62 protein-coding genes (2 of these 62 only partly in view) are annotated in these 53619 nt (G+C 65.2%); 38 read left to right on the top strand and 24 right to left on the bottom strand.

The window, feature by feature from the left end:
• Together MKI84_RS13075 and MKI84_RS13070 are read right to left on the bottom strand one after the other, a co-directional pair.
• Positions 1–229 carry the 5' end (the start) of an NADPH-dependent FMN reductase gene (locus MKI84_RS13075; protein WP_241620079.1) on the bottom strand. Its footprint begins 344 nt before the window's first position, so the window shows 229 of its 573 coding nt (coding positions 1–229); it begins with the start codon at positions 227–229; its stop codon lies off the left edge, out of view.
• A gap of 150 nt (positions 230–379) precedes the next feature.
• The gene (locus MKI84_RS13070; protein WP_241620077.1) at positions 380–898 is read right to left on the bottom strand and encodes a DUF5330 domain-containing protein; all 519 of its coding nucleotides are present in this window, start codon (positions 896–898) and stop codon (positions 380–382) included.
• A 219-nt stretch (positions 899–1117) separates the two neighbouring features.
• On the opposite strand from MKI84_RS13070, the gene MKI84_RS13065 reads away from it, so the two are divergent.
• Positions 1118–1837 (top strand): peptidoglycan-binding domain-containing protein, encoded by a 720-nt coding sequence (locus tag MKI84_RS13065; RefSeq protein WP_241620075.1) that lies wholly within the window; start codon positions 1118–1120, stop codon positions 1835–1837.
• 8 nt (positions 1838–1845) lie between these two features.
• Entirely contained in the window at positions 1846–2190 is a 345-nt protein-coding gene (locus MKI84_RS13060) for a DUF1491 family protein (RefSeq protein ID WP_241620073.1), read from the top strand.
• A gap of 24 nt (positions 2191–2214) precedes the next feature.
• On the opposite strand, the gene MKI84_RS13055 is transcribed toward MKI84_RS13060, so the two are convergent.
• The 4 genes from MKI84_RS13055 to MKI84_RS13040 form a co-directional block, all read right to left on the bottom strand.
• Positions 2215–3360, bottom strand: coding sequence for a DUF2336 domain-containing protein (locus MKI84_RS13055; protein WP_241620072.1), 1146 nt, complete (start codon positions 3358–3360; stop codon positions 2215–2217).
• A 302-nt stretch (positions 3361–3662) separates the two neighbouring features.
• On the bottom strand, positions 3663–3911 hold the full coding sequence (locus MKI84_RS13050) for a hypothetical protein (protein ID WP_241620071.1): 249 nt from the start codon (positions 3909–3911) through the stop codon (positions 3663–3665).
• Positions 3895–4122: a hypothetical protein gene (locus MKI84_RS13045; RefSeq protein WP_241620069.1), complete on the bottom strand. Its 228-nt coding sequence runs from the start codon at positions 4120–4122 to the stop codon at positions 3895–3897. Before MKI84_RS13045 ends, MKI84_RS13050 begins: the two co-directional genes overlap by 17 nt.
• Before the next feature lie 105 nt (positions 4123–4227).
• Positions 4228–4431, bottom strand: a complete 204-nt coding sequence (locus MKI84_RS13040; RefSeq protein ID WP_241620068.1) for a hypothetical protein — start codon at positions 4429–4431, stop codon at positions 4228–4230.
• Between the two features lie 393 nt (positions 4432–4824).
• Here MKI84_RS13040 and MKI84_RS13035 point away from each other — a divergent pair, with 393 nt between their 5' ends.
• From MKI84_RS13035 to MKI84_RS13025, 3 genes are read left to right on the top strand one after another with little or no spacing between them, the layout of a single operon-like run.
• Complete coding sequence (locus tag MKI84_RS13035; protein WP_241620066.1) at positions 4825–5334, top strand: hypothetical protein; 510 nt, start codon at positions 4825–4827, stop codon at positions 5332–5334.
• Positions 5327–5824, top strand: a complete 498-nt coding sequence (locus MKI84_RS13030) for an ImmA/IrrE family metallo-endopeptidase (RefSeq protein WP_241620064.1) — start codon at positions 5327–5329, stop codon at positions 5822–5824. Before MKI84_RS13035 ends, MKI84_RS13030 begins: the two co-directional genes overlap by 8 nt.
• An 8-nt stretch (positions 5825–5832) precedes the next feature.
• Positions 5833–6927: a beta family protein gene (locus MKI84_RS13025; protein ID WP_241620063.1), complete on the top strand. Its 1095-nt coding sequence runs from the start codon at positions 5833–5835 to the stop codon at positions 6925–6927.
• Here the strand turns inward: MKI84_RS13025 and MKI84_RS13020 are convergent.
• From MKI84_RS13020 to MKI84_RS12990, 7 genes are all read right to left on the bottom strand, one after another.
• Positions 6924–7682, bottom strand: a complete 759-nt coding sequence (locus MKI84_RS13020; protein WP_241620061.1) for a sce7726 family protein — start codon at positions 7680–7682, stop codon at positions 6924–6926. The two genes, MKI84_RS13025 and MKI84_RS13020, sit on opposite strands and share 4 nt — an antisense overlap.
• A 67-nt stretch (positions 7683–7749) precedes the next feature.
• The gene (locus tag MKI84_RS13015) at positions 7750–9165 is read right to left on the bottom strand and encodes a site-specific integrase (protein ID WP_241620059.1); all 1416 of its coding nucleotides are present in this window, start codon (positions 9163–9165) and stop codon (positions 7750–7752) included.
• A 48-nt stretch (positions 9166–9213) separates the two neighbouring features.
• On the bottom strand, positions 9214–9471 hold the full coding sequence (locus MKI84_RS13010) for a hypothetical protein (RefSeq protein WP_241620057.1): 258 nt from the start codon (positions 9469–9471) through the stop codon (positions 9214–9216).
• Complete coding sequence (locus MKI84_RS13005) at positions 9468–9770, bottom strand: hypothetical protein (protein WP_241620055.1); 303 nt, start codon at positions 9768–9770, stop codon at positions 9468–9470. Before MKI84_RS13005 ends, MKI84_RS13010 begins: the two co-directional genes overlap by 4 nt.
• Positions 9767–10030, bottom strand: coding sequence for a ribbon-helix-helix domain-containing protein (locus MKI84_RS13000; protein WP_241620053.1), 264 nt, complete (start codon positions 10028–10030; stop codon positions 9767–9769). Before MKI84_RS13000 ends, MKI84_RS13005 begins: the two co-directional genes overlap by 4 nt.
• Complete coding sequence (locus tag MKI84_RS12995; RefSeq protein ID WP_241620051.1) at positions 10027–10302, bottom strand: helix-turn-helix transcriptional regulator; 276 nt, start codon at positions 10300–10302, stop codon at positions 10027–10029. The genes MKI84_RS13000 and MKI84_RS12995 overlap by 4 nt, the downstream gene beginning before the upstream one ends.
• A gap of 72 nt (positions 10303–10374) precedes the next feature.
• Positions 10375–10731 carry a helix-turn-helix domain-containing protein gene (locus MKI84_RS12990; RefSeq protein WP_241620049.1) on the bottom strand — a complete coding sequence of 119 codons (357 nt, stop codon included), beginning with the start codon at positions 10729–10731 and terminating at the stop codon, positions 10375–10377.
• Positions 10732–10824: 93 nt separating this feature from the next.
• On the opposite strand from MKI84_RS12990, the gene MKI84_RS12985 reads away from it, so the two are divergent.
• Positions 10825–11055, top strand: a complete 231-nt coding sequence (locus MKI84_RS12985; protein ID WP_241620047.1) for a helix-turn-helix domain-containing protein — start codon at positions 10825–10827, stop codon at positions 11053–11055.
• Positions 11052–11495: a hypothetical protein gene (locus tag MKI84_RS12980; protein ID WP_241620045.1), complete on the top strand. Its 444-nt coding sequence runs from the start codon at positions 11052–11054 to the stop codon at positions 11493–11495. The genes MKI84_RS12985 and MKI84_RS12980 overlap by 4 nt, the downstream gene beginning before the upstream one ends.
• A 57-nt stretch (positions 11496–11552) precedes the next feature.
• On the opposite strand, the gene MKI84_RS12975 is transcribed toward MKI84_RS12980, so the two are convergent.
• Positions 11553–12236 (bottom strand): hypothetical protein, encoded by a 684-nt coding sequence (locus MKI84_RS12975; protein ID WP_241620043.1) that lies wholly within the window; start codon positions 12234–12236, stop codon positions 11553–11555.
• A 163-nt stretch (positions 12237–12399) separates the two neighbouring features.
• A complete protein-coding gene (locus tag MKI84_RS12970; protein WP_241620041.1) occupies positions 12400–12621 on the bottom strand; it encodes a hypothetical protein in 222 nt (73 codons plus the stop codon).
• Between the two features lie 72 nt (positions 12622–12693).
• Between MKI84_RS12970 and MKI84_RS12965 the strand changes: the two genes are divergently transcribed.
• The 17 genes from MKI84_RS12965 (at position 12694) to MKI84_RS12885 (ending at position 30551) form a co-directional block, all read left to right on the top strand.
• Positions 12694–13290, top strand: a complete 597-nt coding sequence (locus MKI84_RS12965; protein WP_241620039.1) for a helix-turn-helix domain-containing protein — start codon at positions 12694–12696, stop codon at positions 13288–13290.
• On the top strand, positions 13287–14384 hold the full coding sequence (locus MKI84_RS12960) for a DUF7146 domain-containing protein (protein WP_241620038.1): 1098 nt from the start codon (positions 13287–13289) through the stop codon (positions 14382–14384). The genes MKI84_RS12965 and MKI84_RS12960 overlap by 4 nt, the downstream gene beginning before the upstream one ends.
• Positions 14385–14400: 16 nt before the next feature.
• Positions 14401–15084 carry a hypothetical protein gene (locus tag MKI84_RS12955; RefSeq protein WP_241620036.1) on the top strand — a complete coding sequence of 228 codons (684 nt, stop codon included), beginning with the start codon at positions 14401–14403 and terminating at the stop codon, positions 15082–15084.
• 74 nt (positions 15085–15158) lie between these two features.
• Positions 15159–16958, top strand: coding sequence for a hypothetical protein (locus MKI84_RS12950; protein ID WP_241620034.1), 1800 nt, complete (start codon positions 15159–15161; stop codon positions 16956–16958).
• Between the two features lie 646 nt (positions 16959–17604).
• Positions 17605–18189, top strand: a complete 585-nt coding sequence (locus MKI84_RS12945; protein WP_241620032.1) for a hypothetical protein — start codon at positions 17605–17607, stop codon at positions 18187–18189.
• 296 nt (positions 18190–18485) lie between these two features.
• Positions 18486–20066: a hypothetical protein gene (locus MKI84_RS12940; RefSeq protein ID WP_241620030.1), complete on the top strand. Its 1581-nt coding sequence runs from the start codon at positions 18486–18488 to the stop codon at positions 20064–20066.
• A complete protein-coding gene (locus tag MKI84_RS12935) occupies positions 20063–20410 on the top strand; it encodes a hypothetical protein (RefSeq protein ID WP_241620028.1) in 348 nt (115 codons plus the stop codon). The genes MKI84_RS12940 and MKI84_RS12935 overlap by 4 nt, the downstream gene beginning before the upstream one ends.
• A 44-nt stretch (positions 20411–20454) precedes the next feature.
• Entirely contained in the window at positions 20455–20712 is a 258-nt protein-coding gene (locus MKI84_RS12930; RefSeq protein ID WP_241620026.1) for a hypothetical protein, read from the top strand.
• Positions 20712–22331: a portal protein gene (locus tag MKI84_RS12925; RefSeq protein WP_241620024.1), complete on the top strand. Its 1620-nt coding sequence runs from the start codon at positions 20712–20714 to the stop codon at positions 22329–22331. The genes MKI84_RS12930 and MKI84_RS12925 overlap by 1 nt, the downstream gene beginning before the upstream one ends.
• Positions 22328–22687, top strand: a complete 360-nt coding sequence (locus MKI84_RS12920) for a hypothetical protein (protein WP_241620022.1) — start codon at positions 22328–22330, stop codon at positions 22685–22687. Before MKI84_RS12925 ends, MKI84_RS12920 begins: the two co-directional genes overlap by 4 nt.
• 18 nt (positions 22688–22705) lie before the next feature.
• Positions 22706–23524: a hypothetical protein gene (locus MKI84_RS12915; RefSeq protein ID WP_241620021.1), complete on the top strand. Its 819-nt coding sequence runs from the start codon at positions 22706–22708 to the stop codon at positions 23522–23524.
• Between the two features lie 78 nt (positions 23525–23602).
• Positions 23603–24478, top strand: a complete 876-nt coding sequence (locus tag MKI84_RS12910) for a phage capsid protein (protein ID WP_241620019.1) — start codon at positions 23603–23605, stop codon at positions 24476–24478.
• Positions 24479–24562: 84 nt separating this feature from the next.
• Positions 24563–24838, top strand: coding sequence for a hypothetical protein (locus MKI84_RS12905; protein ID WP_241620017.1), 276 nt, complete (start codon positions 24563–24565; stop codon positions 24836–24838).
• A gap of 74 nt (positions 24839–24912) precedes the next feature.
• Positions 24913–25533 carry a phage connector family protein gene (locus MKI84_RS12900; protein WP_241620015.1) on the top strand — a complete coding sequence of 207 codons (621 nt, stop codon included), beginning with the start codon at positions 24913–24915 and terminating at the stop codon, positions 25531–25533.
• Positions 25530–27608, top strand: coding sequence for a phage tail protein (locus MKI84_RS12895; protein ID WP_241620013.1), 2079 nt, complete (start codon positions 25530–25532; stop codon positions 27606–27608). The genes MKI84_RS12900 and MKI84_RS12895 overlap by 4 nt, the downstream gene beginning before the upstream one ends.
• On the top strand, positions 27605–28168 hold the full coding sequence (locus MKI84_RS12890; RefSeq protein ID WP_241620011.1) for a hypothetical protein: 564 nt from the start codon (positions 27605–27607) through the stop codon (positions 28166–28168). Before MKI84_RS12895 ends, MKI84_RS12890 begins: the two co-directional genes overlap by 4 nt.
• Before the next feature lie 4 nt (positions 28169–28172).
• Positions 28173–30551 carry a D-Ala-D-Ala carboxypeptidase family metallohydrolase gene (locus MKI84_RS12885; RefSeq protein WP_241620009.1) on the top strand — a complete coding sequence of 793 codons (2379 nt, stop codon included), beginning with the start codon at positions 28173–28175 and terminating at the stop codon, positions 30549–30551.
• A gap of 746 nt (positions 30552–31297) precedes the next feature.
• Here the strand turns inward: MKI84_RS12885 and MKI84_RS12880 are convergent.
• A complete protein-coding gene (locus MKI84_RS12880; protein WP_241620007.1) occupies positions 31298–31639 on the bottom strand; it encodes a hypothetical protein in 342 nt (113 codons plus the stop codon).
• On the opposite strand from MKI84_RS12880, the gene MKI84_RS12875 reads away from it, so the two are divergent.
• Genes MKI84_RS12875 through MKI84_RS12845 form a run of 7 tightly spaced genes read left to right on the top strand, consistent with a single transcriptional unit; the run spans position 31625 to position 40326 of the window.
• Positions 31625–35683, top strand: coding sequence for an LPD38 domain-containing protein (locus MKI84_RS12875; RefSeq protein WP_241620005.1), 4059 nt, complete (start codon positions 31625–31627; stop codon positions 35681–35683). The genes MKI84_RS12880 and MKI84_RS12875 overlap by 15 nt on opposite strands.
• Positions 35684–35720: 37 nt before the next feature.
• The gene (locus tag MKI84_RS12870) at positions 35721–37871 is read left to right on the top strand and encodes a hypothetical protein (protein WP_241620003.1); all 2151 of its coding nucleotides are present in this window, start codon (positions 35721–35723) and stop codon (positions 37869–37871) included.
• Entirely contained in the window at positions 37868–38644 is a 777-nt protein-coding gene (locus MKI84_RS12865; protein ID WP_241620001.1) for a hypothetical protein, read from the top strand. The genes MKI84_RS12870 and MKI84_RS12865 overlap by 4 nt, the downstream gene beginning before the upstream one ends.
• Positions 38645–38677: 33 nt before the next feature.
• On the top strand, positions 38678–39400 hold the full coding sequence (locus MKI84_RS12860; RefSeq protein WP_241620000.1) for a lysozyme family protein: 723 nt from the start codon (positions 38678–38680) through the stop codon (positions 39398–39400).
• Positions 39397–39759, top strand: a complete 363-nt coding sequence (locus MKI84_RS12855; protein WP_241619998.1) for a Pam3-gp28 family putative phage holin — start codon at positions 39397–39399, stop codon at positions 39757–39759. Before MKI84_RS12860 ends, MKI84_RS12855 begins: the two co-directional genes overlap by 4 nt.
• Positions 39760–39766: 7 nt before the next feature.
• A complete protein-coding gene (locus MKI84_RS12850; protein ID WP_241619996.1) occupies positions 39767–40114 on the top strand; it encodes a hypothetical protein in 348 nt (115 codons plus the stop codon).
• Entirely contained in the window at positions 40111–40326 is a 216-nt protein-coding gene (locus MKI84_RS12845) for a hypothetical protein (protein WP_241619994.1), read from the top strand. Before MKI84_RS12850 ends, MKI84_RS12845 begins: the two co-directional genes overlap by 4 nt.
• Before the next feature lie 320 nt (positions 40327–40646).
• Here the strand turns inward: MKI84_RS12845 and MKI84_RS12840 are convergent, their stop codons facing one another.
• From MKI84_RS12840 to MKI84_RS12830, 3 genes are all read right to left on the bottom strand, one after another.
• Positions 40647–41297: a DUF1254 domain-containing protein gene (locus tag MKI84_RS12840; RefSeq protein ID WP_241619993.1), complete on the bottom strand. Its 651-nt coding sequence runs from the start codon at positions 41295–41297 to the stop codon at positions 40647–40649.
• A gap of 7 nt (positions 41298–41304) precedes the next feature.
• Positions 41305–41880 (bottom strand): DUF1214 domain-containing protein, encoded by a 576-nt coding sequence (locus tag MKI84_RS12835; RefSeq protein WP_241619991.1) that lies wholly within the window; start codon positions 41878–41880, stop codon positions 41305–41307.
• 61 nt (positions 41881–41941) lie between these two features.
• Positions 41942–44149, bottom strand: a complete 2208-nt coding sequence (locus MKI84_RS12830; protein ID WP_425353836.1) for a transglycosylase domain-containing protein — start codon at positions 44147–44149, stop codon at positions 41942–41944.
• Positions 44150–44338: 189 nt separating this feature from the next.
• On the opposite strand from MKI84_RS12830, the gene MKI84_RS12825 reads away from it, so the two are divergent.
• The 3 genes from MKI84_RS12825 (at position 44339) to MKI84_RS12815 (ending at position 46958) form a co-directional block, all read left to right on the top strand.
• The gene (locus MKI84_RS12825; RefSeq protein ID WP_241619989.1) at positions 44339–44920 is read left to right on the top strand and encodes a YcgN family cysteine cluster protein; all 582 of its coding nucleotides are present in this window, start codon (positions 44339–44341) and stop codon (positions 44918–44920) included.
• Between the two features lie 112 nt (positions 44921–45032).
• Positions 45033–45797, top strand: a complete 765-nt coding sequence (locus MKI84_RS12820) for an FCD domain-containing protein (protein ID WP_241619987.1) — start codon at positions 45033–45035, stop codon at positions 45795–45797.
• 81 nt (positions 45798–45878) lie between these two features.
• Positions 45879–46958 (top strand): WcbI family polysaccharide biosynthesis putative acetyltransferase, encoded by a 1080-nt coding sequence (locus MKI84_RS12815; protein WP_241619985.1) that lies wholly within the window; start codon positions 45879–45881, stop codon positions 46956–46958.
• A 29-nt stretch (positions 46959–46987) separates the two neighbouring features.
• On the opposite strand, the gene dcd is transcribed toward MKI84_RS12815, so the two are convergent.
• The gene (dcd, locus tag MKI84_RS12810; protein ID WP_241619983.1) at positions 46988–47545 is read right to left on the bottom strand and encodes a dCTP deaminase; all 558 of its coding nucleotides are present in this window, start codon (positions 47543–47545) and stop codon (positions 46988–46990) included.
• A gap of 167 nt (positions 47546–47712) precedes the next feature.
• On the opposite strand from dcd, the gene MKI84_RS12805 reads away from it, so the two are divergent.
• Positions 47713–48144 (top strand): SufE family protein, encoded by a 432-nt coding sequence (locus tag MKI84_RS12805; RefSeq protein ID WP_241619981.1) that lies wholly within the window; start codon positions 47713–47715, stop codon positions 48142–48144.
• A 6-nt stretch (positions 48145–48150) separates the two neighbouring features.
• On the opposite strand, the gene MKI84_RS12800 is transcribed toward MKI84_RS12805, so the two are convergent.
• Both MKI84_RS12800 and MKI84_RS12795 read right to left on the bottom strand, forming a co-directional pair.
• The gene (locus tag MKI84_RS12800) at positions 48151–48705 is read right to left on the bottom strand and encodes a DUF6456 domain-containing protein (RefSeq protein WP_241619979.1); all 555 of its coding nucleotides are present in this window, start codon (positions 48703–48705) and stop codon (positions 48151–48153) included.
• Positions 48695–49051, bottom strand: a complete 357-nt coding sequence (locus tag MKI84_RS12795) for a helix-turn-helix domain-containing protein (RefSeq protein WP_241619977.1) — start codon at positions 49049–49051, stop codon at positions 48695–48697. The genes MKI84_RS12800 and MKI84_RS12795 overlap by 11 nt, the downstream gene beginning before the upstream one ends.
• 187 nt (positions 49052–49238) lie before the next feature.
• On the opposite strand from MKI84_RS12795, the gene MKI84_RS12790 reads away from it, so the two are divergent.
• On the top strand, positions 49239–49499 hold the full coding sequence (locus MKI84_RS12790) for a hypothetical protein (protein ID WP_241619975.1): 261 nt from the start codon (positions 49239–49241) through the stop codon (positions 49497–49499).
• Between the two features lie 62 nt (positions 49500–49561).
• Here the strand turns inward: MKI84_RS12790 and MKI84_RS12785 are convergent, their stop codons facing one another.
• The gene (locus tag MKI84_RS12785; protein WP_241619974.1) at positions 49562–49981 is read right to left on the bottom strand and encodes a Ros/MucR family transcriptional regulator; all 420 of its coding nucleotides are present in this window, start codon (positions 49979–49981) and stop codon (positions 49562–49564) included.
• A 346-nt stretch (positions 49982–50327) separates the two neighbouring features.
• Between MKI84_RS12785 and msrB the strand changes: the two genes are divergently transcribed.
• Both msrB and MKI84_RS12775 read left to right on the top strand, forming a co-directional pair.
• Positions 50328–50768 carry a peptide-methionine (R)-S-oxide reductase MsrB gene (gene msrB, locus MKI84_RS12780; RefSeq protein ID WP_241619972.1) on the top strand — a complete coding sequence of 147 codons (441 nt, stop codon included), beginning with the start codon at positions 50328–50330 and terminating at the stop codon, positions 50766–50768.
• The gene (locus MKI84_RS12775) at positions 50765–52891 is read left to right on the top strand and encodes a S9 family peptidase (protein WP_241619970.1); all 2127 of its coding nucleotides are present in this window, start codon (positions 50765–50767) and stop codon (positions 52889–52891) included. Before msrB ends, MKI84_RS12775 begins: the two co-directional genes overlap by 4 nt.
• Positions 52892–52997: 106 nt before the next feature.
• On the opposite strand, the gene MKI84_RS12770 is transcribed toward MKI84_RS12775, so the two are convergent.
• Positions 52998–53619: the 3' portion of a hypothetical protein gene (locus MKI84_RS12770; protein WP_241619968.1), read on the bottom strand. The gene runs 152 nt beyond the window's last position; the window shows 622 of its 774 coding nt (coding positions 153–774); its start codon lies beyond the right edge, outside the window; the stop codon is at positions 52998–53000.

Genomic DNA, 53619 nt, shown 5'->3' with positions numbered 1-53619 from the left:
CCACGATCAGCCCGTCCGCCGCGGCGATGGCTTCGCGCAGCGCCACGGCCCCGGCCGGCGGCGTCGCGTTGTCCTCGTCCTGATTGTAGAACGGCACGTCATTGAGCCGGAAAACCGTGAGGTCGGCCTTGTCGGCCAGCGCGTGCTTCAGCGCCTCCAGCAGCGCGGTCGAGAAAGAGGCAGCGCGCAGGCTGCCGGAGATGCCGAGAATTTTGGGACGGGTGGACATGGGTCTGAACTTTCCTGCCGGGCATGGCCGCTCATGGGCCAGATGATACCCATCAGTATCATCTGAAGGCGGCGCCGGGAACCGTGTCCACGGCAATGCCACCCGTGCATTTTTGCATCGGCGCGCCGAAAGCGCCGGCGGCGGCGCCGATCAGGCCGGTTTCTTGGGGGGCAGCGGCACCGGCGGCGCGCCGGGCGCGCCCTTGGCGGCGGCAGCCGGCTCGGCTTCCGAGGCGCGGGCGGGAGCCTCCGGCGCGGGCGAACCCGGCCGCGCGCCCTGCCAGGCCGGGCTCAGATCATGCGCGTTCAGCGTGTCGGCGGCGGAAGACCCGGCCGCGCGCTCGGCCACCCGTCGCTTCTGCTCGACGATCTGCTCGGTGATATAGCCAAGCACAAGTTGGGCTCCGGCTTGAGCCCGCTCACCCAGCATGTCGATGATGTTGGACCCAATGGCGCAGGCCTGCGGCTGCCGGGTGCAGAAGCCCCCCGCATCCGCCACGGCGGACGAGGCCGCGCCCAGCGCCTCGAACGCCCCGACCTTGGGAGCGGCCGGGTTCGATGCCGCGTGCTCGCCCTCGACGCTCCGCCCGTCGCCCGAGGTGCCGGACAGGCCCGGCAACAGCAGGAAAACGAGGGTCAGCCAGAATGCCACGCGCAACAGGAAGAACATGACAGGTCTCGCGAAGATCGACGAACGTCCGCCGGAATGCCGGCAACACCATAATAAACGCAAGGCGTTGCTCATCCGATGCCGGGATCGTGCGAATTCTCGGGATCGCGGAAAGCCGGTGTTAAGCACGATGCCGGTTTTAGGGTTCGCTTAAGGCCCCTGTGGCACAGTCATGCCATCGAGCGCCCGAAGGCGCGCCACACATTTTCAGGCTGCTTCATGCCCCGTTCCTATGCGAGCGATCTGCTGGCGAACGATATCGGCCTCGAAGGCGGACGCCTCGCCGACTACACGCCGCGCAGCGAGCGCCGCAGGTCCGATCTGTTCATGGCCTTCCTCGCCGCCGCCGCTGCGGCCGGCGTGCTGTTCAACGCGCTGGCGCTGCAGAATGGCCGCCGCCCCGACATCACCTCGCTGTTCTCGCTGGTGTCCGCGCAGAAGCCGGCACCAGTGCCCCCGAGCGCGCCGGCCGAACTGCGCGCGCCCGAGCCGGCCCCCGCCGCGCCTTCCCCGGTCGAAGCCGCGCCGCCGGCCCCCGCCGCGCCCATCGTTCTCGCACCCAGCATTCCGCTGCCTCCGGTGAAGCCTGCCGCACCTCCGCCGAAACCGGCTGCGCCCGTACAGGCGCAACCTGCGATTCAGCCCCCCATGCCGCTCTACGGCACGCCCGCCGCAAATTCCGCAGCGAACGCAGCCACCCAGAGCCCGGCCGCCTTCCGCCCGCCCGGAGACCTCGGCGTTTCGGCGCGGGTGATGGAAGTCCAGAAGGCGCTCGCGAGCATCGGCTACGGCCCGGTCCCGATCGACGGGCGCACCGGGACCGCTACCCAGCAGGCGATCCAGCGCTTCGAGCGCGACCGTCGCCTCCCTGTTACCGGCGAGATCAGCGACAAGCTGATCCGTGAACTCAACGCCGTCGCCGGCTTCTCCATCCGATAGGTCGCGCCATGCGCCTCAAGAGCGCCTTCTGGGTCGCCGCCCTTATCCGCCGTGCCAATGGTGCGGGCGCCTTCGCGGCGGTGCGTCGCCACGGCTCGGACGAGGCCGGCGCGATCTTCGTGAAGGTGGCGACGCTGGACGGCCATGCCGCGCTCTATGCCCCCGCCCTTCCCTCGCTCGACGCGCGCGAGGACACCGGCGATCGCTCTTTCGAGCAGCGCCTGCCACCCGGCTCGCCCGAGCCCGAAGTGGAGGAGCGCATGCGTCGCGAGATCGGCTACGACGCGGACCTGTGGTTCGTCGAGATCGAGGACCGCGAGGGCCGGCATTTCCTGGAAATCGTCACGGACTGAAGCGCACCGGCAGCTGAGCGCGGCTCAGGACCGCTGCTTTTCCGCTTTCTCGGCCCCCTGCCCGGCATTGGCGGCAACAGGCCTCGCAACGGCGAACTCGCGCATCGAGGGGGCCTCTTCGCCAGGGCGGGCACCGGACCGCCTGGTACCGCCCCGCCACGAGGCCACAAGATGCTGCGCGCTGGCATTGGGCAAGCCGTCGAACATGTCGGCAAGCCGTGCCATGTCGGCAGCCGAGCGCCCGGTCACCGGATGCAACCGGAATAGCACGCGAGAGAGAATGGCGAAGGAGAGCCCGAGCGCCCGCGCCGCGACGGCCAGCGCCTGCCCGCTCTCATCGGCAACGATGCGCACCGCCGTCTCCGCGCTGACACCGAGCGCCTGCTCCAGCAGCGAGGCCACGGCAGCGGCATCGTCACAGCGGGCGGCCTCCAGAAGGGCATCGGTGAAGTCAGGGCCGGGCGCTGCAACGCGTTCGGCGAGCGGCAGCGGCGCCAGCGTGACGAGGCGCTGGACGATGAGCGCCCGGTCTTCCGGGCTCGCGGAAAGATAATCCGCCCGCCCCGCTGCCGGCCGTGTCTCCGTGGGCGCCGGGGCGACGTCGACAAGGGCGGTCGGGGTGACCATCGCAGCGGCGGGCGGCGCGGCCGCAGGCGGGGCCTGGGTTGCCGGCTCGGGGACGAGGGGCGCGGCGGCGTCCACGGCTTCCGGCTTAAGGTCGCCCACGGAAACCGCCTCCCCGAGCATCATCGAGGCCAGCTTCTTGGCCAGAGCCGGCGATACGTCGCGCCGCACCGAGAGCGCGGCGAGATGATCCTTGGTCGCGTCGCTGGCGATCGCCAGCAGGGTGTCTTCCTCCAGAACCGGTGACAGCCGCAGGATCGGCCCGGCCAGCGCCAGCGGCCCCTTGGCGAGGTGCAGCGCCAGTTCACGCGGCAGATCCGTCCGCTCCGCAAGGCTGCGCACAACCGGCGCGGCGACTGAGGGTGCAACGGCGTCGATCAGGCGGATCGCCAGTGTCGCGAAGCGCGCCTGCTCGGTCGCGTCATGGGTCGGCGCGGCCAGATAAAGCCGGCCCAGCAGGCGCAGCAGTTCCGGGCGCGTGTCCGCATTCTGGCGACGCGCTTCCTCGATCAGTACTTTCAGGCCGGAGCCGAAGGGGGCGGACATGGGTTGGACAGGCTTTTCGGAAACATCGGCACGGCGCGCCCCGGAACAGGACGGCTGAAAACAAGCTAGCCGCCGATGGTTAGAAACCCGTTAACCATCATGGCTAAACGCCAAAATGAAAAATGCCTTGGCTCTCAGTCTCTTCGCTCCCACGGCGATGTGAACAAGCCGCGAACATGAGACTGCGTGAGACCGTCTCACGTCTCATATGAGACGCACAGGGTTGAAAGGCCCGGCGGAGACAGCAGCTACCAGCCCGCCGCATCGTTGAGCACGGCAATGGCAGAGGTGACCTCCCGCTTTCAAAGCTCTTTGACTGGCAGCCTCATTCCGCCGGCATGGCGCTGAAACGCCACAAGGTCCGCCTCCTCGGCGAAAGCGACGACGACGTGCCGGCGCCCGTCGATATGCGCGCTGAACGACCGGGGAGCGCAGGACACATAATAGCGGGCGCCCCAGAGCAAATCACGCTCGTGCTCCTCCAGGAAAGCGAGTTGATAGGGATAGTTTCGCCGGATCTGCCCGAGGGTGATCTCACCCTTCCGCCGCATGGCCCGATCGCCGCGACGGGCGCCCCCTGAGATACCCCCAGGATGCTTCCTGCCGCGCCATCTCGAGCGCGACCTCGAGATATTGCTGCCCGATCAACAGCGCCTTGATGGTGCCCCTCAGATCGCCGTCGCAGGCGGCAATCGCCTCGTCGATATCATCATCCGTGATGACAATGGGCTCCCCCTCGGCTGGGGGCTGCTCGCTCGTCATGACCATCTCCCTCGTCAGATCGAGAGATAGATTCCATGAGAACGAAAAGAGAACAAGAGGGCGGCGACATCCGACGGATCTCGTCCGCACCTCCCACTGTCGGCGCTAGAGGAAAGCCGCCTCCAGCTCATCGACAGCGGCCGTAGCGCCACTGAGGCGGGCACGCGCCAAATTATTGAGAATGCCAATCATTTCGCGCCATCGTGCGGGGTCGCGGTGTTCGCTTTCCAAGAGATAGCTGCTGCATTCGAGAATGAGCGATGCTTCATTGAGCGCGCCTTGCAGCTGGCTGATCTGCTCGTCAATCATAATAGCCTCATGCGGGTAAGGTCGCCCCGCAACAGGCTGCCTGTAGCTGCTAAAGGTAAGGTGTTGCCCATCAATGTGTCGCCTACACGCAGTTCCTGCTATTGATGAGGCAAGCCTCAACTCGCCGCGCATCTGACGCCCGAAGCGCCGTAAAGCCCAAGGGATGATATTGTTACCGTACCACCGATCTCGACTTTCAACTCGTCCCCCGGAAAATGCGGTCAGCGGAATCGAGCTCCCGATGGCATTCACACTCTCGGTCAGCATCGAACATCCCGCGATGCTTACTTGGCACTCTACGCAATCGAGATCCGCGACGATCACTCTCCGTTATCTTGCATTTTTGTTCCACTTATGTTCTAACATTGAGAGCCATTGGTGGATGCAAAAACCGTGAAAAAGAAACGTTCATCGAGCAGGGTCTCACCCGGAACTGCAACGGAAATCGTCGTCCTAATTTTTTTTATAGGACTGATTATCGGTGGAATATGCGTGGCATTGTTGATTTACGCTGGCCGCGGGTTTCCGGCCGAGGAAGTTGCATCATCCGGAGACAGCATGACGTACGCCGATTTCTCAGCAATCATGCTGGGCGCAGCAGGGTTAATTGTCACTGTGATCGGCGTGTTCGTGGGCATACTAGCCATATGGGGCTATACTCAATTAATGCGTGCTGCTCAGATAGCAGCTGAGACCTGCGTAGAAGGTGAACTAGATGGCACTCTTGGAGTGCGCATTATGGAACAGGTAGATAAACATTTAGAAGATTCAATAAAAAACGGCGCTGCAAAAACATTGATAGAAGCAAAACTAGCCAGCCGCGCGTACGAAGGTACGCGGATAGCGCCATCGAATATTGAAGGCGATGAGAACGATCCTTACGGAGTACCTTCTCATGAATAGGTATCTTGACCGATTAAATTCGCGCGAGCGCGAAATAGTTCTCAGTCACATATCGAATGTTCCTGTTAAGCTCTCGGCATTAGCTCGCGAACTTGGCATAGAAGTCAAAGCGTCAACTCTTCCGGCGGGAATTTCAGGTGAGATAAGGCCATCGCAGGATCGACCTGGAACATACACAATACGTGTTAATCGTCACGATAGCGAAGGCAGGCAGCGCTTCACGGTTGCCCATGAGATCGCACATTATCTTCTTCATAGAGATAAAATTGGGGCCGGCCTAACCGACGATGCGCTCTACCGCTCCAAGTTGACGAACTTTCTAGAAATTGAGGCCAATCAACTGGCGGCAGACATTTTGATGCCAACTCAATTTGTGCGAAAATACGAATCGTCACTCTCTGGCTTTAGCTCCGATGAGAAGATCGCAATAATGGCCAGGGAATTTGGGGTTTCTGAGCCAGCCATGAAAATAAGACTTGGCCTATCCTAGGGAAAAGCATGCTCTTAAAGCCGCGCAGGATGCAATACCTTCCAATAATGTCGGTTCGCCCTGCTGAAATTAGGGCCCTGACGGAACTTCCCAATAAATGTAAGGACGCCCTAACCCCATTTATTATTTTGAAGCCTTGGGCCTCAGCACATTTTCTCTCCAGTGCCATTCAGCAGGCTGAAAGCGCGCTGGGGGAACGAAATTGGATAGCCGATGTCGCTCTGGACAGCGTCACCTCAACGACGATACGGCCCGTCCATCACGAGATAGCAGCCCTAAGAGACCCTAAAAACGGCTACGACAATTGGTATTCTTTTGTTGCAGAGAAGCCAAATGTTATTCCCTGCGCATTAATTGGCGATCTAACTCAATTGCCCTTTCAAATACAAAAGCTGTCAAGCCTAAATCGCGGCATTGTTATTCGCGTAAAGCTTAGCGATATTGAAAAATACGACACCGTCATCCAGACGGCGGCACAATATATTAATTCTGATCAGTTATTATTTGTATTTGACTTTGAGCACCGCGGCAGAGAACTTCTCGCGAGTGCGTCTCAGGCGGACGCTTACATAAAGAAGTTTAGCCAATTTTTTCCATCCGGAAACATGTGCGTTTCCGCAACAACATTTCCCTCGGACTTCGCGAGCCGAACCGAGCAGGAAATCTACGAGAGACTGCTATACAATGAATTATCTAAAAATACACATGGCGTAAATCTTATATACTCTGACCATGCCAGCACACGAGTGGACCCACTAGGTGGGGGCGGAGGAGGCATCTATCCGCGCATTGACTATCCTCTCGAACAACTTTGGAAATTTCGTCGATCGTCGGAATCGATAACCGGAGTGACTGAAGTCGAGAAAATATCCTCCTACACGAAATTGGCAGCAAGCCTAATTCGCGAGGATTTTTGGGATAAAAAGCTGAGATTATGGGGAGTACAGATGATTGAAAAGATCGCCAACGGCGATCCAACGGGAGCCATGACCCCTGCAAGGTGCACTGCCGTGCGCATTAATATTCATCTTCACCGTCAATTATACTACGGAAAGCCTGAATCCGAAAAATATGACACCGATGAATCTTGGGATGACTTTTAGGCAACATCCGTATTCTGATTGAGGTGGCGCGCCCACATGCGCCAAGCAGCTGCCCGCTGGGCCTTAAGCGCGTTAACTGACGCCCTAACCTCATTGAATCTACTTAGCGCGCGAATATCAACGACCTCAAGCTGCCGACCTGCTACCTGCGACAGAAAGCCTACCGTCGACGACCTAAATCTACGCGTCAGCGCAGAAACAGCGAACTCTCGTGCCAATCGGGGCGGGAGGCCCTCTAGGGCTGCGAGGAGATCTTCACGCAAACTCGACTTTGGCTGAACTCCGGCACCGCGCAAACATGCTCGCAAATCAGATATAGTCATCAATTGCGCGATAGTTTCCGCCTGTTTTCTGCTGATCTTAGGACGCACGCGCACCTTCAATGCACCATTGTCACAAAGCTCCCATAGACCAACGCCGGCAGGAATGCACTCACCAGCCCGCTTCAGGTGCTTCGTAGCCGCAACCACTATCACTCTGTCAAAATACAAATATGAATTATCTATTTGCGACTTTAGCCGAGAAAGATTATCCGAATCTGTTTTAATTTCGAAACACGTTATATCCTTGTCAATAATGACAAGATCCGCTCTACTTTTCGATGAATTAAAGCAAAATTCTGATATTATCGCATTCGGCAACGCCGTCCACTTCGAGCGGAGCGTCTCTATAATTGCAATCTTTGCAATAGCTTCTGGAGAGCTTCGAGTGAGCTCCCGTTCGTGCTCAGAAGAACAAAAATCATGCATCGTCATTCTCAGTGCCCTCGCGCAGAGGATCGGGCAAATTCGTGTCTATCTCTTAAAGAAGGCAGGGGGCGGATTAAAGCCCCCCCTTCCCCTCAAGCCACCTGGCCGCTTTCCCGACCGCACTGGCCGCCATCTCCGGGTGGCGCCCGAGATAGTGCTTGAGGATCTGAGAGGCGCTTTTCTCACTGTGGCCTGTCACCGAGATGATTTCGGGGATCGTGGCCCCCGCCAGTGCCATCCACGTCACCGACGTGTCCCGCAGGTCCTGGTCGCGGAAGTCGGCCAGCGACGGGCACGGCTCCACCTTCCAGCCCCCTGCCCCGTCCGCCACGCCAGCGACGGCGGCGGCGCGAACGGCGCCGAAGATCTGTCGGTACCTCTCTCCTGAAAATGGCCGGCGGGACTGCTCATTGATGATGAGCTCGGCGTGCTGAACCTTGAACCCCTGCCGCCGCACCCTCGCATTCCTGAGCCTCTCGACCAGTTGCGCGGTCGGCGGCGCCAGCACAACGGCGCCGGTCTTCTTCTGGCGGAACAGCAGCCGGCCATCCAGATCGCGACCGTCGACCAGCAGGAGGCGATCACGCTGGCGCTGGCCGGTCATCAGCCCCATGACGATGGAATCGCCGATCTCGGGATAGCCGACGGCATCCGCCGTCGCGATCAGGCTGCGCATTTCATGGACGGAGCCGACGCGTAGGCGCGGATCCGGGCTTTCCATGCCCAGGCGCGCGAAGGGAGACGGCCCGAGCTTGCCGTGATTATGAGCGAAAGCCCACGCGGCCGACAGCGCGCCAATGATGCCCCGCGCCATGGGCAGGCCGCGCTCCTCGGTGAGCCGTTCATAGAGGCCGTGCACCGCCCGCCGCGTCAGCTCCTGCGCCGGCGCCGCCCAAAGCTGGCCTTCATCCTGCTGCTCGATGGCGCGCGCCATCTTGGCGTAGAAGATGCGGCTCGCGCGGGCGAGCGGCTTGATACGCCGCTTGCCCTTCATAGTCTCGGAGCTGCCGAAACGCGGGTTCCTGGTGGGATCCTGCCAATCCTGGATCATCTGCGCGATCGTGTAGATATCCTGCCGCTGGCGCAGCGCAGGGATCCGCCGGCGCCCGGCACGGGCGGCGGCGATTTCCTGCCGGCGCTCCTCGACCTCCTGCGCCCGGCGCGCGGACCAGTCGGCGGCCTGATCGAGCGTCAGCCATTCACCCGCGCGCCGAAGATCCTCGCCCTTGAAGCCGAGTTTGCGGTGCGCCGGCGTCGCGACATAGCGCGGCCGGCCCTCGCGCCAGACCACAAACGGAATGTTCACAACGATTTTTGCCACGGCGACCTCGCGAGCGGCGGACACGCGAAGAGCAGATGATGAGCGAGACGGACGAGTGGTGGCAAGTTGGGTCATCGTAAGCACCATGACAGGCCGTGCAGCACGAGCTGAGCGCCGGCCATGCAGAGGATGAAAAGCCGCAGCTCGGCGCGCGCGAGCTGCCACCATGTGGAAGGAGGCGCGAGTGTGTCGCGCCTCCCGTTCTCATGAGCGGGATCAGCCACGGCGTTTCCTCCGCTCGATCTCGGCCGCGAGCTCCGCACCGGCCGGCGTCGGGATGACGTGAAGCGAGGGACTGTTTCGCTCCTCGAGCAGGCCGCGGCCGATGAGGCCGCGGATGGTGGCGTGGTTGATGTTCGCCGTGCCCGGCGCCCGCCATGGCCCGTAAGCCGTGCGGAAGATCCGCTTGCGCTTTCTGGCGGTCAGCAGCGCCGACTTCTGGGAGGCGGAGAGGTTGAGGGACGGCGCGCTCATGCCGCCCTCCTTCGGTCCAGCTCGCGATAAGCGGCTGTGATCCAGTTCTGCATGGCTCCGGCCGGGCCCGAGGTGGAGGTGGCGCGTATACCCGCCATGACAAGCGTGGCGCCATTCCATCGGGTATTGAATTTCGCGCCGTGGCCGCGCTCCAGGTCGCCGATCAGCTGCAGGATGGCGTCCCGCCGCGTCTGGATGCTGGCAAGGTCGCTGCCGGTGGCGGCCGGCAGGGCCGCGCTGCGGTCCTTGAGAAGGTGGATGAGCTTGAGCAACTCGTCATCGGGTAAGCGCGTGCTCATGCCGCCGCCCTCTCCTGCCGGGGCGTGAGCCGACCCTTGAGGGCTTCGTCGAGCACGAAAAGCCGCAGCGCCGATGAGAGATTGCCGCTGGTGCGGTTCATGTCGACGAGCCCGATCAGGTCCGCCAGCGTCATCTGACGCCCGGCGGCGATCTCTTTCAGGCTGGCGAAGAACTCATCCTCGAGCGACACGCTCGTCTTGTGGCCGCCGATCACGACAGAGCGCTTGATGACGGGGCTTGTGCCGGTGCTGTACTTCATGCCGCGCCCCCATAGATCTCTTCAAGGGTGGCAGGGCGTTGCGCCACGGGCGCCGCCGGCGGCGGCTCGTTGCCGGTGGTGCCGTCGATCCACGCCAGCACGGCGGCGCGGCTCCATTTGCCGAGGCTACCGGGCAGCTTGGGCGGGAAGCGCTGCTCGCGCTCGAGCTTGGGCAGCTTGTTGTAGAGATGGGCGGGCGAGACGCCGAGCCATTCGGCCAACTCCTCGCGGCCGACGGTCGGCAGGGGTGCCGACGCTTTCAGGATTTCCATGACGATTTGCCTCCGCGCAGTGATTTGCGCGGATCAATTGGTCATTACGACTAAAAATCTGTCAAGAAAATTTTAGTCGTTTTGTCTAATGCGCGTCCTGTAGGAGGTGGCGAGCGCCTGAACGGTCTCGGCGATCACCGCGCGATCGGTCTCGGGCAAGCCTGCAACTAGCCCGTCCAGAGACGGTACGTTGGGGTGTCGGAAGAAATCACCTGGGGAAATCTCAAGAGCTTGAGCAAGCCGGATAATCGTTGCGGCGCCAGGCTCTCGCTTGCCCGTTTCATAGTTTCCGACGCTGGTCACATGCATCCCGAGGCGATCGGCAAGCGCCTCCAGCGTGACCTTTTTCGCGCGCCGCCACTCGCGAAGGTAGAAGCCATCGACGGGCTGGTGTTGTGACTGCGGTGATTGAAGCTTGGTAGCGGTCATGTGGGGATCGTAGGCAACCTGCTGGGTTGCGTCCGCAGACGAAACGACCAAATCACCCTTGACAATATTTAGTCGTTTCGACTGCATGGAGGCATGGCAAATCACCTGCTTCGCGATTGGCGCACATCGCGCGGTCTGACGCTCGAAGAGTTCGGGCAACAGGTCGGTGTCTCCCCTTATGCAGTCTGGAGCTACGAGGCCGGACGTCGGCATCCGCGCCCCAAGGTGTTGGCAGCGATCGTGCGCGTCACGGCCGGCGAGGTTGGTGCCGACGCTTTTCTCCCTGCCGATCCTCCGGCCGCTCCGATGGAAGCCGCCGAATGATGCCGTCCTCCCCGTCATCCCTTCTTGAGGTGCTCATGTCCGCCTGCTCCTCTCCCATCTCCCTGTCGAATATTCGCGCGTCGCTGTCCGCGTCGGCCTTGCCCCGGCCCCGCGCGGCGCGAAGCGCACAGATTGCCGTTGATCTGCCACGGCTGGCCGCATTCCTCCGCGACCGGCATCCCGTCGACACTGCCAAGCGGGTTGCTGCCGATGCCGGCGTGCCGTCACGTACCGTCGCGAACTGGCTGGTTTCCGACGCCGCACCGACCTTTCAGCACACAATGCGGCTGGTGGCGGCCTATGGCCCGGCGCTCATCGTTGCCTGCGTCACGCCCGTGCCTGGCTGGGCCGGCGAGGCCGCCCGGGCAGAGCGCAAGCGCGCCATCGAGGCGGAGCTGGCGCGGCTGGCTGGGGAATTGGCGGAAGTGGGAGGGGTGTGATGAGCGAAGCGCCGATGACAAGAACGCCAACCCCACCACACAATATTCTTTCAGTCTCTACGGTCTCATCACGAGCCCATCATCATACGGTGGTTTGGATACAAGTGAATGCGCATGTTTTTTGAATTTATATGCTTCATCCTTGATAGATTCGACAAGATCCAGGGCGGGGACAATGTCAATTCTTTTGTCATCCCATCTACCAGCCTCCCGCCTCTGATCTTCGTATTTCTGTATCCGCGCGTCAATCGAAATAATTCCAGATACAAACTCTCTATCGAGCCTCCACATCTCTCGATATCCAATAATACTCTCGATGCTCCTAATTGGATGCGCCCATTCAAGCGGAGCAGAATAACCATTATTTGTTGCGTCAAGCGCGATAAGGGCTTCATCAGCTTCAGTTGCAATTGCCCGGAGTGCATTTGCAGTCAGCGCATAGAGCGTATCTTTTTGCGCCTGTTGATCCTTATGTTGAGACTGCAACTCGCTCGCCTGCATGTCGACCTGCCTCCGCGTAAGACCGAAGGCCAGGGCAGCTGCCATCAGCGTCATCAGTCCACCGGCGATCGCCCCCCAAAAGCCGAGCCAGTCGGCGCGCCCTTCCTTGTTGGCCCACGCGACCGGGTCATCCATGAGAGCCGCCAGCAAAGACGCTCCGAGTGCGGCGCCAAGCACCGTGCACGCAACCGGAATGGCGAGCTGCTCAGCCAGCTTTTGCAACGCTTCACGAGAGATCATGGGGTGCTCGTGCCTCTGTCATCGACACATTTCGGGGTGGTATCATGAAGATGCCGGCGGTGGCTGATGAGCAAGAGGCCTCGGCCCGGATGGCGCGATTGTCGCTGTTGGGCACCTCACTGTGTGACCCAACGATTCCGCCCGCCGTTCTGGATCTGCGGACCTATTTCGTCTTCGCGAGGCTTCCGGCGCGCGCGACCAGCAACTGCGCGTATTGCTCGACCGAGGTCGAAAAAGCGGGGTTCATGCCCTCCTGCTTCCATTGCGCCAATGCGTCGCTGAGTTCCTTTTCGCTTGGCGTTCTCCCCGCCATGGCGAAGGGCAGCAGGAAGTCATGCACCGCTGAGCGCAGCTCCAGATATTGGAGGTGCGGCTGGATATCCATTTTCGGTCCCCTTCAAGGCCTCGGGATTTCGAGCTTCGCCGAGTCGCTTTCGCGGCGGAAGGGGCATCGTCGATGACTACCACGGCCAAAACTGCGCGCAATTCGTCAACCGTCTCGCCGAGATTGCGTCGCGGGGTTGGTGGACGTGAAGATTTTTTTGCTCGTCTCCTACGGATCGATGCCCGGCGGGAAGCTGCAAATATCTCGCTTGAGCAGCTCGCCGCTGCGGCCAAGGTGAGCCGGCGAGCCTATCAGTACAATCTCGCCGGCCGCTTCGCGCCTCGGGCATCTGCATTGCGTCGGCTCGATGCCGCGCTCGACCTGCTCATTCGCGACGTAGCTGAAACGCATCTTTGCGCGTTGTGGCGTTCCACGCTTTCCCTTGTCGCGCTCGACATGGGCCTTGTGCCAGCGGACGTTCTGGCCGCCGCGCCCCAGGCAAATCTCAAGGGTGATGAGAACTGGATGGCGGCGGCGCAGGCGCGGCACCGGGCGTTCTATCTGCTGGTCACCGCGCACAATGTGCCGATGACGCAGGCGGCGGCCGTCGCCGGCGTTTCCAAGCAGGCGGTGAGCAAGGCGCTGCGGCGCGTGGAGGACGGCCGCGAGGATCCGCTGCGCGATCGCGCGATCGAGATGCTCGCCCAGGCGCTCGAGGTGCCGGCATGAGCGGTGACCGCCAACTGGTGGAGGATGCCAAATTCGCGGCGCAGGCGCAGATGCGCGCCCTGGTCAAAGAACTGCTGCCCGATCCCAAGGGCTATTTCTCAGGCGCCTACTACCACTGCCGCAACCCGGGCCGCGCGGATCGCTCCGTGGGCTCGTTCTTCGTGCTGCTGACCGGCCCGCGTGCCGGCTTCTGGCGCGACCAGGCGACTGGCGAACAGGGTGATGTCATCCACCTGGTGCAGCTCGCGCTCAAGCTCGGGCCGGGCGATGCCATTCGCTGGCTGGCGAACTGGACGGGTGTGCGCAGCCTTTCCGGCCCGGCGCTGATGGCGAAGCAGGCGGAATGGCGGGAGGAGGCCGCGCGCTCCTCCCATGAGGACGAACGCGAGTTCGACGAGCAGCGCCGGCGGGCTAAAGGGCTTTTGCTCAATGGGAAGCCGCTCTGTCCTCCGGCTTTCGGGGCCATGGCTTCGCCGGCATGGCGCTACTTCACCGAGGTTCGCGCCATCAATTTCGACCGTATCGGCGGTGTGCCCTCGCTCCTGCGCTGGATACCGGCGCATCGTCACCGCGAGAGCGGGCAGGAACTGCCCTGCATCGTCGCCGGCATTGTCGACCAGGCCGGCGCCATCATCGGCGTGCACCGCACCTGGCTGCGGCCGGACGGCAGCGACAAGGCGCCGGTGCGGCCGAACCGCAAGATGTGGCCGCGCGGCATTGCCGGCGGCGTGACGTGGCTTTCGCGGGGTGGCTCGAAACATTCCGCGCTCGAGGCCGGGCGGCGCGGGGAAACCGGCATCGTGATCTATGGCGAGGGCATCGAGGACGGGCTGACGGCGGCCATGGGCGAGCCCGAGGCGCGCGTGGCCGCGATCCTCAGCCTCTACAATCTCGCCGATCTCTCCGATCTCGCCTGCGCGGCCGGGTACGTGGTGCTGCGGGACAATGATTGGACCAAGCCCGAGGCCGTCGCCGCCTTCGATGAGGGCTTCGCGCGGATCCGTTCGTTCGGCAAGCCCTGCGAGTGGATCAGCTCGCCGCACGGCAAAGACTTCAACGATCTGGCGCAGGCGGAAGCCGCTGGCGCGCTTTAACCCCATGGAGGCCTCTATGTATCGCGGCGAACTGAAAGACGAATTTCTCGAGGCGGCACTGCTCGGCGCCCATGGCAGCGCCACCAGCATCATGCTGGCGATCGGCAGCGAGGAGCTGGCGAGCGCCGCGACCGCCGGGGATGGCGATGGGCGGGTGCTCGCCAATTTCTGGTATCTGCCCGGCAACTTCACCGCGGCGATCGCCGCGGCCGATGCCGTCTCGCTCGAGGGCGGGCCGATGCTCGATGATATTGCGCGCCTCGCCGTGGTCTATCGCGTCGATAATGGCGAGGTACTGTTCCGCCTCGCTTGTGAACGGCGCGTGTTCGATGCGCTCGGCGAGGAGTGGGCGGGGCTTTCACTCGCCCGGCGCAATGCGTGGCTGGTGTTCGGAACGGTGGCGAACCGGGTCTATGACGTGCTGCTCGAGGCCGATCGCGAGGGGGCACAGGTAGTGCCCATTCGAGGGCCGGCCTTTCTTGCTGAAACCATTTGGGATGAGGACAAGGAAGGGTCGATCGACCCGGTGCGCGCGGCGGCGGTTCAGATGATGGCGGCGCCGGAACCGGAGCTGAAGCCGGCGAAATCGCGGGGCAAGAAGGCCGCACCCGCCGATGCGGTAGCGCTTTCCATCACCTCGCCGGCAGAGATCGATCTGCCGCCCGAGACTGAAAGCCAACCCGAAAACGACAGCGACTGAGCGAAAAACCTATGGCAGAGCGTGGGGCAGGCGCCAGCGTTGTTGCGGGCGTCGTGGGTGGTGCTGTCGATCGTGTGCGTGGGCGCATTGAGCGCAAGCGGCAGATCGATGACCCGCCGATCGGTGCGGACCGGGATGGCGTGCATCCCGGCCAATGGCGCGCGCGCGGCCTCGAGGATCAGTACGGCCTGCCGCCGGGATGCCCGGTTCATCCGCTCGGCGTCGACGGACAGACCTTCTATTTCATCGACGACATCGGCCAGCTCTTCACCGTGCCGGAGGGCCGTCAGTTCGGCCAGGACGTGATCCAGCGCTTGTTCGGCTCACGGCCGCTCTATCTCTATTGGGCCTGGCCCAAGATTACGCCTCCGAAGAAGGAAGGCGAACCCTTCATCGTCACGAACTGGCGCGCCGAGCTGGTGCGTCAGGACCTGTTCCAGGCGGCGAAGAACAAGGGGCCGTGGAATTCGGTCGAGCGCATTCGCGGTCGCGGTGCGTGGACCACGAAAGACGGGCGCCTGGTGCTCCACTGCGGCGACGTTCTGTATCTCGACGGCCGGCAGGTCGACACCGGCGAGCATGGCGAATTCTTCTATCCCCGACGGCCGAGCATACCGCACCCTTGGCCCCGCGAAGTCGGCGATGACATCAACCCCGGCCCGAAGCTGGTGGAAATGCTCCGCACCTGGTCGTGGGACCGGCCGGACGTGGATCCGCTGCTGGTGCTGGGCTGGATCGTCGTTGCCATGCTCGGCGGCGCGTTGGAATGGCGGCCGAGCATCTTTCTGGTCGGCGATGCCGGCACCGGCAAATCGCACCTGCAACGGCTGATCAAGGCCGTGCTGGGCTCCATGCTGGTGCAGGCGACGGACACCACGCCGGCCGGCCTCTATCAGCGCATCGGCACCGACGCGCTACCGGTCGGCGTCGACGAGCTCGAGGCGGAGGCGGATAACAGGAAGGCAGCCGCCGTGGTGAAGCTGGCGAGGCTCTCGGCTTCGGGAGGCTTGATGCTGCGCGGCGGTCAGGACAATTCCGGCGTGGAGTTTCAGGCGCGATCGCCCTTCCTGTTTTCGGCGATCGTGGCGCCGGCGCTGCCGCCGCAGGACCTGTCCCGTCTCGGCATGCTGACGCTGAAGGAACTCGATCCCGCCAAGGTGGCGACGCCGCCGGTCCTCGAGGCGATCGACACGATCGGGCCGCGCATGCTTCGCCGGCTGATGGACCGCTGGGGCGAATGGCCCGAGTTGCTCGCGGCATACAAGGCCGCGCTGTTCAAGGGCGGGCACGACACGCGCGGGCAGGACACCTACGGCACGCTGCTCGCCGCCGCGCATCTGCTGCTCGGCGACGAAGCGATGGCGGCCGCCGGCGTCCCTTCGATCGACAAGTGGGGCGTGCTGCTCGGCGTCGACGCGCTGCCCGACCATGTGAGGAAAGAACAGAACTGGCGCAAATGTGTCATGCACATCCTCACCTCGCGGGTGCCGAGCTGGCGCCACGGCCAGCGCCAGACCATCGGCCAGCTCCTCGAGGATCTCCAGTCGAGCCGGCTGGTGATGGATGGCGGGCTTAGCTTCGATGACGCGGTGCGCCAGATGGGGCAGGCCGGCATCGGGCTGTTCAAGGATCTGAGCCTTTCCGAAGGGCTCATCCTCGCGGTGCCGAACAATTCGCCGCTGCTGGCAGAGCTGTTCGAGGGCTCGCAATGGGCCGGCACCGCCGGCACGGGCGGCTGGGCAGGCTCGCTGAGGCAGGGACCGCCCCATGTAATCGTGACGGACAAGAAGAAGAACAACCGCAAGGTCGCAGGGCTCGCCCAGCGCTGCACGCTGATCCTGCTCGATGAATTCTTGAAGATGGTGGACGTGTGATGCGCACTGCGAAGCGCCTGACAAGAGCGCCGCCAGCCAGTCGCCCGTGTAGGGCGGCTGGCATCCCCGTGCGCGGCCTCGGCGCTTTGCTCCGCATAGACCAAGCGGCCGGCAGGCCGCGCCGATTGGCGCGCCTGCGGCGCGCCTTCTTGCATCGATCTGCCGGCCGACCAGGCCGGCTCCGCTCTCCCCTAACCCTCACCCATTAGCGCCGCCATGCACCCGCGCCCGCACCCCATACGCCCATGTCACCCCGGCCCCATTGCGGTTGACGTTGCCCTTCTCGGCTCAGGATCAGGGAAGTCTGGCGGGTGGCCTGTCGGGCGATGGGTTCGGGGGCAACACCGGCAACACCATCAAGCGGCGGTGTTGCGGCAAGTGTTGCGGCGCAAGGCTCTGTTCTAGCAGCGGAAATCGACGGGATTTGACCATGGCAACACCGGCAACACCGGATCGCCCTCACGTATATCCATACGCACGCGCGCGCGTATGGATGGATATTGGTGTTGCTAGTGTTGATGGTGTTGCTTTGGTTATAAGCGACCGAAATCATTCGCGAATTTCGGCAACACTTGGGGCAACACCGGCCGGGATGGTGTTGCCGGGTTCGGCGGCGAAACCGAATAAATCCGGGGGGTTTTGAGGGATGGCGGAGCGCGCCGACGGCGAGAAAAATCCGCAGGCCACGCTGCCGGGCGTCGAGCCCCTGCGGCTGCGCGCGCCGGGGCGGCCGGCCGGCGCCGAGGGACGCTCGAAGAAGCAGCTTCGCGAGTACCTGGCCGGCCTCGGCTACAGCGATCCGGCCGTGGTCCTGGCGGAAACGATGTCGATGGCGGACGCCGACCTCCAGCATGTGTTGAGCCAGCGGGTGAAGGAGCCGGACGGCAGTGTTCGCACCGAGCGCGTGACGCTGGCGGAGGCGCGCGCGATCCGGCTGCGCGCGGCGGCGGAGCTGATGCCCTACCTGCACGGCAAGATGCCGACGGTGGAGCTCCAGCCGGACGAGAAGCTGCCGATGCTCATCCTTGAGCTCGGGACGAACCAGCTCGACATCGATCGCGGGCGGATCGATGGCGGGCAGCGGGCGGGTGCGCTCTCGGTCGGCCTGCCGCTCTTGGAAAATCAAGGACTTAGCGGCGGCGACGCGGAGGCGTCTCACGGCGCGACCGTCTCACAGGCAGGCGAAAGCGAGGAAGCGCAAGGCTTTGCTGGCGATGATGGCGATGATTGAAAATCAACGGGTCTCGACCGCCGTCCCCCCTCGCCGGATAGGCGGAGGGTGCGAAGGGCGCCCGATGCCGGGTGCCGCCGGGCCGGCCGGCCGGGCCGCACCTCCCCCCCGGCCTCGGCCGAAGGCCTTCCCCGAAGGCCCCCCCGCCCCCCATGCAGGGGCATGTGTTCTCACACCGATGCCAAATTCAGCGACGACGCCCGGTGGAGAGGCCGTGAAAATTCAGGTGCATGAAGGGGTGGGGGTGCGGGCCGCTCAAGTATCGCGTCAGATCACAGCCGGAAAGGGCGCGCGAAATGCTTGATGAAACCGACGTGCGCTCACTGGTGGCGGACCTTGAGCAGGATGATGACTTCGATCCTTTCAGATATCGCCCGCCCGGTCCAGTCTCCCAGTCGTTCTTGAACAATCAGCGGGACCTCACGCAATTTCTGATGGGGCCGGTGGGCGGGGGAAAGACCACGACATGCGCCTTCAAGCGCGTGCTCGCGGCCACGCTCATGCCGCCGGACAAGAAAGGCTTGCGGCGCTCGCGCTGGGTGGTGGTGCGCACCTCGTTCCGTGACGCCGATCGGACGGTGCTGAAGAGTTGGCAGCAATGGTTCCCGAAAACCTATCCCGGGTCGAGCTGGCAGGGCGGCAATGACCGGCCGGTGACGCATGTTCTGCGCTGGCGGATGTTGGACGGCACCACGGTGGAGGCGGAAACCATCTTCATCGGCCTGGGCGAGCATCGCATCTCGGAAGTGCTGCGCGGCCTCGAAATCTCCGGCGCCTGGCTCAATGAGGCGGACACCCTTGGCGACGATGCCCTTGCCGCCGTCGAGCAGCGCGTGGGGCGCTATCCGGCCCGCGTCGACCTCGCGGACCCATCGCTGCCGCGCCATCGTCAGGTTATTGGTGATCTGAACGCGCCGGATGAAGACAACTGGGTCCATTCGACCTTCATGGAGAACGCGAAGCCGAACCGCGTGCTCTATGCCCAGCCGTCCGGTCGCCATCCCGATGCCGAGAATCTCGGGAACCTCGAGGCGGGCTATTACGAGAACATGGTGGAGACGCAAGAGGACTGGTTCGTCCGGCGCTTCGTCGACAATCTGTTCGGCTATTCCCGCGACGGCAAGCCGGTCTTTCCATCCTTTGATCGCGCGCGCCATGTGGCGGCGCGTGACATTGCGCCGGATCCCGGCCTGCTGACCCTGATTGGCCTCGATGCCGGGCTGCACCCCGCCGCGATGATCGGCCAGGTGACGCCACGCGGGCAGATCCGCATCACGGATGAGCTGTACCTCGGGCATGGCTATGGCGCCGATCGCTTCGGCGAAGCGCTGCTCGATCTGCTCGACCGCCGCGGCTACCCGGCGCGCTCGAGCAGCGCCTATCGGGCCTGGGCGGATCCGGCCTCGCAATACGGCGCCGATCGCGAGGGCGGCGAGCTCGCCTGGTATGAGGCGATCAGCGCTGTGCTCGGCATCGCCGTGCAGATCCCGATCTCGAACGAGTTGTCATTGCGCATAGGTGCGGTGAGCCAGGAGCTCCGGCACAGTTTTGACGACGGGTCGCCGCGCTTGATCGTCTCGCCTCACTGCAAGATGACCATCCGCGCGTTGTCGAGCGCCTATCGGTACAAGAAACGGATCGATGGGCAGTACGACCCCGTGCCTGAAAAGAACGCGGCCTCTCACCCCATGGACGGCTTGCAATATCTGGTGCTGGGCTATCGCGGCCGCGCCGGCGTGGTGCGCGAGGCTGGCGCCGGCGGCCGCGTCGCCGATCGCAGCCCGCCCATGGGCCACAATGGCGGCCCGCCCCTGCGGGCCGGTGGGTTCGATCCGCACCGGGTCGGCCTCGGTGGTGGCTGGGGGCGCTATTCATGACCGTCTTGCGCTCGCCGGCCTCGCTCATGGATATCGCCGCCTGCGCCGGCAACTGCTCGGCGTTCAAATGGTCGGCTCTGCGCGTGCAATTCGAGACCGCCGATACCTGGGCACTGCGGGCAGATGATGGATCCTCGATTGCCGTGGGTGGTATCCAGCGTGATGGCGGTGCCTGGTTCATTGCGGCGCCGGTCGCCGCGCGGCATCTGCCTGCGATCGTGCGTGCGATCCGCGCGACCGTGCCGCCCGGCATTCGTGTGGACATCCGGACGCCCGAAGGAGCGCGGCTCGCTCGACTTGCGGGCTTCCGGCCTCAGGCTGATGGCATCTGGCGCTTCGGTTGACCTTGCCGGGCGAGCCTTAGCGTCACCTCATCAGGAGGTGCGCAATGTCGTCTGTTTTTGGTGGTGGATCATCGACAAAGGCCAGTGTGAACGCGAGCAATCGGGCCGCTGAGCTCTCGCGCCAGCAGGCGGCGGCGGCGCAGCGGCGTCAGCTGGCGGACATGGCGCGGCAGCAGGCGGAGGTCGATCAGGCCAAGGCGTCGGGGGGTGGCCAGCGTGGCCGTCGCCTGCTCACCTTCCTCGCGCCGCCCACGCTAGGCGGAGGCTCCGACGGCGCTGGCACCTTCGGCGGTGTTTCCTGATGGCGAAGGCGGCTGGTCCAGCTTCGCCGCTCGCGGCGCTGAAGAAACGCCGGGATAAAGCTCAGGGCGTGCGGAGTTCCTTCCAGCCGCTGCTCGATGACGCCTACAAATATGCCATCCCCTACCGGAAGGACGCTTCAGAGGGCACCGGGCAGGAGCGCGTCAACGAGGTCTATGACCACACGGCGATCGTCTCCGCGTTCCGGTTCTCTGGGAAGCTTCAAAGCGATCTCGCACCGCCGGGAGAGACCTTTTTCAAGATCGAGCCCGGGCCGCTGGTACGGGATGCCAGGATCAAGGAGGAGCTCGCGGCGGAGCTCACCAAGATCCGCGATGTGGTCGCATCCTCTCTGCTCGATGGCGAGTGGGATAACGCGTTCTCCGAGATGGCGCTGGATTTGTCGGCTGGCACTGGCGCGATGCTGGTGCTCGAGGGAGAGGGTGAAAAGCTCGCGCGCTTCATGACCGCGCCGATATCGGAAATCCTGCTCGAGGCCGGCGGCTTCGGCGACATCTCCGGCATCTTCTGGAAGCGGAAATGGTCGATCCGCGCCATTCGTGACGCCTGGCCACGCGCCAAGTTCGGCGTGAAACTGGCGGAGATGGAGGAAAAAGACCCGGAAGCCGAGATCAACCTCTACCAGGACACGGTGTGGGACGGCAAAGCCAAGCGCTGGCGCCATACCGTGTGGTGCGACGAGAGCGAGGCGCCGATCAGCACCAAGGCGTACCGCACCTGCCCGTGGCTGACGCCGCGCTATTTCAAGGTGTCGGGCGAGGTCTATGGGCGCGGCCCGGTGATGCTCGCCATGCCGACCATCCGCACGCTGAACACCGCACAGCGCTACACGCTGCAAGCAGCGGCGATTGCCATGATCGGCATCTACACCACGATCGACGACGGCGTGTTCAACGTCGAAAACTCGCCGATCGCGCCGGGAGCCTTCTGGAAGGTGGCGCGCAATGGCGGCACGCTAGGGCCTTCGGTACAGCGTTTTCCTGATCCGCGCATTGATTTGAGCAACCTCGTCCTGAACGACCTGCGCATAAGCGTGCAGGCGGCGATGATGGATCAAAGCCTGCCGCCGGACGGCGCAGCGGTGCGCTCGGCGACGGAAATCCTCGAGCGCGTGAAACGCCTCGCCTCGGATCATGTCGGCGCCTTCGGGCGACTGGTGGCGGAGATCATCGTGCCGCTGGTGCGCCGCCTGATCGAGATCGCCTATACCCGCCGGCTGATCGAGTGGGAAACCCCGATCGATCAGCTTCTTGTGCGCGTCAGCGTGTCGTCGCCGCTGGCGATCGCCCGAGAAACCAGCCGCGTACAGAAGATCGTCCAGTGGCTGGAAATGGTGTCGATGCTGATGGGGCCGAAGGTCAATCAGGTCGCGAAGGTGGGCGAGGCACTCGCCGAGATCGGCCGCATCATGGATGTTCCTCCCGACTTTATCCTCACTGCCGATGAGCGGGCGCAGGCTGTGCAGAAGGATGAGGAAATGGCGATGGCGGCCATGGCTGCGCAAGCGGGAGGCCAGCTCGCGCCCCTCATGGGCCATAACGGCGGCCCGGATATCAACGATGCGCCCGCCGATCCCGTTCCGCCGGAGACCGCCCTATGAGCTCGTTTTTCGAGGATGCCGTCACCGCCGTTATGAACGGCAATTTCGACCAGTTCGACAAGCTGCAGAAAGACCAGGCCGAAAACTCGAAAAAGGAGCGTCGCCGAGCGCAGGAGGCACGCGAGCGCCTGGCTGGCTGCGCGGCGCGCCTTGCCGAGAGTGACGACGGCCGTGCGCTGCTCGACTGGATTGCCGAACGCACCCTGCGCCGCGTCACCTTCCTGGTCATGCCGGGGATGCCGGCCGACCAGGTGGCGCTGATGGGCGCCAAGCGCGAGGGCGCCAACGAGCTCGCTTTTGAAATCGCACGTCTCGTCGCCGAGGGTCGCGGCGAGACCCTGCTACCCCGTACCTGACCCTAAAGAGGATCCGCCATGCGCTTTCACCATCGTTCCTCGGGCTCGGCCCTTTTTCTCGCGTCCACACGCTATGTCCGCATCGCCTTTTCCACGGAAGGAGGCGATGGGGGAGCGCCGCCGGCGGCCGCTGCTGCCGGCGACGGCGCGCCGGAAATCTACCGGCCCGATGGCCTTTCCGATGATCTCGCCGGCGCCAGCGACCGCGAGACCATCGACAAACTGTACGGTGCCTTCAAGGGTGCCACCACGCCGGGCGAGGCCAAGGATTACATCGTCGCCTGGGATGGCGACCACAAGGACGCTCTCACGGGCGCGTTCGGCAATGCGGACGATCCGCTCTATTCCGCTGCGCGCGATGCCGCGGTGAAGCACGGTATTCCCCCGAAAGCATTTGCCGGCCTGATGACCGATGTGTTCGGCCCAGCCCTCGCAAACGGCGTGCTGCCGCCCCCCTTCAATCCGGCGGCGGAAATCGAGGCGTTCGGCAAGGCGATCGGCGTCACCGACAAGAACGCGCTCACCAGAGAAGTCACTGAACGGCAGAGCTGGGCGACCGGTCTCGGCAAGCAGCTGGGCCTCTCCGCCGACGAACAGATGGCGTTCGACGTGCTCACCGACACGGCCGCCGGTCTCGGCCTGGTCGACAAATTCCGCGGACTGCTCGGCGGCGAGGGGATCAAGGTCGAAGGTGGCTCGGCGCCCGCCGGCGCCGGCTTGTCCAAGGATGAACTCCACAAGCTCGACAGCGATCCGCGCATCGATCCTGATTCAAGGACCTTCGATCCTGGCCTGCGCAAGCGCTACGACGCCGCGTATCAGAAGCACTACGGTTGACGCGCACACCCGCGCCTTAGCGTCGGTTCCATTCACGGGACCGGCGCCGCCGCGGTCCCTTAGGCACAGAGGGACCCCATGGCGACGACGGAAATGCCGAACTGGTTTGTGACCCAGTTCAACAAGCGCGCTCACCACATCTATCAGGCGAAGGGCAACCGGCTTAAGGGCACGGTCGCGCCGGCCGATCGCGTGGAAGGCGAGAAGGCGAAGTGGCGCCTGATCGGCAAGGGCGAGGCGACGGAGTTCCAGCGCGGCCAGCGCGCGACGCCGGCGAATACGGGTCGCGGCGTGGTGGAAGCGCCCCTGAAAACCTTCCAGTTCTTCGACGAAGTGCACGACTTCGACGCCGATCGCGCCGCCGATCCCAACAACGCCCAGGAGAAGGAGAAAATCTTCCAGCAGGGCGGCATGGCGCTCGGCCGCAAGGCGGATCGCGAAATTCTTGGCGCGATCAATGCGCTCGCACCGGTCGCCGGCGCGAGTTTCATCGATATCGGCACCGACGCGTTCACCGCGGCGCATGCCCTCGCGATGTGCCAGCGCCTTCAGGCGAAGGATATTCCGTGGGAAGGGGAGGTGTTCTGCGGCCTGCCGTCCCTGCTCTGGAACCAGCTGCTTTCGGCCAAGCAGGTCAACAGCGCGGAGCACATCGGTCAGGATCTGCCCTTCGTGAAGGCGACCGATACGCGGTTCTGGAACGGCGTGAACTGGTTTTTGTTCTCCGACCAGTATTTCCCGGTGCCGGCGGCCAACAAGGTCGATGTTTTTCTGTGGCACAAGGAAGCCGTCGGCCACGCGCCTCATACCGATCTGAACACCACCTGGCAGTGGGACAACCGGCTGACGTGCTGGACGCTCAACATGCTGTCCAAGGCGGCGAATGTCGGCCTTCAGGCGGACGGCATCGTTCGTCTGCGAGCCCCGACCAATACCCCCATCACGCTGAACTGACGCTGCGCCGCCCGGCGCAGGGCCGGGCGGGTTCCCTCATGCATATGCCCGCGCATATTTCGCCGGGCTTTTCGGAGAAAACCCATGGCCTACAATGCTCTCGGCCTCATGCGCTTTGCGGATGGTGGCGCGATCGGGGTCGGCGCCGGCTCCGTCAAGGGGCTGTTCGACTACCAGACCACCGACGCGGCGGCGGCGGTCGAAGCGGGCGGCTATTTCAATGCGGCTGCGCCGATCCTCCCCGTCGGGTCGAAGATCTTCGCCTCCATCGAAGTCGGCTCGGCCACCAAGCTGAAAACCTATGTCGTCACCGGCAACACCGGCACGGTGGTGACGATCGCGGCTCAGACCACCGCCTGACCGACTAGGCGGTGGCTGACGGCGGCCGGGGAGGCGGACCCCCGGCCGCCACCCCATTTTTCCAGGTGCGTTCGATGCTTGATCCCATCACCATTGTACAGCGCGCCGCCATGCGAATTGGCGAAGAACTCCCCAGCTCGATGGCCGACGTGGTCGGAGAGGACAGTATCGAGCTCGTCTTCAATGATGTGGTCGACTTCTGCCTCGATCTGCACCCGTGGGATTTCACACGCGAACTGCGCTCACTCTCCCGCCTTGCAGGGCCGGAGGGCGGGCGGGTTCTCGGATATCCCTTCGCCTACCAGCTCCCCACCGACGTCATCGGTGAGCCCCTCCGTGTGGTCCAGGATCATTCCGAGCCGGATGTTCCCTATTTTCGCTGGACGATGCACGGCCCCTACATACTCGCGGCGGATGAGCCGCTCTATGCGGTGTTCAATGTGCGGCCGCCTCCGATCCGCTGGCCGGGAGCATTCCGCAATGCCGTGGTTCTGGCGATCGCGGCCGAGCTGGCGCTCTCAATGGCGTCGAACGAGAGCCTGCGAGCCGATCTGCGTCGCGATGCGTATGGCCCTCCGAGCGATGATTTCCGCGGCGGTGCCATTGGGGTCGCGATCCGCAACCAGGCGTTTCGTACCCCGGCGAAAAAGATGTCCCCCGGGCTCGATCCGTTCAGCAGTGCGTGGCGCGGATGAAGCGTTCGGGCCGCAAGCAGTCCGCATTTACCGCCGGTGAGCTCGCGGCATCGGTGTGGGAGCGCGACGATTTCAAGTATTTCTGGGCGGGTTTGCGTGAAGCGGTGAATGTTGATGTCACCCCTCAGGGCGGGCTGACGATCCGCCCCGGCCTGCGGCGCGAGGCGCTGCTACCGCCCAGCGCGAGCCGGGCTTTCAGTTTCACGGCATCGAATGGCGCCGTCTATGACATTATCGCGTCGGACGGCGTTTTCAGCATCTGGCAAGGCCCGACGCTGATGTCGCAAGTCGGCAATGATTACAGCTCGGCGATGTTAGGCGAGCTGGTCATGGCCCAGCAACTCGACACGGCGATACTGACGCATCCGCTTCGGCCGCCGCGGCGGTTGCTGCATTATGGCCCGTCGAGCTGGGTGCTCGATGACGTTCCGCTCAACGGTATTCCGCTATTTGACTATGGTGCAGCCTACACCAATGGCGTCAGCGCCGAATGGGACATCGAGCTGATCGGCTTTCGCGAAGGCGATGACCCGAAAAATGAAAGCGTCATCTTCACGCTCACCGTGACCGGCTCCGAAACGGCCTCATTGCGTCTTGCCGGCCCCCCCGATGCACCGCACGCCACCCTTACGGCTCATGCGATCAGGGATGCCATTCTGGAACTTCCAAACATGTCTGCGGGTGTTGGCGTCGGCGTCATCGACGCTGGCCTCGATAGGTATCGCGTCTACTTTGGCGGCGCCGCCAATGCCGGCGACGCATGGGCCGTGTCAGGCCGTGTCGTGAACAAGGCTGATGCTGCCGTTGTCTGCGTCAAGCGTGTGGCGGGCGTCGCGCCTGGTGAGCCAATCATTTCTTATGTCCGGGGTTGGCCACGCTGTGCGGTGTTCTACCAGCAGCGTCTGATGCTTGGTGGGCTCGTGAGCCAGCCAAATACCTACATGGTGTCGCGTACCGGCGATTACTTCAATTTCGATGAACGCAACGACACCGCCGCCGGTGCGTTCCGTGTGCCTATGGATATCCCCGGCGGCGAAATCATCCGCCGCATGGTGGCTGCGCGGGATCTTCTGATCCTAACCAACAGCGCCGAATATTCGATCGCCGATCGCGAGTTCAGCAAGACCAAGCCACCGGTGCATGTCGAGGCCAGCCGCAATGGCCTGCGCGGAAATGGCGTCGCGGAAAACGAAGGCGCTGTGCTGTTCGCATTCGCGCGCGGCGGCGGCGTCGGCGAAATGCGCTGGACCGACGTGAGCGGCAATTATGCCACCGGCGATCTCGGGCTTCTGGCCCCGCACCTGGTTGCCAACGTTGCGGATCTTGCCGTGCGCGGAAAAACTGGCTCGCAGCAGGGCAACCGGATCGCGTTGGTTCGCGACGATCATCGGTTGGTGCTTGGAACGCTTCTGCGGGAGCAAGAAGTCACAGCCTTTTCGAGGGTCGGAAGCGAAGGCGATTTCATCTCGGTCGCGTGCAACTGGCGCAATGAGCTGAAGGTTATTGTGCAGCGGCCGCTGATTAATGGCATGCGCTCGCTCGAGTCCTTCGAAGAAGGCCTGCTGCTTGATGATGCGCAGAGCTTCACGATCTCACCGCCCACCAGTCTGATTGCTCCGCTCGACCATGGTGATGGAACCATCCTGTGGGTGATTGGTGACGGCGACGTATTCGGCCCGCTCACGGTTAGCGGCGGCGCGGTGACGCTGCCGCGCCCCGTAAGCAACGTCACTTATGGTCGCTGGATACCGCCTTGGATCTCGACACTCCCGCTCTCGCGGGAGGTCGGTCCCAAGACGGTGGTGACAGGCTTCGGCCGGATCCACACGGTGCATCTGAACCTTGAGGACACAACCTCAGTCGCGATCTCGGTCAATGGCGGCCCGGTGCGTGATGTCGATCTGTTCCGCGCCGTCGATATCTCGGCGGGCGCACCCGAGTTGTCGCAAGGCTTCACTGGTCAGCGAACCATTCGTGACCTCCGCGGTTGGCGCAGCGATCCTTACGTGACCATCACACAGCTCCGCCCCGGTCGCCTCACACTTAAATCGATCACGGTGGAGGCTGCGCTATGAGCTTTCTTGTTCCGGTTTTCGGCGCCCTCCTGCCTGCTGTCGGTTCGGCCGCTCCCGCTGCCGCTGGAGCCGCGGCGGCCGGCGTGACCGCGGCAGGCGCGGGCTTCAGTGGATTGTCCGCGCTCTCGATCCTTTCCGGCGCGGCGTCGATCGTCGGCGCGCTTGGCAGCGTGGCTGCCGGTAGATCGGAGGCGCAGAGCATCACGGCGCAGGCCAAACAGGAGGAGCTCGACGCCGATCGCGAAAGCAATCTCGGCTTGCAGCGCCGCACGGCGATCAAGCGTGAGCTGCTGTCGGTGCTTGGAGAAAACGACGTGCGCGGCGCGGCCGCAGGCATCGATCTAGGTTCCGGCCTGGTGCAGGACCTCAATGCCGCGGCCGAGAGCAACGCGGCGCAGGAGCTCTCCGTCGATCGCGCCGACCAGGACTACCGAGCTGCCCAGCGTCGCGCTCGTGCTTCTTCGCTCTATGCGCAGGCTTCGGCCGTGCGTCGCGCGGGCAACCTGCGCGCGGCCGGCGGGCTGCTGAGCGCGGGCATCAGCATGGCGAACAGGGGGTGATCTCATGGTGAACCGTCGATCCTCGTCGCCCGGCGGGTTCCGGCAGGTAGAGGCGCGCGGCCAGATTTCGGCACCGATTTCCGGGGTTGTACCAGTATCCGGTGTGGCGGGTGCTGCGGTCGCGTCGGTATTCAACGGCCTGGGCGAGCAGCTTGGCCGCATGGCAGACCGGGCCGCCGCTCGCGAAGGCGAGGCGGCCGGCCTTGCGGCTGGTGCTGCGGCCGGCGCCGCCCATGTGCCTGAGGTGGCGTCGCCGGCCCCGCCGTCGCGCGTCGCCGGCACCTCGGCGGATCTCGATGGGCTTTCCGGTGGCGCGCGTGCACTGCTCGACGGGATCACGGGCGCCGGCGTGGTGCCGGAACTGCGCGTGACATCCGGGTATCGCAATCCCGCGCGGAACGCCGCCGTCGGCGGGGCGCGTGGCTCGCAGCACCTGCATGGCGAGGCGCTGGATATCGATATCTCCGGCTATAGCGACGATCAGAAGGCAGCGCTGCTTTCGGCCGCTGTCGCCAGCGGCGCGCGGGGCGTGGGCATCTACAAAAGCGGCAATTCCCTTCATGTCGATGCGCGTGAAAACCCGGCGGTATGGGGCTCGGCAGGCAATGCCTATGCCGGCCATTCCGTCGACCAGGCGCCGCCCTGGGCGCAGCCGGCGCTGCGCACCATGTTCGGCGAGCCGGCGGCGAGAGCGATGCCGGCATCTGCGTCGGCGCCGCGCATGGCGCTGCGCCGCGACGGCACCATTGCCGGCGAGGCTTACGATGCGGCGGCGGAGCGAGCTTTCTCCTGGCGGTTCGCCGCCGGCGTCGACGCAGCTCTGACCAGTGCGTTCGATCAGCACCAGGATGATCCCAACGGCTTCTCCGCGGCATTGAACGACGCTCGCGAGGCGCTGTTCAAGGATCCCAACCTCGCCGATCCCGAGATCCGTGAGGCGGCGGAACGCCAGTTCACCAGTCGCGCCCTGACCTATAGCCAGCAGATCGAAAAACGCGCGATTGCCCGCCAGCGCGCCGACATGTCGGCGGCGGCCGATGAACAGCATGAGGCGGCGAAGGGGGATCTAGAGCGCCGCGCCTTCGTGCTTGCCAGCTCTCCCGAAGGCGATGCGGAGCTCGAGCGCGAAATTCGGCGCAATAGCGCGATTATCGATGGGCAGGCAGCATCCGGCAGCATCGCGCCAGCGGAGGCGATGCGGCGGCGGCGCGAATTGATGGACGTGGCGGCACGCGCGCGGGTGCGTGGCGCCTTCGAGCAATTGCCGGATCTTGCAGCGAAGGAGCAGTTCGCCTCTGGCCTGACGGCCGCCTGGGGGGAGAAGAAAGGCCCACTGGCGGCGTTGGACTACAGCACGGTCTACGGGCTCCAGAATGAGCTGATTGGCAAGGCGCGCAACGAGCGCAACATCGAACGGCGCAGTTCGGCGCAGGGGCGCCTCGAGCTTACTTCAGCGATCCGGGCGGATGTCGCCAGCCTGCGTGAAACCGGCGCGCCGGTGCTCGTCGGTGGTCGCGAGCTTGAGTTCGACGACGTGCGTCAGATCCTCGGCGCGCCCGCCGCGGTGAAATGGGCGGATGATCGCCAGCAGGCACGAACGCTTTATCAGGCAACGGCGGATTTCGGCGTGTTGCCGGAGGGTGAAATCGAAGCGCGGCTTGCCGAGCTCGAACCGCGCCCGGGGGATGTGGAGTTCGCCGGCGCCGCGAAGGTGCGCGATGACGCCCGCAAGAGGGCCAAGAGCCTGCTCGATCGCCGGCGCACGGATCCGGCGGCAGCCGTCGATGAGGCGTTCGACGCGGTTCGCGCGGCTAAGGATGCGCTCAACCCGAACAATCCCAGCTCATATCGCGATCTCGCGGCGCTGCGCATGGATGCCCAGTCGCAGCTGGGCATTCCAGACCTCGCGCGCCAGCCACTCACGAAGCGAGAAGCGCAGGCCATCGCGCTCGACATCACCCGCGCACCGAACCCTGACCGTGCCGCCCTCGATGTAGGCCGGCAGGTTGTCGAGCGCTATGGCGACCAGGCCGACGAAGTGCTTGCTCAAGTGCTGCGGTCGGCCGGTTCCGAGCGCGAGGCGTCTGCGACTGCGGCGGCGGTGCTGCGCCGTGCCGGCGTGGGCCAGCCGGTCACGGTCAATCCGGCCGTGGATGATGCCGCCCGGGCTGACGCGGCCGCCACGGCGCAGGCGCCGGGCAGGCCGGCAGCCTTCAAGGAAGTGCCGAGCTATCAGTCCATCCGGCAGTTGATCGACAACCCGGCATTGGGCCCGACCTTTGACGCCCGGTTCGGCGCGGGCTGGGCGCAGTTCTATCTCGACATGCAGCGGTCGGCGGCGCCGGCTCCCGATGACGGTGAAAGCTGGAGCCCCGCACCGTGAGCGATGATCTCGACACCACCGTTTTCGACGCGGCGCAGACCGGCGCCGACACGCTCACCGGCGGGCCGGCGCCGTCCTTCTCGGAGCGGTTCGCTGCCAATTTCGAGGCGGCGGTCCGCTATGGGACCTTGCTCGGAGCGACACGCGATGCGCTGCACTCCGAGGCTGAGACCGGCCGCCAAGCGTTCGATGCCTATTATGAAAGCCTGCCGGGGTGGCAGAGCTGGGACGAAGGAATTGCCGCACTCGGCGGCCAATTCGCCGGCACGCTGACGGGCCTCGAGAACTACGTCCCGATCGGGCTTGGTGCGCGCGCCTTGCAGGCGATGGGGCGATCAGGCACCAGCGTCGCCGCGCGGGTGTTCGCCGGCGCAACCGATGCTGCGGTCACCAATGCGGTGATCGATAGCGGCATTCAGGGCCTGGAGATCGCCAGCGATCGCCGCGACGCCTTCAGCGCCTCTCAACTCGCCATTTCCACGGCGCTCGGCGCGGCCGCCGGCGGCGCGTTCGGCGGCGTCGCGGGTGTGATCGCCCGGCGCCCGGCCGCCGGCGGCGCAGAGGTGACGGCGGATCCCGTGCCGGCGGCTCCGGCGCCGGTGTCTGACGCACCGCTTCAGATCATGGTTCGGCCTGAGGCGTCTCAGGCCAGGCAGCCGGCGTCGCCAGCCGCCGCCATCGGCGAGCGCCTCCAATCTGAGGCGGAGGCGCGTGTCACAGGGCAGGCACCGGAAGGCGTGCTGGCCTCACGCGATGTGCCGCCGGTTCCGGATGATCTGGACGCCCTGGCCGCTCGGCTGTCGCCGGAAGGAGCGCCCGTGGCGCGCGAGGCCGCGCGCTGGATCGGGGAAGCGCCGGACCTTGAAACGGCGGTGGCCCGTGAGGCGGCGTTGGCAGGCCGGCTTGATGATGTTGTCAGTATCGATGACGAGCTTGGCCCGGTGCTCACCGGCTATGAGGGGCGCTGGCCCGAGGCGGTCGCCCGGTTGAGCGAGCTGAAGGCGGGAGATGCGCGGGGCGCGCTGACCTTTCCCGACGGGCGGGTGGTGGATGTGTTTTATGGCAATGAGGATATGGGGCTCGCCCATATCGCCGGAAAGCACCCCGAGGTGTTGGGTGACCTACCTGCGCGGATCGCGGAGATGGAGATCGAAAGCGTCTCGCCAAATCGCATCCGTTATACCAGCCCGCGAACGAAGGCGGCCGTGCGGCTTGATCTGGATGGCGAGACGAAAAGCTGGCTGCTGACTGCCTATGATCCGGCTTCCCAGCCGCAGGGACGTCGCCGGCGTGTCGAAGGTAGTACGGAGCGCTCCGACAGTCTCCAGGGGGACACGTCCTCTCCCTCGCCGACGGCCGCCAATGTAGCACCGGATCGGCTGGCGGACGAGGGGGGTGATGTGCTGGCGCGCCGTGAAGGCGCAGGCGATGTCCGCGAGGATCTCCGCGCGTCGCGCGGTGCGGTGCGGGTCTCGGCGCAGCGGCCTGCCGGTGGCATCGCGGCGGCGCCGGATGACACTCCAACCTTCACGCGCCTGCGGGACATCTCGCGCAAACTGCGCGACGCCATCGAGGTGGCGGCTGTTCGTCAGGGGCGCATGAAGTTGCGGGGCGCCGAAGGCACCTATGATTTCAGCAATGGTGCGCTCCGTGTGCGCCGACAGGACGATTTTCAGACCTTCGCCCATGAAGTCGGCCACGCCGTGCAGGCCCGCTTCGGTGGCCTGAAGGGTAATGGTCCAGCCGATCTCCTGCCGATCATGAAGCGCCATGCCGGCGAGCTTGAGCCGATGGCCTATGTCGGAGCGAAGCCGGCGCATCGCCTCGAGGAGGGCTTTGCCGAATGGTTTCGCCTGTCCTTCACCAATCCGGCGAAGGCCGCAAAGGATGCGCCGCGGTTCTCGGCGGCATTCAATGCCTTCCTGAAGCGGAATGCGCCGGAGCTGCCGCCGCTCCTCGAGGAGATCCGCACGGCCTATGGCGAGTGGATCGCTCTGCCGAGCGGTCGGGCCGTGCAGTCCACCATTGTCAGCTCCCGCCGGCCGGGCTGGTGGCGCAAGCGTACTGACAGCATGCGGCGCTATGGTCTCGGCACGACGATCGCGGATGAGGTGGGGCGCGCCTACACCGCCTTCTTCGACAACCTGCACCCGCTTCAGCGTTCAGTGCGCTCGCTGGCGCGGATGGCATCGGAGGCCGCCGGCAAGCCGGTCGACCTGAAGGTGATCGATGATCCCTACAAGCTCGCCCGCCTATCGAGGAACGCCCATGGCGCGGGGCATATGGACATCATGCATGGCGTGGTGCCGTATCGCGGCGCGAACCCGGCTTCGCCGGCGCTGCGCGATGCGATCATCGAGGCGATGGGCGCGCCGAACGCGGCCGGCCGGTGGGATGATGGCAAGGCTGTAGAGTTCGGCGCCTATCTCTGGTCACGCCGTGCGCTCGGGGAATGGGATCGGTTCCGCGCGGGTGAGATCCCGAACCCGCCGGACAAGCTGAGCCACGGCGACCATGCGTTGCATGTGCAGGAAGCCGAGGCGGCAAATCCGCAGTTCGCGACCGCGGCCGAGAAGGTGCATGCCTGGGCGCTGGCGTTGTGGGACAAGAAGCTGCATTCCGGGCTGATCACGCCCGAGCAGCATGCGCAGGGTCTGATGATCCGCGACTATGTGCCGGGCCTGCGCGCCTTCGATTACGACGGCGACCCCGCCGGCGCCGGCGGGCGCGGCGGCGGCGATGCGCGCTCGAGCATCGTCAAGCGCTTCCAAGGCTCTACGCGCGACGTGATCAACCCGGTCGAAAGCCTGATGACCGATGCCTATGAGACGGCCGCGGCGATCGCTCATAACGACGTGATGAAGTCGCTCGATCGGCTGGCGCTGCGGGCCGGCCATGGTGGTGCGGCGATTGCCGAGCGGATCCCTGCCAAGGAAATGCGCATGCTGCTGGTCGACCCGCTCGAAGCGATCGAGGCGGCCGGCCGGCAGGGCGGCATGGCGGGACCGGATGTCATCGCCATCCGCGACATGGTGGAAAGCCTGCTGGGCGATGAGAAGGCACGGATATTCCGGCCGGCGGTGATCAACACCAAGGGCGAAACCATCGTGTTCTTCCGCGACGGCGGCGAGCTGCGCGCCTTGCGTCTGGCCGATCGGGATTTCGGGCTCGATATCTATCGGGCGCTTACCAGCATGAGCGCCCCGGAAAAGAACCTTTGGCTGGATCTGGCGTCGGTCTCGAGCTCGACGCTGCGCGCCGGCATCACCTCCGATCCCGCCTTCATCCTGGCGAATCTGATCCGCGACCAGGCTATGGCCTCGATCTTTTACGGCGCGCCGTTCAAGCGGCTGACCGGGACATTCCGGGGTATGGCGGATGAGCTGATGGGGCGCGAGGCCGCGCGGCGCTACAACGGCGCTGGCGGCATCATGGGCGGGCAGGAAGTTGCGGCCCTTCGCGATGCCAGTGTGGAGCGTGATCTTTCTGCGCTGAAGAGAAAGGGTTGGCTGGCGCAGCGCTTCAAGCATTCGGATCCGGTGAAGTGGGTGAAGGGCGTCGCCGAGGTCGCTGAGATTTCGGAAACCGGCATGCGCCTCGGGCTCTACAAGAGCTTCTATGACGAGGCGAGCAAGCGCGGCCTGGCGGACTGGGAAGCGATGATGGAAGCAGCATGGCGCGCCCGCGATCATATGGATTTCGGCCGCCGCGGCTCGCAAATGGCGGCCATGAGCCGGCTCGTGCCGTTCCTCAATGCGTCGCTGCAGGGCTTCGACAAAGTGACGCGCGAGATGATCGCGCCATTCTTCGGCGATGCAGTCACCGCCGGCGAGGCGGCCGCGCGCGGCACTGCGGTGAAGGCGTGGGCGCGGCTCGCCACGCTCACCGTCGCCGGCCTCGGCCTCCATGCACTCATGAGCCGGAACGAGGATTACCGCGAAGTCAGCAACACCACGCGCGCCACGCATTGGATGGTGAAGACCGGCCAGTACTGGACGGCCATCCCGAAACCTTTCGAAATGGCCGTGGTGCTGAACGCGGCGGAGGCGATCTGGGATGCCTTCGCCGAAAGCGATCCGCTGGCAACCTCGCGCTATCTCGATGGGCTGTTCAACGTGATCGCGCCGCCCAACCTGTTCGAGGGCTTGCCGGGCCTCAAATTCTATTATGAACAGAAAACCAACACCGACATGTTCACCGGCCGGCCGATCGTGCCGGAGGCCGTCGAGGGTATGGAGACCTGGTTGCAATACACCGCTGCGACTTCGGAGCTTGGCAAGCTTATCGGCTCCGCGATCGGCGTGGCGCCGGTCATGGTCGACCAATTTATCACGTCGCAGTTCGGCACGGTTGGCCGCTCGGTGATGGCGCTTTCCGATATGGCGACCGGCGATAAGCCGTCGCAGGGCTGGGATGAGGTTTTCATCACCCGGCGTTTTGTGAAAATGGCCTCGCGCGGTTCCACCTCTTCGCGCCAGTTCTGGGACATGGTGTCGGGCCGCACCGGCGAGCTCGAGGGCAAGGCCAAGAGCTACCGCGCCCTTTCTGACGCCGGCGACGATGTTGGCGCGGCCGATTATCTGGCGACGCTCGATGCAAACCAGCGGGCCTATGTCACTGTTTCCATGATGCCGATTGGCGCGCAGCGACTACACCCGTTGATCCGCGCCCGTGGCGCGGTCCAGGCGATCGGCTTCGTGCGACGGGCGATCGCCTCGAATGCGGTGCGGAACGCTGACGACGAGATGATCGAGATTCCGTCCCGCGTGCGTGGTGCCGCTGACGATATCCTCGCCGATCTCGCCATGGTGGAAGCGCGCAATGCGTTGATTGCGGTCGGTACGGAAGGCTGGGCGCCGGTGCGGCCGATGCCGACCGATGGTTATATCCGCGAGCTCGAGGCGGTATCGCCGGAGCTGAAGGCGGTTCTGGCTTCGCGGTACAACAAGGCCAAAGTCTGGCCGCGCGAGCTCGTAGAACGGATGTGGCCGGAACTTCGCCAGCGACTGAAGGATGAGGGGTCCGACGCCATGTTCAAGGATCTCGAGGCTGAGGCGAAAGCTGCCGGCGTCGAGCTCGATGGCGACAGGCCCGCGCGCCGCGCGAAGCCGACCGTGCCGGCGTTGAACTGAACGGTTGACCTTATGATGCCGGCGGCATGCTGGTGTCATGAGCACAGATATCCCGATCAATAACGACACCCGTTCCCGTGTCTACATCGCGTCGGCCGGCCAGACCGATTTTGCGGTGCCGTTCGCGTTCCAGTACGATCGGGACATCAGGGTGCATCGCGCGCCGGCGGCCGGCCAGCCGGATACGCTGCTCACTCTGAACGTCGATTATACCGTTTTCGGTGCCGGTAGCGCCGGTGGCGGTTATGCGCGGCTGTTTGCAGCGCAGCCAGCCGGAGCCCATATCTCGGTGTATGGCTTGGCTGACGCGTCGCGGACCTCAAACGTCACAGCGAGCGGCCGATATCAGCCCCAGGTGCTTGATCAGGAATTCGACCGCGGCGCGATTCGTGACATGGAGATGCGCCGGGATATCGACGATGAGAGGGTGCGTCGCGGCGCGGCCGATGAGGCGATCTATAGCAAGATCGCCGATGAAGTCGGGACCAGCGTGGAACGCGACAACGCCCTGTTCAATATTATCGCCTCCGAGTCCATTGCCAGCAACAATCGCGACACTGGCCTCGGCCAACGCATCGACATGATCGACGGGACGGTGGCGACGGCGGCATCGGTGGCCGCGATCGAGGCCCGAGACATTGCGGTGGCCCAAGTGCCGCTCGCCACCAACCAGCGAGTTGCGGCACAGCAGGCCCGTGCGGAGGCCGAGAGCGCTCGTGCCGGCGCTGTTTCGGCGGCGGAAAGCGTAGGATCATTCATTACCCTTGCGCTAGCGAATGCCGCGATCGGCGCCATTCCTGAGAACAAGGGCATCTATGTCACCCATGACGGCGCCAATGACGGCTTCTACGTGAAGCGTGGCGGCGTTCTGGTGCTGGATTATGCGGCGACACTACCGAACCTCGCGGTGCGCCAGGCGGCCATGGAGAATGCCGTTCGCTATGAGGCAGAAAACCCGGAATATTCTCACTCTCTCACCGACAAGAACGGCCTCGGGACGTTTCTGACCTCGCGCATCAAGGATGGTGCCCCGCCGCTCTGGGCGGCGGCGCTCATCGCCAAGAGCATGGGCGAGGCCGGCCTGCTACCGGTCGACGTGGAATATGAAGGCGGCGAGGATATCTGGGTCAGCATTGCCGATCTGGTGCCGGGCACGCGTCGCGGTCGTTTTGGCGCCTGGCATGCGACATGGGGCCCGGATGGTCGTTTCCATCCGAAGGCGCTTGCAGACCTGAAAACCTCGCTCGGCCTCGACGACGCGATCGCGTCGCTTAAGACGTGGCCGGACGAGACATGGCGGACCCGTCGTGGCGATCGCGCGCCGATGCGCGCCGACTTGTCGCGATGGACTATCTGGGGGTCCAGCACGGCAGGCGGCTACGTGTCCAGTCTGACGCCCATCGCGGCGGAATTTGGCGCGACCCTGACCAATATGGCAACTGGCGGTTGGCGGAACACGCAAATTACCGGTGCAGCCGGCACGTCGCCCTACCGTCTCATTGTCCCCTCTGGCTCGATCCCGGCGAGTGGCACGACCCCCATTGCGTTCGATCGAAATTTTGCCGATGGCGTGATGCGTAACCCTTGGGTCGGCTACCTTCGCCTCCCCTCGGGCGATGTTCCTGTCACAATCACCGGGACAGATGTCCCTTATCAGATCGCGCTAACCACGGCCGGGGCAGCCGCAGTCGCGGCGGTCGGCTACCACGATTTCATTCCGCTTGCCTACACCGAGCAGCGGGCAACCGTGCTGCTCGACAATTCCGGCAAGAACAACATCAACGTGTTGAGCCCACTCGACGAATGCGTGCGCGGCTGCATCGAGTTGGCGGAATGGCACGCTCCCATTTTTCCTCGCATCCTCGGGATCGGTCACGCTCCGCGCAAGTCGGATGTTCCGGGTGGCGCCGGCCGCGAGTTGATGTTGCAGGACCGGGCGTGGCGCCAGGATTTCTTCGGAGATCGGTTCGTTGATGTCTATGCCTATGTAATGGGCGAGCAGATCTGGACTGACGCCAGCCTCACCAAGACCGCCGACGACGTCGCCGATATTGGCGCCGGCATGATCGCGCGGCAGCTCTGCCAGGATGATCTGCACCTCGCGAGCGTTGCGCGTGCCGCCATCTGCAACAACCTGATCCGCCCCAAAATCCTCAGCCTGGGCTGGTATGGAGAGGACGCACCATGACCACGATTATGCCGTCGACGGTTGCGCTCACCGACGGTGGCGTTCCCATTGCTGACCTCGCGCGCTCGATGCTCTTTGACTTCGACGCCTCGACCATCGTCGCTGCCGATGGCGCGTCGGTGCCGAGTTGGCTTTCTCTTCGTGGCGAGGCGGCGCCCCTGCGTACATTGGCGACCGCCTCTGGCGGTGCTGCGCCAATATTGAAGGCGAATGCGCTCGGCGCCCTTCCGGCCCTTCGGTTCGGTAAATCCGCGGCGGATGACACGATGAGGGCGGTAGGAGCCGTCGACTACCCGGAATTCTCGATCTCGATGCTGTTCCGCTTCGATGAAGCCGCCGCCTTTGTGAACTCCACCGGGACGCGGCTTCTCAATGGGCTGGCGTCCGGTCGCTATGTCAGCATCCGCGCCTCAGGTTCCGGCGCTCTCTTCGCCGGCGCTGGCACCGATGGCGTGTCGTTCGGTAACGGCACCCTCACCGGCGTCGAGACGGCGTGGCATATGGTGACGTTCACTTACACGCCTCCCCCGACTGAGAACCCGGCCGCCGGCGGCACGCTGGTGCGCAAGCTCGATCTGCGCCCGCCCGTGACGACGACGGGACACACCGGCCTTTCCAGCACCGGAATTCTCAATAGCCTGCTCATCGGTGCCGCAGGATCTCTGTCAGCCACCGAGATCCAGAGGTTCAGAGGCTGGGGGCGCGCGCTCCGTGTTGACGAGATAGAGACTTGGCACGCGGCCATTCATGGCCGAACGCAACTGCCCTGGTAGTCAACGAACGGTTGACCCTCTTCGCCGGCCGCCATGCTCAAGGCTCCCAATCGGAGCCCTGACATGGACAAGACTGTGCCCGCCGGTGCCGCGGTGCTTCTCGATTTCATCCGGCGCACGGAGACCGGCCGCGCCGATGCATCGGCTTACGACACCATGTTCGGCCACAACGAACGCAAGCTGGCCAAGCCGCTGACCACCATGACGCTGGCCGAGGTGATCACAGCGGGACCGAGCTGGACCAAGGCCCACGGCTCCAGCGCCGCCGGCGGGTATCAGTTCATGCGCCAAACCCTCATCGACCTTAAGGCCGAGCTCGGCTTGCGGGATGGCCAGGTGCTGAACGCGGGTCTTCAGGACCGGCTCGGCTATCACCTGCTGAAGCGCCGCGGCTATGAAAAGTTCATGGCCGGTCAGCTTACGGTGACCGCCTTCGGCCTCAATCTGGCGAAGGAATGGGCGAGCTTCCCCGTGCTAGCCGCGACCGCTGGCAGCACCCGCCAGCTGCAACGCGGCCAGTCCTATTACGCCGGCGACGGGTTGAACAAGGCGCTCGTCCCCGCGAGCGATGTCGAGAAGGTCCTGGCGACGGTCAAGGCGGCTGGCAATGCCGTCCCGGTCATCGATGCCGCCTCGCCGGCGTCCGCGGCAACCGGCACCTCCTCCACGATCAAGGCGCTGCTGGCGGCCGTGGTCCTCGCCCTGGCCGCGCTCGCGGCCGCCTTTGGCATCGACCTTAAGGAGCTGCTGCCGTGAGGAAGCTCATCACCGCCATTATCGGCACCGCGCTCAATGTCGCCGTGCCCGGCGCCGGTGCCATCATCGAGCGCGCAACGGCTACCGTGGCCCGGCGGAGTGACGTGGCTCTGTCGCCATCCGACGTGAAGCCGGTTGCTGAGGCGATCGCGCGCCAGATGCCGGCGCCAGCGGCGCTCGAAGCATTGTGGCCGCAGAACCTGCGCATTGCCCTGGTTGCCCTAGGCGGCGCTGGCGTGGGTGCCGGCTGGTACTCGCAGTCCGAGCTCGAGGCGATCGTGGGGCTTTGCATGATCGTGGTGCCCTGGGCCTACCGGAACATCGAGACCCTGATCGCCCGTCACCGGGCGGGCCTGTGAGGACGTTATGACGGATATGCTGCCCGAGCCGGCATTGCTCGGGCTGAAAGCTGCTCACCTGCTTGCTGGCGCCATCGGCGGCCTCGTCCGCTCCATGACGCGGCCCGGAGGATCGATCATGCGTCACATCGGGACCGCCATCGTCGGCACCGCCGTCGCGGGTTACGGCACGCCGATCGGCACACATCTGGCCGCGCGTTGGCTCGCCTCGCCGGATATCTCCACGGCCTCGCTCGAGGGCATGGTGGGCTTCCTCCTCGGGCTGACGGGCATGAGCCTATGCGAGGCCGCGATCAAATGGGCGCGCCTCTGGCGCGATGGTGCCCCTCCGAACCTACGGCCGCCGGCAGCATGAGCGTTCGCCCTCACCCGCGCATACCGCCGCGCATCCGGCGGCCTGTGCGCGATCGCGTCGAACTGGTCGTACAGCTCGAGCCGATCGCTGGCGATCCAGTAATGCCGATCGTCATCGCGCTTGATGCGGCGACGGGATGCCGGATGCTCGCGGATCTGATGGACGCTTTTCAGGCGCTATGGCTGGATAAATCCAACCGGGAAAATTCATGAGATAAGTGGTTAAATTTACTCAACAATCTCATGGATGGAACCGCTAACCCATTGAACCAACTAAACACGTAATTATAAACCCGTTAACCATGATGGTTCGTACTGGGCGCAGACCACGAAAAGTTAAGGTTCTCACGACCCAGCGGAGAGCGAAAATGGGATCGGTGGTGCCGTTTCAGTTACGCCGGCCGCGCCGGTTTCGCGAGGCCTCTTCCCGGCCGTCATGGCCGGCGGAGGCGGAAATCATCATCCTGCAGGTCGTTCAGCGGCTTCCGGTCACGGCCGCGCCTGAGGCTCTTGCCCCGGCGCCACGCCCGCCATCATAAGCTCGGCGCGCACATCGCCGTTTCGACCAGCGTCCTCACCTGCTCGCGCGCACCGGGCTCGCGCACCAGCGCGCGCACCAGCACGATGCCCTGGTCGGTGGGCGATTCGACCACGAGTTGGTCGGCCGCCGTCACCTCGTCATTCTCCGGCAGGCCCGCCTTCTGCTTGGCGTTCATCAGGTCGAGTTCCACCATGTCGCGGCCGGCGGTGCGATCGTTGATCGCGTAGAACGGGACGCCATGGCGGGTGAAGAAGGAGATCGAAGCGTAATCGTCCGTCACCGGCGCACGCACCTTCAGCGGCCCCTCGCTGAGGTCGTAGACGCAGGCGGCGGTCACGAAGGCCGGGTCCATCCTGGGCAGCACGCCGCTCTTGGCAGAGGGGTCGTCCAGCAGCACCATCTCGTTCGGTTCGCCCACGGCGGCGAGGCGGGCATAGCCGTCCTGCTCGGCATAGAAGGGCAGGATCAGTACCGTGACCAGATGCACCAGGGCGCCGAGCACCAGCGCCACCAGCACCGGCATGATCAGCCAGCGCAGCCCCAGCCAGGAATCGGCGAGCCGCTTCAACAACGTAGGCGGGCGCGGGATGAAGCGCGACGACGTGCCGTGGGGCGGGGTCGTGGGAGACGGGGTGGTGCTCATGACTGTCTCACGGGCAGCGCTCGGTGATGAGGCGCGGCATGACCGGGGCGTCGCTGTCGCGCGCGGCGAGGCCGAACGGCGTATCATAAAGCCGGAGCGTCAGCCCGATGCGGGCCGCGCCCCCGGTCGGCAGCCAGTTCCCGGCCCGCGCGCGCGGCCCCAGCGCGACATCCAGCGTGCCGTCGCGGTTCCACACCACCTCGGCGCTGGTGAAGCCGTTCCGCTCGGAACTGTGCTCGATCAGCCCGCCATCGGCGTCGGTCACGGTCAGCGTCCAGTAGCGCGCCTGCGGGATCGCGCCCGTGAGCCGGAGTTCGCAGCGCCCATCCAGCGCGCGGCCGGCGTCGTCCACCGTGGCGATAAAGGCGAGCCCATCGGCCAGCTCAAGCGGCAGTTCCCCGGTGCGTGCCAGGGCGGCGCGTGCATAGGGGTCGGCCTCCTCGGTCCCGGCCTTGGGCCAGACCCGCCACGGGCCGGCCTGCACCACGCCGGGGCCATAGCCGCCCATGGTCGTGGTCCAGGTCAGCGCGAGACCTATGGCAGCGCCGAGCAGCAGGGTCAGTATCAGGAGCAGTGCGCGCAAGGTGGGCAGGGTCCGCTGAAACGAGCCGGCCACCCTTCGCGGGCGGCTGGCGGGGAATGGGTCAATTATTGCCGGTCGCCGCGCCGAGATCGATCGAGGCGGTGGGTTGGCGCGGCGGCTGCTGGGCGGCCTCGCGCATCTGCGCGGACAGCTTCATCAGCCGCGCGGCGGAAACCGGCGACAGCGTGACCGGGCGCTGCACACCGTCGATCTCCAGCGGCGTCGCCTGCGCCACCGCGCCGTCGAGCTTGGGCGCCGGCTGGTTGCCGAGGCCCGGCGTCGGCTTCAGTTCGATGCCCTGATGGGCAAAGGCCATCACCTTCTGCCAGGTCATCGCCGGCAACGAGCCGCCGGTCATCTTCTTGGTCGAGGTGTAGTCGTCATTGCCGAACCAGATGCCGCCGACATAATTGCCGGTGAACCCCATGAACCACGCGTCGCGATAGGCATTGGTGGTACCGGTCTTGCCCGAGACCTTGGTGCCCGGCAGCATGGCGCGCCGGCCGGTGCCGTTCTCCACCACGCTGTTCAGCATCGGGTTGATCATGCCGATGATCTCCGGCGGGATGATCTGGCGCGGGGTGGGCGCGCTCTGGGCGAAGTTCCACACCGGCTCGCCGGCAGGAGTACGCATCTCGACCACGGCGTGAGGCTCGACCGAGACGCCGCCATTGGCGAACACGGCATAGGCCGCGGTCATGTCCACCACCGTCACCTCGGCCGCGCCGAGCGGCAGGGCGCGGGTAATCTTGAGTTCGGTGTGCAGGCCCATGGCATGGGCGAGGTCGACGATCCGCCCGCGCCCGATCGCCTCGGCGAGCTTCACCGCCACGGTGTTGAGCGAGCGCGTCAGCGCGGTGATCAGCGGCAGCGAGCCGGCATAGGAACGGCCATAATTCTGCGGGCACCAGTTGCCGATGCAGATCGGGCCGTCGACCACGATGGTGTTGGGCTTGTATTTCCCGGTCATCAGCGCGGCGGTGTAGACGAAGGGCTTGAACGACGAGCCGGGCTGGCGCAGCGCGTCGGTGGCGCGGTTGAACTGGCTCTCGCCATAGTCGCGCCCGCCGACCATGGCGCGCACCGAGCCATTGGGCTCCATCACCACCATCGCCGCCTGCTTGGCGCCGTAATCCTTGCCGAATTCGCGCAGGGAATCGCGCACCGCCGTATCGGCCGCCTTCTGGATGTTCGGGTCGAGCGCGGTTCGCACCACGAAGGAACGCTCGGCATAGCCCTTGGGCAAGGTGTCGACGATCCGTTTCACCTCGTCGAAGGCGTAGTCGAGATAATATTCGGGCACGTCGTCGAGCTTGCGGTCGACCGGGGTCGCCGGATTGCGGCGGGCGCCGAACACCTGGCCTTCCGTCATGAAGCCGGCATCGACCAGATTGTCGAGCACCACGCTGGCGCGCCCACGCGCCGCCGGCAGGTTGACGTGAGGCGCGAATTTCGAGGGCGCCTTGAACAGGCCCGCCAGCATCGCGGCTTCCGCCAGCGTCACGTCGCGGGCGGACTTGCCGAAATAATACTGCGCCGCGGCGTCCACGCCGAAGGAACCGCCGCCCATATAGGCGCGGTCGAGATAGAGCTTGAGGATCTGGTTCTTGGTGAGGTGGAACTCCAGCCACAGTGCCAGGAACGCTTCCTTGATCTTGCGCTCCAGCGTGCGCTCATTGGACAGGAACAGGTTCTTGGCGAGCTGCTGGGTGAGCGAGGAGCCGCCCTGCACCACGCCGCCCGCCCGCGCATTCGACAGCACGGCGCGGAAGGTGCCGGGAATGTCGATGCCGAAATGGTCGTAGAACCGCCGGTCCTCGGTCGCCAGCACCGCCTTGATCAGATGGTCCGGAAACTCCTCCAGCGGCACCGTGTCGTTGTGGCGGATGCCGCGCTCGCCGATCGCGTTGCCGTAGCGGTCGAGGAAGGTGACCGACAACTCGGCGCGCTTGAGCCAGTCGTCGGAGGTTTCGCGGAACGCCGGCACCGCGAGCGCCAGCATCAGCACCGCGCCCACCGCGCCCCAGGTCATGCCCTCGGAGGCGATCTCCACGCCCCAGCGTGCCGGGCCCTGCAGATTGAAGCGCTCGGAGAAGGCGACGAAGCTCTCCCACATCGCGCGCAGCCGCACGCCCGCCCCGTAGATCGAACTATCGATCCAGGAATCGAGCGCCAGCAGCGCGTTCTTCAGTTTCTTCCCGCGCGCCGAACCTTCGGCCGGCTCGGGAGCCGGCGTCGTCGGTTCATCCGCCTTCGGCGTGTCGTCCAATTCGCGCCTCTCCGAGAAGCTTCCTCGCCCCGCCACACCTTATAGCGAAGCCGGCCCCACCATACGAGGGAGGCCACGGGGCTCGCTATCACAGCGCGCCAACGCTATCTAATGTTTGATTGCCGAAGGGTGAAAGCGCGATGAATGCCGCGATTGCGGATGCGCACGCCCGGTGCCATGGAATGACGAATGAGCCTGCCCTCCCAAGACGACCTGCACGACGAACCACCCTTCTGGCAGACCAAGACCCTCGAACAGATGTCCCCGGACGAATGGGAGAGCCTGTGCGATGGCTGCGGGCGCTGCTGCCTCGTCAAGCTGCAGGACGAGGATACCGAGGCGATCGCCTATACCGACATCGGCTGCAAGCTGCTCGATGACGTGAACTGCAATTGCCGGGACTACCCCAACCGGCAGGCGCAGGTGCCCGACTGCGTGCGCCTCACCCCCGAGACGGTGCGCGCGCTCGACTGGCTGCCGCCCTCCTGCGGCTACCGGCTGATCGAAGAGGGCCGCGAACTCTACTGGTGGCACCCCTTGGTGTCGGGCGACCGCGACAGCGTGCATGCCGCCGGCGTCTCCGTGCGCTCGCGTGTCGCGGCGCTGGAGGACGAATTGCCGCTGGAGGATTTCATCGACCACATGGTGCGCTGGCCGCTGCGACTGCCGCGTGGGGCGGCCAGCCGGATACGGCCCGCGTCGGCACGAAAGACGGACGCGACGGGGCGCAAAGACGGTGTCGCCAGGGAAGCCGACGGCCGGAAGGGATAAATGGTAAATCCATCTTACCAACCGGGCCGATTGGCGCGATGATGGCGGCGTAGGTGCCCGTACCGACGCTGAAAACAAAGAACAAGAGCCAGTAAGAAGTGGAAGAGGACGAATGTCCGAAGGGCTGCGCGCGCCAAAGCTGGCGGAGACCATCGCCGAGCATATCGAGCGGTTGATACTGGAAGGCGTGCTTCGGCCTGGTGAACGGCTGGCCAGCGAGCGCGATCTCGCGGAACGGCTCGAAGTCTCCCGCCCCTCTCTGCGCGACGCGTTGCAGATGCTGGAGGCGCGGGGCCTGCTCGCCACCAGCCGCGACGGCACGCGGGTGACGCAGTTCCTGGCCCCGCTGACCGATCCGCTGGCCAACCTGTTGCAGTCCAGCGACCGCGTCACCGCCGATTATTTCGAGTATCGCGAATCCGTGGAGCGCAAGGCAACGGGCCTTGCCGCGCTGCGTGCGACCGAGCCTGAGCGCCAGGCCATCGCCGAATGCCTCACTGAGATGCAGGCGGCGCATGAGGCGCGGGACGCCACGCGCGAGGCCGAGGCCGACATCGTGCTGCACCGCCTGATCTATGGCGCGTCGCATAATCTGGTCATTCTTCATGTCATGCGGGCCTTCTCGGAAATGCTGCGCCGTGACATTTTCTTCAACCGCACCAAGCTCTTCGCGCTCGCGGAATTTCGTGACGACCTGCTCAGCCAGCACCTCGCCATCGGGCAGGCGGTCATCGCGGGCGACCGGAGGGCGGCGGAAGAGGCAAGCCACCGGCATCTGCTCTATACCGGCCAGAGCGTCGAGCGCTTCCGCCGCGACGAGGAGCGGGTCAACCTCGCGGTTCGCCGCCTGACGCGCTCGACGCTGGTCGGAAACTGAGCGCGGCCGGCGGCGGTTTCTTAACAAGCCGCGGCGGATAGTCGGGCCAAACCGGCGCGGCGTGCCTTGCGGATGGCGTGAATGAGGACCGAACTGAAGAAAATACGACGGTTGGCAAAGGCGCGGCTCAGCGCCTCGGCTCAGCCGCTTTATGTATTGCGGCCTGCGGCGGCGCCCGCGCGGGGATTTTCAGCCGGCGCGCTCACGCACCTCATCCGCGAGTTGTCGGTGCAGACGCTCATCGCCTCAGAGCCGTCCACCTTTCACAGCGGCGCCCGTTCGGCCGACGAGCCACGTATTCTCGTGCTCGGCAACTGCCAGGCACCCAATCTGGCCCGCCATATCGCGTCGGGCTGTGCCGCGTCGGTTCTCGGCCTGGAGATGTTGAACTATCACAAGCATCGGCGCGCCTTCGACATTCTGTGCGACGATGCCGACATCATCATCACGCACAGACTGTCCGAACTTTTCGGGAGCATCTCCACCGCGCGCCTCAAGGAGCGCTATTCCAGCTCCAAGAAGATCTACACGCACACCGCCATCCACTTCTCGGGCGATCATCCCGATCTCGTCTATCTCGGCACCATGGGAAAGCGCGTCCAGTCGCCGATCGGCGACTACCATTCGCGCATCGCACTCCAGAGCTTTATCGCCGGCCTAGACGAAGCCAGCTGCCTCGCGGCCTTCAACGAGCAAACCTTCGCCAAGCTCGGCTATTTCGAGGCGGCGGAGGAGAGCTTCCGCGAATGGGAGCGGCGCGAAGAAGATGCCGACCTGCGCAGCTGTGCCTTTGCGCGGGAAATCTGGCGCGACGAACAGCTCATGATGACGGTCAACCATCCCCGAGGGCGCCTGCTCAAGCACGTCTCCGACGAGTTCCTGCGTGCCGAAGGGCTCCCCGTGCGCGATTACGATCACGAACTCACGCCGAACCTGCTCGTCAACGGGCCGATCTGGCCGGTTCACCCCGTCCTGATGCAACATCACGGCAAGACCCACCCGACGCCGTCATTGATGTGGAACCGCGGCAGGGCGCTGAGCCATGACGACTTCGTGCGGGACAGCTACGCGATCTACCGGCGCATCGGCCGCGACGCGCTGCTCGGGGCGGCGACGGACTACCAGCGGACCCATGTGCTCGGCCTGAACGAGCCGGGCTGACGCGGCGCAGGCTCCTGCGTCAGGCCGCCTCACCCCGCCGCGCGCTGGCCGGCGAACTGGCCGCCATAGGCGCGCTCGGGCACGCCGAGCGTCTGCTCGACGATGAGCTGGCACACTTTCATGCCCGCGCGCAGCCGGATCGGGCGCGGGCCGAGATTGATGATTTCAAGCTGGATCCGCCCGGTCGAGCCGGCATGGATGGTCGGCGCGGTGAGGTGCACGATCAGCCCGATCCGCGCCAGCGAACTCTTGCCCTCGACGCGGGCGGCGAGCCGGGCACCGGAGCCGAGGTCGACCTTCTCCCAGGTCCATCCAAGGACCAGCCGGCCGGGATCGAGCACGAAGCCGTCCTCGCCTATCTCGATATCCCCGGCCATCGCGGCGATGGCCTCCTTGAACGAATAGCCAGGCCCGGCGGGGTCGATCACCGGGTCCTCGCCCTCGATCGGGGGATTGTAGAGCGTCAGCCGGCTGTCGAGCCGCAGGTCGACGCCGTTGGGCGCATAGGCTTCCGGCGGCGGCGGGGGCAGGATGCTGAGCGTCCCCTCGCGCAACGCGTCTCGAAGGTCCCGGTCGGTCAGGATCAAGGCCGAAGGCCCTCCCACGTCTTAGGCAACAACGTTTCACGCAACTTCATGATGGGTAACATGTCTGGCGCCGCCCGGCGAGGCCGGCGGGCCGCGGCCATTGCGCATGCCCCCCAACCGCCCCTATATGCCGGCAAGGCGCACGGCGCGCGGCCAAAGAGCGGGCGATGTCAAAGATCGACAGCATCATCGAAGACTTCGAGCTCCTGGACAATTGGGATGACCGCTACCGCTATCTGATCGAGCTGGGGCGCACGCTGCCGGCCTTCCCGGAGCAGGAGCGCACCGAGCGGACCAAGGTGCAGGGCTGCGCCAGCCAGGTCTGGCTGGTCAGCCGCACCACGCCCACGCCCGACGGCCCGCACCTCGGCTTTCTCGGCGATTCCGACGCGCATATCGTGCGCGGGCTCATCGCGATCCTGCTGGCGCTCTACTCCGACAAGCCGGCCTCGGAGATCGCCGTCATCGATCCCGCCACCGTGTTCGGCCGCATCGGCCTCAAGGACCACCTGACCCCGCAGCGCTCCAATGGGCTGCGCTCCATGGTGGAGCGCATCCGCGCCGATGCCGTGCGGGCGCTCGCCGCCCCCGCGAACTGAGCCGGCCTAGCGCCCCGCCTCCCCCATCCCGTCGGCCGGCGCGGACCAGCTTTGCAACCTCGCGCGCTCCGGCCCGCGCATCTCGGCGACAAGACCGTAATGGCGCGCCAGTCGGTCGAGCCCGAGGCCCAGCACGATCTTCGCCGTGCGCGCCGGCCAGCGGCGCTCACGCTCGACCTGCTCCATTCCCTTCAGGAAGCAGCACACGTCCAGCAGCAGCCCGGAAAATTCCGGCCCGGCCGCCTCCAGCGCCCTCGACAGCCGCTGCTTGGCGGCGATCGCGACATCCGACAGGTTCATGCCGGTCGCGCCGCGCCTTCCGCCCGAACCGCCAACCCCGCTCCAGTCCGCGCTCATGCGCGGCATCATCTGGGCGCGGGTGAAATCGGCGCGCAGACGCTCGCCGGCGAGAAGCTGCAGCGGCGCGATCAATGCCCGCCCGTCGCGCGCGCGCCGGCTGGCCAGCCAGGCGAGCGGGCTCTCTTCGAGATCGACCGCCACCTCGGCAAGCACGCCCTCAAGTTCGACCTCCACCGTCCCCATCCGGCGCTCATGCGTCATGGCGCACCGCCTCCCCTGCCGTGGCGCGGCGCACCTCGTCTTCCAGCGTTCCGACCCGCAGGTCCCAGTTCACCGCCTCGCGCGATTCCTCGATCCGCCGGCAGGCATGGACCACCGTGGACCGATGCCGGCCGAATCCCGTAGCGACCCGCGAAATCGGCAGGCCGAGCCCGACATGGGCGAGATACATGGCGAGCGCCCGCGCTCCGGCACTGGCCCGGCTGCGTCGAGAAGGCTGGAACAGTTCGCCCAGAGGGACGCCCGCTGCCAGCGCTGCCGCTCGGGCTGAGATGAGACAGGCCCGGGCATCCGGCGGCGCAAGAGCAGAAGGCGAAACATACAACATGACCACACCTCTTGGTTGAAGGAATATAAACCTATCATGCCCGACGGAAGCATCAAGTTCAAAAAGGATTTTTGATCGGTCCGCTATCTCCGCCCCCGAACTCCCTAATTCCAACCCTTGAATAGGATTTTTATCCGCACCCATCCAAGCCGCCGGATAATCGTCGCAGCACCCCGAAGGAGGATCGATGCGGCAGGCAGACCGGAGGAGCGGGCGCATCCGCGCCATGCGCGTGGAAGACCCTCAAGCCACCATCGCCGCACGGGTGGACGCGTTGCGCCCGTTCATCGGCGGCACCGGCGAGGAGAAGCTGGCCAGCCTACGCCGCCTGCTGCGCTCGGAGCGGCGGGCAGCCCGCGCCGGCGGCGTCTACGATGCGGCACGGCACGCCGCGCTGTGCCGGCTCGTCGCGGAGGCACAACGCCCGGCGCGGCCACGCGCCAAATGAAAAGGCCGCCCCGCTCTCGCGGGACGGCCTTTTTCTAACGTCGAACGTCAGGAATGCGGGGATCAGCGGCGCGGACGGCGGCGCTGCTGGCCGAGACCCATCTGCTTGGCGAGCGCCGAGCGCGCGGCCGCGTAGTTCGGCGCCACCATCGGATAATCCGCCGGCAGGCCCCACTTCTCGCGATACTGCTCGGGGGTCATGTCGTACTGCGTGCGCAGGTGACGCTTCAGCGATTTGAACTTCTTGCCATCTTCGAGGCAGACGATGAACTCGGGCATGACCGACTTCTTCACCGGCACCGCCGGCTTCAGCGGCTCGGCCACAACCTCGACCTCACCACGTCCCACGCGCTGCAACGCAAGGTGCACATCGGTGATAAGGGCCGGCAGATCATTCGCCGAAACGGCATTATTGCTCACATAGGCGGAGACGATATCCGCCGCGAGCTCGATAAAATTGTCGGCATCCGTGGTTTCGTTCATGGCTCAATCTTCTAATGACATCGAAAATCACGAATGTCGGCAAGCGACTCGCTTCGCACGCCATCGCTTTGCACGACAATACGCATTAATTCAGCGTAGTTCATTATTCGTGACCGGACAATTCGTCCAATAGAATTATTGTGAGGCAGGTCCAAGATTTTTTCGAACCCACACGCCCAATAACTGCGTCACCCGACGTGTTGCGCAGCGTCACATTGCAATAGGTCAAGCTGAACACCGGAGTGCATCGCCAAACCACTCGCGGCATGGGCGCGGCACCGCGCGCAAGGCTTGAAGTGACCGCCGCGTGACACTATCTCGGTGCCATACATCAAGGAACATTCCCATGATTCAGGATACCGCCTCTCGTCCCGGTCGCCCCAAAGTGGTGAAGACGGACGCGGAATGGCGTGCCTTGCTCACGCCGGAGCAGTATCGCGTCACGCGCGGCCATGGCACGGAATGCGCGTTCGGCGGGCCGCACCTCTCGCAGAAGCAGGCCGGCACCTATTCCTGTGTGTGCTGCGGCGAGCCGCTGTTCCGCTCGGACGCCAAGTTCGAATCCGGCACCGGCTGGCCCAGCTTCTTCCGCCCGGTCAGCGCCGACGCCATCACCGAATATCATGATCATTCCTATGGCATGCACCGCGTCGAGGTGCGTTGCGCCAGCTGCGACGCCCATCTCGGCCATGTCTTCCCGGACGGCCCGCGCCCCACAGGTCTGCGCTACTGCATGAACGGCGTCGCCATGAGTTTCGCGCCGGACGCCGGCGAGGTCGCCAAGTGAGCCGCGCCGAGGTGAAGGACGAAGCCACTCACGCCCCGCTGGTGCGCGTGTTCCATGGCGAGACGCTGAGCGATCCCTATGCCTGGCTGCGCGCGGAGAACTGGCGCGAGGTGATGCGCGACCCCGCATTGCTCGCCCCCGATATCCGCGCCCATCTGGAGGCGGAGAACGCGGCGACCGACGCCTGGTTCGCGCCCCATGCCGAGCTGCGCAAGGCGCTGGTCGCGGAGATGCGCGGGCGCATCAAGGAGGATGATTCCTCCGTGCCCGCCCGGGACGGCGCCTTCGACTACTTCACCCGCTTCCGCGAGGGCGGCCAGCATCCGCTGATCTGCCGGCGCCCCGCCGGGGCCGAGGGCGAGGAAACCATCGTGCTCGACGGTGACGCCCTCGCCGCGGGCAAGGCCTATTTCCAGTTCGGCGACGCCCGCCGCTCTCCGGACCAGACCCTGATGGCCTGGAGCGCGGACGAGGCGGGCTCGGAATATTACACGCTGCGCCTGCGCGACATCGCCGCCGGTACCGACCTCGCCGACACGGTTTCGGAAACCACGGGCGACGTGCTCTGGAGCAATGACGGCGCTTTTCTCTACTACATCCGCCGCGACGAGGAACATCGGCCGAGCTTCGTCTACCGCCACCGCCTCGGCACGGCGCCGGGCGACGATGTGCTGATCTATGAGGAGCCGGACAAGGGCTTCTTCGTCTCGCTGGGCCGCACGCAGTCCGGCCGCTTCGGCCTGATTTCCTGCGGCGACCACGAGACCAGCGAAATCAGCCTGATCGACCTCGACGCCCCGCTTCAGGCGCCGCGCCTGGTCGAGCCGCGCGAGGTCGGCCTGCGCTACGGCGTCGAGCATCATCCGGCGATCGCGGGCGTGGAAAGCCTCGTCATCGAGACCAATGCCGATGGCGCCGAGGACTTCAAGATCGTCCTCGCCCCGCTTGCCACGCCCGGCCGTGCGCATTGGCGCGACCTCGTGCCCCACCGCGCCGGCCGGCTCATCCTGTCGCACAGCGTCTATCGCGACCATCTGGTGCGGCTTGAGCGCGAGGACGGGTTGCCGCGCATCGTGGTGCGCGCGCTCGCCGACGGCGCCGAGCACGAGATCGCCTTTGCCGAGGACGCCTATTCGCTCGGCTTCGATCCCGGCTATGGGTTCGACAAGACCGACATCCGCTTCAACTATTCCTCCATGACCACGCCCGCCGAGGTCTGGGATTATGACGTCGCGACCCGCGCGCGGGTGCTGCGCAAGCGTCAGGACGTGCCGTCGGGCCATGATCCGGCCCGCTATGTCACCCGGCGCGTGCTGGCCCCCGCGGCCGATGGCGAGATGGTCCCGGTGTCGCTCCTGTTCGCGAAGGATACGCCGCTCGACGGCTCCGCGCCCTGCCTGCTCTATGGCTATGGCGCCTACGGCATCTCGATTCCGGCCGGCTTCTCCACCTCGCGGCTGTCGCTGGTGGATCGCGGCTTCGTCTATGCCATCGCCCATATTCGCGGCGGCACGGAGAAAGGCTGGCGCTGGTATCGCGAGGGCAAGCTCGCCCACAAGACCAACAGCTTCACCGACTTCATCGCGGCGGCCGAGCATCTGGTGGCGGAGCGCATCGTCTCGCCCGCGCGCATCGTCGCTCATGGCGGCTCGGCCGGTGGCATGCTGATGGGCGCGGTCGCCAATCTGCGGCCCGATCTGTTCGCCGGCATCGTGGCGGAAGTGCCGTTCGTCGACGTGCTCAACACCATGCTCGACGACACGCTGCCGCTCACCCCGCCGGAATGGCCGGAATGGGGCAACCCGATCGCCGATCGCGAGGCGTTCGAGCGCATCCGCTCCTATTCGCCCTATGACAATGTGGCCGCGAAGGACTACCCGGCCCTGTTCGCGCTCGCCGGCCTCACCGATCCGCGCGTGACCTATTGGGAGCCGGCCAAATGGGTGGCGCGGCTGCGCGAGCTGAAGACGGATGCCAATCCGCTTCTGCTCAAGACCAATATGGAAGCCGGCCATGGCGGCGCGGCCGGTCGCTTCGACCGGCTGGAGGAAACCGCGCTGGTCTATGCCTTCGCGCTGATGGTGGCGCAGGCTCGGCTCACGGCGGCACCGGCCACGGCCTGATCGTCGTCTCTGGGCCCACGAAAAAGGGAGAGCGCGGCCATCGCCCCGCTCTCCCTTTTTCGTGTCTCCGGCCGGGCTGCGTGGCGGCCTTTCGGGTCCGGCCGCCTCAGCCTTCCGGCTTGGCGGAACTGTTGGCCACGTGGTCGCGCAGCTCCTGCAACGAGGCGAAGCGCAGCGTGCCGTCCGGCAGATCCGCCTCGATCGAGCCGTCGGAATACAGCTTGTAGGCCATGCCCCCGATGACGCCGGCCTTGAGCAGGGTCATCGGCGGCTCCTCCGGGGCCTCATCGATCGGCTCATCGAGCAGATCGGACACGTTCAGGAAGGTAGGGGTATCGTCCACCATCGGCTCGGGCGCGGGGGGCGGCGCGGAGGCGAAGGGCGTGAAGGGGCGCCGTTCCGGCAGCGGCGGACGCGGCGCGCGCGGCTCGAACGGCTCGTCGCCGAAAGCCGGCGGCACCGGCCGCTCGGTGGACGCGCGCTCGGCGGAGGGGCGGTTCAGCCCCTCGCGCAGGAAGGACGGCACCTCGCGGCGCAGACTCTCCGAACTCAGCGGCGGAGGCACCGGGGCGGGGGTAGGAGCCGGTGCAGGCTCGGGCTCGTCGATCTCGACGACCGACTCGATCTCGATCTTGGTCTCGACTTCAGGTTCCGGAGCCGGCTTGCGGCGGAACCAGGATGGCAGGCCACGACCACCAGACTCCGCCTTTTCCTCGGCGGGAGCCGGC

It is taken from the genome of Ancylobacter gelatini (assembly GCF_022601675.1).
Lineage (GTDB): Bacteria > Pseudomonadota > Alphaproteobacteria > Rhizobiales > Xanthobacteraceae > Ancylobacter > Ancylobacter gelatini.
Note: the sequence above shows the minus strand (reverse complement) of the source record. Positions and strands in the feature narration are given on the sequence as shown.

What these genes read in the sequence shown, in the direction of transcription:
- msrB (WP_241619972.1), top strand. Translation starts at nt 50,328, where the DNA reads ATGATTCAGGATACCGCCTCTCGTCCCGGTCGCCCCAAAGTGGTGAAG.
- MKI84_RS12840 (WP_241619993.1), bottom strand. Translation starts at nt 41,297, where the DNA reads ATGAGCACCACCCCGTCTCCCACGACCCCGCCCCACGGCACGTCGTCG.
- MKI84_RS12930 (WP_241620026.1), top strand. Translation starts at nt 20,455, where the DNA reads ATGTCGTCTGTTTTTGGTGGTGGATCATCGACAAAGGCCAGTGTGAAC.
- MKI84_RS12990 (WP_241620049.1), bottom strand. Translation starts at nt 10,731, where the DNA reads ATGACCGCTACCAAGCTTCAATCACCGCAGTCACAACACCAGCCCGTC.
- MKI84_RS13000 (WP_241620053.1), bottom strand. Translation starts at nt 10,030, where the DNA reads ATGAAGTACAGCACCGGCACAAGCCCCGTCATCAAGCGCTCTGTCGTG.
- MKI84_RS12890 (WP_241620011.1), top strand. Translation starts at nt 27,605, where the DNA reads ATGAGCTTTCTTGTTCCGGTTTTCGGCGCCCTCCTGCCTGCTGTCGGT.
- MKI84_RS12815 (WP_241619985.1), top strand. Translation starts at nt 45,879, where the DNA reads ATGAGGACCGAACTGAAGAAAATACGACGGTTGGCAAAGGCGCGGCTC.
- MKI84_RS12870 (WP_241620003.1), top strand. Translation starts at nt 35,721, where the DNA reads ATGAGCACAGATATCCCGATCAATAACGACACCCGTTCCCGTGTCTAC.
- MKI84_RS13065 (WP_241620075.1), top strand. Translation starts at nt 1,118, where the DNA reads ATGCCCCGTTCCTATGCGAGCGATCTGCTGGCGAACGATATCGGCCTC.
- MKI84_RS13015 (WP_241620059.1), bottom strand. Translation starts at nt 9,165, where the DNA reads ATGGTGGCAGCTCGCGCGCGCCGAGCTGCGGCTTTTCATCCTCTGCAT.
- MKI84_RS12935 (WP_241620028.1), top strand. Translation starts at nt 20,063, where the DNA reads ATGACCGTCTTGCGCTCGCCGGCCTCGCTCATGGATATCGCCGCCTGC.
- MKI84_RS12925 (WP_241620024.1), top strand. Translation starts at nt 20,712, where the DNA reads ATGGCGAAGGCGGCTGGTCCAGCTTCGCCGCTCGCGGCGCTGAAGAAA.
- MKI84_RS12860 (WP_241620000.1), top strand. Translation starts at nt 38,678, where the DNA reads ATGCTCAAGGCTCCCAATCGGAGCCCTGACATGGACAAGACTGTGCCC.
- MKI84_RS12945 (WP_241620032.1), top strand. Translation starts at nt 17,605, where the DNA reads ATGGCGGAGCGCGCCGACGGCGAGAAAAATCCGCAGGCCACGCTGCCG.
- MKI84_RS12805 (WP_241619981.1), top strand. Translation starts at nt 47,713, where the DNA reads ATGTCAAAGATCGACAGCATCATCGAAGACTTCGAGCTCCTGGACAAT.
- MKI84_RS13025 (WP_241620063.1), top strand. Translation starts at nt 5,833, where the DNA reads ATGCTCTTAAAGCCGCGCAGGATGCAATACCTTCCAATAATGTCGGTT.
- MKI84_RS12970 (WP_241620041.1), bottom strand. Translation starts at nt 12,621, where the DNA reads ATGGATATCCAGCCGCACCTCCAATATCTGGAGCTGCGCTCAGCGGTG.
- MKI84_RS12875 (WP_241620005.1), top strand. Translation starts at nt 31,625, where the DNA reads ATGGGGCTCGCCCATATCGCCGGAAAGCACCCCGAGGTGTTGGGTGAC.
- MKI84_RS12975 (WP_241620043.1), bottom strand. Translation starts at nt 12,236, where the DNA reads ATGATCTCTCGTGAAGCGTTGCAAAAGCTGGCTGAGCAGCTCGCCATT.
- MKI84_RS13020 (WP_241620061.1), bottom strand. Translation starts at nt 7,682, where the DNA reads ATGACGATGCATGATTTTTGTTCTTCTGAGCACGAACGGGAGCTCACT.
- MKI84_RS13045 (WP_241620069.1), bottom strand. Translation starts at nt 4,122, where the DNA reads ATGACGAGCGAGCAGCCCCCAGCCGAGGGGGAGCCCATTGTCATCACG.
- MKI84_RS12920 (WP_241620022.1), top strand. Translation starts at nt 22,328, where the DNA reads ATGAGCTCGTTTTTCGAGGATGCCGTCACCGCCGTTATGAACGGCAAT.
- MKI84_RS13030 (WP_241620064.1), top strand. Translation starts at nt 5,327, where the DNA reads ATGAATAGGTATCTTGACCGATTAAATTCGCGCGAGCGCGAAATAGTT.
- MKI84_RS12865 (WP_241620001.1), top strand. Translation starts at nt 37,868, where the DNA reads ATGACCACGATTATGCCGTCGACGGTTGCGCTCACCGACGGTGGCGTT.
- MKI84_RS12785 (WP_241619974.1), bottom strand. Translation starts at nt 49,981, where the DNA reads ATGAACGAAACCACGGATGCCGACAATTTTATCGAGCTCGCGGCGGAT.
- MKI84_RS12800 (WP_241619979.1), bottom strand. Translation starts at nt 48,705, where the DNA reads ATGACGCATGAGCGCCGGATGGGGACGGTGGAGGTCGAACTTGAGGGC.
- MKI84_RS13055 (WP_241620072.1), bottom strand. Translation starts at nt 3,360, where the DNA reads ATGTCCGCCCCCTTCGGCTCCGGCCTGAAAGTACTGATCGAGGAAGCG.
- MKI84_RS12910 (WP_241620019.1), top strand. Translation starts at nt 23,603, where the DNA reads ATGGCGACGACGGAAATGCCGAACTGGTTTGTGACCCAGTTCAACAAG.
- MKI84_RS13040 (WP_241620068.1), bottom strand. Translation starts at nt 4,431, where the DNA reads ATGATTGACGAGCAGATCAGCCAGCTGCAAGGCGCGCTCAATGAAGCA.
- MKI84_RS12960 (WP_241620038.1), top strand. Translation starts at nt 13,287, where the DNA reads ATGAGCGGTGACCGCCAACTGGTGGAGGATGCCAAATTCGCGGCGCAG.
- MKI84_RS12795 (WP_241619977.1), bottom strand. Translation starts at nt 49,051, where the DNA reads ATGTTGTATGTTTCGCCTTCTGCTCTTGCGCCGCCGGATGCCCGGGCC.
- MKI84_RS12845 (WP_241619994.1), top strand. Translation starts at nt 40,111, where the DNA reads ATGAGCGTTCGCCCTCACCCGCGCATACCGCCGCGCATCCGGCGGCCT.
- MKI84_RS13005 (WP_241620055.1), bottom strand. Translation starts at nt 9,770, where the DNA reads ATGAGCACGCGCTTACCCGATGACGAGTTGCTCAAGCTCATCCACCTT.
- MKI84_RS12850 (WP_241619996.1), top strand. Translation starts at nt 39,767, where the DNA reads ATGACGGATATGCTGCCCGAGCCGGCATTGCTCGGGCTGAAAGCTGCT.
- MKI84_RS12955 (WP_241620036.1), top strand. Translation starts at nt 14,401, where the DNA reads ATGTATCGCGGCGAACTGAAAGACGAATTTCTCGAGGCGGCACTGCTC.
- MKI84_RS12825 (WP_241619989.1), top strand. Translation starts at nt 44,339, where the DNA reads ATGAGCCTGCCCTCCCAAGACGACCTGCACGACGAACCACCCTTCTGG.
- MKI84_RS12880 (WP_241620007.1), bottom strand. Translation starts at nt 31,639, where the DNA reads ATGGGCGAGCCCCATATCCTCATTGCCATAAAACACATCCACCACCCG.
- MKI84_RS12995 (WP_241620051.1), bottom strand. Translation starts at nt 10,302, where the DNA reads ATGGAAATCCTGAAAGCGTCGGCACCCCTGCCGACCGTCGGCCGCGAG.
- MKI84_RS13010 (WP_241620057.1), bottom strand. Translation starts at nt 9,471, where the DNA reads ATGAGCGCGCCGTCCCTCAACCTCTCCGCCTCCCAGAAGTCGGCGCTG.
- MKI84_RS13070 (WP_241620077.1), bottom strand. Translation starts at nt 898, where the DNA reads ATGTTCTTCCTGTTGCGCGTGGCATTCTGGCTGACCCTCGTTTTCCTG.
- MKI84_RS12915 (WP_241620021.1), top strand. Translation starts at nt 22,706, where the DNA reads ATGCGCTTTCACCATCGTTCCTCGGGCTCGGCCCTTTTTCTCGCGTCC.
- MKI84_RS13060 (WP_241620073.1), top strand. Translation starts at nt 1,846, where the DNA reads ATGCGCCTCAAGAGCGCCTTCTGGGTCGCCGCCCTTATCCGCCGTGCC.
- MKI84_RS12905 (WP_241620017.1), top strand. Translation starts at nt 24,563, where the DNA reads ATGGCCTACAATGCTCTCGGCCTCATGCGCTTTGCGGATGGTGGCGCG.
- MKI84_RS12985 (WP_241620047.1), top strand. Translation starts at nt 10,825, where the DNA reads ATGGCAAATCACCTGCTTCGCGATTGGCGCACATCGCGCGGTCTGACG.
- MKI84_RS12980 (WP_241620045.1), top strand. Translation starts at nt 11,052, where the DNA reads ATGATGCCGTCCTCCCCGTCATCCCTTCTTGAGGTGCTCATGTCCGCC.
- MKI84_RS13050 (WP_241620071.1), bottom strand. Translation starts at nt 3,911, where the DNA reads ATGCGGCGGAAGGGTGAGATCACCCTCGGGCAGATCCGGCGAAACTAT.
- MKI84_RS12885 (WP_241620009.1), top strand. Translation starts at nt 28,173, where the DNA reads ATGGTGAACCGTCGATCCTCGTCGCCCGGCGGGTTCCGGCAGGTAGAG.
- MKI84_RS12820 (WP_241619987.1), top strand. Translation starts at nt 45,033, where the DNA reads ATGTCCGAAGGGCTGCGCGCGCCAAAGCTGGCGGAGACCATCGCCGAG.
- MKI84_RS12790 (WP_241619975.1), top strand. Translation starts at nt 49,239, where the DNA reads ATGCGGCAGGCAGACCGGAGGAGCGGGCGCATCCGCGCCATGCGCGTG.
- MKI84_RS12965 (WP_241620039.1), top strand. Translation starts at nt 12,694, where the DNA reads ATGACTACCACGGCCAAAACTGCGCGCAATTCGTCAACCGTCTCGCCG.
- MKI84_RS12940 (WP_241620030.1), top strand. Translation starts at nt 18,486, where the DNA reads ATGCTTGATGAAACCGACGTGCGCTCACTGGTGGCGGACCTTGAGCAG.
- MKI84_RS12900 (WP_241620015.1), top strand. Translation starts at nt 24,913, where the DNA reads ATGCTTGATCCCATCACCATTGTACAGCGCGCCGCCATGCGAATTGGC.
- MKI84_RS12895 (WP_241620013.1), top strand. Translation starts at nt 25,530, where the DNA reads ATGAAGCGTTCGGGCCGCAAGCAGTCCGCATTTACCGCCGGTGAGCTC.